57 protein-coding genes, 1 tRNA gene and 2 pseudogenes (2 of these 60 running past the window's edge) are annotated in these 54,773 nt (G+C 68.2%); 31 read left to right on the top strand and 29 right to left on the bottom strand.

Annotation, left to right across the window (positions count from 1 at the left end):
- The 3 genes in view from kdpB to kdpF are tightly spaced (at most 2 nt apart) and all read right to left on the bottom strand, a layout consistent with a single transcriptional unit that may run on beyond the window.
- On the bottom strand, nucleotides 1-1,495 hold the 5' portion of the coding sequence (gene kdpB / locus H7I41_RS12315) for a potassium-transporting ATPase subunit KdpB (protein WP_264012863.1). It extends 635 nt beyond the left edge of the window; the window shows 1,495 of its 2,130 coding nt (coding positions 1-1,495); it begins with the start codon at nucleotides 1,493-1,495; its stop codon lies off the left edge, out of view.
- Nucleotides 1,496-1,497: 2 nt separating this feature from the next.
- Nucleotides 1,498-3,168 carry a potassium-transporting ATPase subunit KdpA gene (gene kdpA, locus H7I41_RS12310; RefSeq protein ID WP_264012862.1) on the bottom strand — a complete coding sequence of 557 codons (1,671 nt, stop codon included), beginning with the start codon at nucleotides 3,166-3,168 and terminating at the stop codon, nucleotides 1,498-1,500.
- The gene (kdpF, locus tag H7I41_RS30325) at nucleotides 3,168-3,269 is read right to left on the bottom strand and encodes a K(+)-transporting ATPase subunit F (RefSeq protein ID WP_264012861.1); all 102 of its coding nucleotides are present in this window, start codon (nucleotides 3,267-3,269) and stop codon (nucleotides 3,168-3,170) included. Before kdpF ends, kdpA begins: the two co-directional genes overlap by 1 nt.
- Before the next feature lie 321 nt (nucleotides 3,270-3,590).
- Here kdpF and H7I41_RS12300 point away from each other — a divergent pair, with 321 nt between their 5' ends.
- From H7I41_RS12300 to H7I41_RS12285, 4 genes are all read left to right on the top strand, one after another.
- Nucleotides 3,591-4,274 (top strand): type III PLP-dependent enzyme domain-containing protein, encoded by a 684-nt coding sequence (locus H7I41_RS12300; RefSeq protein ID WP_264012860.1) that lies wholly within the window; start codon nucleotides 3,591-3,593, stop codon nucleotides 4,272-4,274.
- A 45-nt stretch (nucleotides 4,275-4,319) separates the two neighbouring features.
- Nucleotides 4,320-4,967, top strand: a complete 648-nt coding sequence (locus H7I41_RS12295) for a DUF4396 domain-containing protein (RefSeq protein ID WP_264012859.1) — start codon at nucleotides 4,320-4,322, stop codon at nucleotides 4,965-4,967.
- Nucleotides 4,968-5,028: 61 nt separating this feature from the next.
- Nucleotides 5,029-5,102: transfer RNA gene (locus tag H7I41_RS12290), tRNA-Leu, on the top strand.
- 122 nt (nucleotides 5,103-5,224) lie between these two features.
- Nucleotides 5,225-5,620: a nitroreductase family deazaflavin-dependent oxidoreductase gene (locus H7I41_RS12285; protein ID WP_264012858.1), complete on the top strand. Its 396-nt coding sequence runs from the start codon at nucleotides 5,225-5,227 to the stop codon at nucleotides 5,618-5,620.
- A 125-nt stretch (nucleotides 5,621-5,745) separates the two neighbouring features.
- Here the strand turns inward: H7I41_RS12285 and H7I41_RS12280 are convergent, their stop codons facing one another.
- Complete coding sequence (locus tag H7I41_RS12280) at nucleotides 5,746-6,633, bottom strand: oxygenase MpaB family protein (protein ID WP_264012857.1); 888 nt, start codon at nucleotides 6,631-6,633, stop codon at nucleotides 5,746-5,748.
- Between the two features lie 257 nt (nucleotides 6,634-6,890).
- On the opposite strand from H7I41_RS12280, the gene H7I41_RS12275 reads away from it, so the two are divergent.
- Complete coding sequence (locus H7I41_RS12275; RefSeq protein WP_264012856.1) at nucleotides 6,891-8,141, top strand: cytochrome P450; 1,251 nt, start codon at nucleotides 6,891-6,893, stop codon at nucleotides 8,139-8,141.
- Entirely contained in the window at nucleotides 8,134-8,751 is a 618-nt protein-coding gene (locus tag H7I41_RS12270; protein WP_264012855.1) for a TetR/AcrR family transcriptional regulator, read from the top strand. The genes H7I41_RS12275 and H7I41_RS12270 overlap by 8 nt, the downstream gene beginning before the upstream one ends.
- A 12-nt stretch (nucleotides 8,752-8,763) precedes the next feature.
- On the opposite strand, the gene H7I41_RS12265 is transcribed toward H7I41_RS12270, so the two are convergent.
- Both H7I41_RS12265 and H7I41_RS12260 read right to left on the bottom strand, forming a co-directional pair.
- Nucleotides 8,764-9,597, bottom strand: coding sequence for a YwaF family protein (locus tag H7I41_RS12265; RefSeq protein ID WP_264012854.1), 834 nt, complete (start codon nucleotides 9,595-9,597; stop codon nucleotides 8,764-8,766).
- A 123-nt stretch (nucleotides 9,598-9,720) separates the two neighbouring features.
- Complete coding sequence (locus tag H7I41_RS12260) at nucleotides 9,721-12,381, bottom strand: beta strand repeat-containing protein (protein ID WP_264012853.1); 2,661 nt, start codon at nucleotides 12,379-12,381, stop codon at nucleotides 9,721-9,723.
- On the opposite strand from H7I41_RS12260, the gene H7I41_RS30320 reads away from it, so the two are divergent.
- The gene (locus tag H7I41_RS30320; protein WP_264012852.1) at nucleotides 12,365-12,841 is read left to right on the top strand and encodes a hypothetical protein; all 477 of its coding nucleotides are present in this window, start codon (nucleotides 12,365-12,367) and stop codon (nucleotides 12,839-12,841) included. The genes H7I41_RS12260 and H7I41_RS30320 overlap by 17 nt on opposite strands.
- Before the next feature lie 871 nt (nucleotides 12,842-13,712).
- Here H7I41_RS30320 and H7I41_RS12250 read toward each other — a convergent pair.
- Nucleotides 13,713-15,068, bottom strand: coding sequence for an acetamidase/formamidase family protein (locus H7I41_RS12250; RefSeq protein ID WP_264012851.1), 1,356 nt, complete (start codon nucleotides 15,066-15,068; stop codon nucleotides 13,713-13,715).
- A gap of 245 nt (nucleotides 15,069-15,313) precedes the next feature.
- Entirely contained in the window at nucleotides 15,314-15,976 is a 663-nt protein-coding gene (locus H7I41_RS12245) for a lysophospholipid acyltransferase family protein (protein ID WP_264012850.1), read from the bottom strand.
- A 206-nt stretch (nucleotides 15,977-16,182) separates the two neighbouring features.
- Here H7I41_RS12245 and H7I41_RS12240 point away from each other — a divergent pair.
- Nucleotides 16,183-17,235: pseudogene (locus H7I41_RS12240) on the top strand (YbfB/YjiJ family MFS transporter); the annotation flags it as partial.
- A gap of 26 nt (nucleotides 17,236-17,261) precedes the next feature.
- Here H7I41_RS12240 and H7I41_RS12235 read toward each other — a convergent pair.
- Nucleotides 17,262-18,314 carry a class I SAM-dependent methyltransferase gene (locus tag H7I41_RS12235; RefSeq protein ID WP_264012849.1) on the bottom strand — a complete coding sequence of 351 codons (1,053 nt, stop codon included), beginning with the start codon at nucleotides 18,312-18,314 and terminating at the stop codon, nucleotides 17,262-17,264.
- 302 nt (nucleotides 18,315-18,616) lie between these two features.
- Between H7I41_RS12235 and H7I41_RS12230 the strand changes: the two genes are divergently transcribed.
- Complete coding sequence (locus H7I41_RS12230; protein WP_264012848.1) at nucleotides 18,617-20,251, top strand: long-chain fatty acid--CoA ligase; 1,635 nt, start codon at nucleotides 18,617-18,619, stop codon at nucleotides 20,249-20,251.
- 52 nt (nucleotides 20,252-20,303) lie between these two features.
- Complete coding sequence (locus tag H7I41_RS12225) at nucleotides 20,304-20,852, top strand: DUF1697 domain-containing protein (RefSeq protein ID WP_264012846.1); 549 nt, start codon at nucleotides 20,304-20,306, stop codon at nucleotides 20,850-20,852.
- Nucleotides 20,853-20,872: 20 nt separating this feature from the next.
- Here H7I41_RS12225 and H7I41_RS12220 read toward each other — a convergent pair whose 3' ends face one another.
- Nucleotides 20,873-21,169 (bottom strand): hypothetical protein, encoded by a 297-nt coding sequence (locus H7I41_RS12220; protein WP_264012845.1) that lies wholly within the window; start codon nucleotides 21,167-21,169, stop codon nucleotides 20,873-20,875.
- 105 nt (nucleotides 21,170-21,274) lie between these two features.
- Between H7I41_RS12220 and H7I41_RS12215 the strand changes: the two are divergent.
- The 3 genes and pseudogenes from H7I41_RS12215 (at nucleotide 21,275) to H7I41_RS12205 (ending at nucleotide 23,606) form a co-directional block, all read left to right on the top strand.
- Nucleotides 21,275-21,501, top strand: a pseudogene (locus H7I41_RS12215) (BatC protein).
- Nucleotides 21,502-21,510: 9 nt separating this feature from the next.
- Nucleotides 21,511-22,722 (top strand): cupin domain-containing protein, encoded by a 1,212-nt coding sequence (locus H7I41_RS12210; RefSeq protein ID WP_264012844.1) that lies wholly within the window; start codon nucleotides 21,511-21,513, stop codon nucleotides 22,720-22,722.
- Nucleotides 22,719-23,606, top strand: a complete 888-nt coding sequence (locus H7I41_RS12205; protein ID WP_264012843.1) for a ferredoxin family protein — start codon at nucleotides 22,719-22,721, stop codon at nucleotides 23,604-23,606. Before H7I41_RS12210 ends, H7I41_RS12205 begins: the two co-directional genes overlap by 4 nt.
- A 411-nt stretch (nucleotides 23,607-24,017) precedes the next feature.
- On the opposite strand, the gene H7I41_RS12200 is transcribed toward H7I41_RS12205, so the two are convergent.
- Entirely contained in the window at nucleotides 24,018-25,469 is a 1,452-nt protein-coding gene (locus H7I41_RS12200; protein WP_264012842.1) for an HNH endonuclease signature motif containing protein, read from the bottom strand.
- A 140-nt stretch (nucleotides 25,470-25,609) separates the two neighbouring features.
- Between H7I41_RS12200 and H7I41_RS12195 the strand changes: the two genes are divergently transcribed.
- On the top strand, nucleotides 25,610-26,338 hold the full coding sequence (locus H7I41_RS12195; RefSeq protein ID WP_264012841.1) for a DUF899 family protein: 729 nt from the start codon (nucleotides 25,610-25,612) through the stop codon (nucleotides 26,336-26,338).
- Nucleotides 26,339-26,391: 53 nt separating this feature from the next.
- Nucleotides 26,392-26,877, top strand: coding sequence for a MarR family winged helix-turn-helix transcriptional regulator (locus H7I41_RS12190; protein WP_264012840.1), 486 nt, complete (start codon nucleotides 26,392-26,394; stop codon nucleotides 26,875-26,877).
- Here the strand turns inward: H7I41_RS12190 and H7I41_RS12185 are convergent.
- From H7I41_RS12185 to fucP, 3 genes are all read right to left on the bottom strand, one after another.
- On the bottom strand, nucleotides 26,874-27,620 hold the full coding sequence (locus H7I41_RS12185) for an SDR family oxidoreductase (protein ID WP_264012839.1): 747 nt from the start codon (nucleotides 27,618-27,620) through the stop codon (nucleotides 26,874-26,876). The genes H7I41_RS12190 and H7I41_RS12185 overlap by 4 nt on opposite strands.
- A gap of 92 nt (nucleotides 27,621-27,712) precedes the next feature.
- Nucleotides 27,713-28,981, bottom strand: a complete 1,269-nt coding sequence (locus H7I41_RS12180; protein ID WP_264012838.1) for an ABC transporter substrate-binding protein — start codon at nucleotides 28,979-28,981, stop codon at nucleotides 27,713-27,715.
- Nucleotides 28,978-30,309 carry an L-fucose:H+ symporter permease gene (fucP, locus tag H7I41_RS12175; RefSeq protein WP_264012837.1) on the bottom strand — a complete coding sequence of 444 codons (1,332 nt, stop codon included), beginning with the start codon at nucleotides 30,307-30,309 and terminating at the stop codon, nucleotides 28,978-28,980. Before fucP ends, H7I41_RS12180 begins: the two co-directional genes overlap by 4 nt.
- 210 nt (nucleotides 30,310-30,519) lie before the next feature.
- Here fucP and H7I41_RS12170 point away from each other — a divergent pair, with 210 nt between their 5' ends.
- Complete coding sequence (locus H7I41_RS12170; protein WP_264012836.1) at nucleotides 30,520-30,795, top strand: hypothetical protein; 276 nt, start codon at nucleotides 30,520-30,522, stop codon at nucleotides 30,793-30,795.
- A gap of 9 nt (nucleotides 30,796-30,804) precedes the next feature.
- Here the strand turns inward: H7I41_RS12170 and H7I41_RS12165 are convergent, their stop codons facing one another.
- The gene (locus H7I41_RS12165; protein WP_264012835.1) at nucleotides 30,805-31,605 is read right to left on the bottom strand and encodes a M15 family metallopeptidase; all 801 of its coding nucleotides are present in this window, start codon (nucleotides 31,603-31,605) and stop codon (nucleotides 30,805-30,807) included.
- Nucleotides 31,606-31,778: 173 nt separating this feature from the next.
- Here H7I41_RS12165 and H7I41_RS12160 point away from each other — a divergent pair, with 173 nt between their 5' ends.
- The 3 genes from H7I41_RS12160 to H7I41_RS12150 all read left to right on the top strand — a co-directional run bounded on the left by H7I41_RS12160 (nucleotide 31,779) and on the right by H7I41_RS12150 (nucleotide 34,620).
- Complete coding sequence (locus tag H7I41_RS12160; protein WP_264012834.1) at nucleotides 31,779-32,645, top strand: formate/nitrite transporter family protein; 867 nt, start codon at nucleotides 31,779-31,781, stop codon at nucleotides 32,643-32,645.
- An 8-nt stretch (nucleotides 32,646-32,653) separates the two neighbouring features.
- Nucleotides 32,654-33,091: a cyanase gene (cynS, locus tag H7I41_RS12155; protein ID WP_264012887.1), complete on the top strand. Its 438-nt coding sequence runs from the start codon at nucleotides 32,654-32,656 to the stop codon at nucleotides 33,089-33,091.
- 203 nt (nucleotides 33,092-33,294) lie between these two features.
- Nucleotides 33,295-34,620: an MFS transporter gene (locus tag H7I41_RS12150; protein WP_264012886.1), complete on the top strand. Its 1,326-nt coding sequence runs from the start codon at nucleotides 33,295-33,297 to the stop codon at nucleotides 34,618-34,620.
- A 10-nt stretch (nucleotides 34,621-34,630) separates the two neighbouring features.
- Here H7I41_RS12150 and H7I41_RS12145 read toward each other — a convergent pair whose 3' ends face one another.
- On the bottom strand, nucleotides 34,631-34,849 hold the full coding sequence (locus H7I41_RS12145; protein ID WP_264012833.1) for a hypothetical protein: 219 nt from the start codon (nucleotides 34,847-34,849) through the stop codon (nucleotides 34,631-34,633).
- A 6-nt stretch (nucleotides 34,850-34,855) separates the two neighbouring features.
- A complete protein-coding gene (locus H7I41_RS12140) occupies nucleotides 34,856-35,092 on the bottom strand; it encodes a hypothetical protein (protein ID WP_264012832.1) in 237 nt (78 codons plus the stop codon).
- A gap of 89 nt (nucleotides 35,093-35,181) precedes the next feature.
- Here H7I41_RS12140 and H7I41_RS12135 point away from each other — a divergent pair, with 89 nt between their 5' ends.
- Nucleotides 35,182-35,820, top strand: a complete 639-nt coding sequence (locus H7I41_RS12135; RefSeq protein ID WP_264012831.1) for a cutinase family protein — start codon at nucleotides 35,182-35,184, stop codon at nucleotides 35,818-35,820.
- Nucleotides 35,821-35,939: 119 nt separating this feature from the next.
- Complete coding sequence (locus tag H7I41_RS12130; RefSeq protein WP_264012830.1) at nucleotides 35,940-36,395, top strand: cupin domain-containing protein; 456 nt, start codon at nucleotides 35,940-35,942, stop codon at nucleotides 36,393-36,395.
- On the opposite strand, the gene H7I41_RS12125 is transcribed toward H7I41_RS12130, so the two are convergent.
- Nucleotides 36,372-37,055, bottom strand: a complete 684-nt coding sequence (locus H7I41_RS12125) for a DedA family protein (protein ID WP_264012829.1) — start codon at nucleotides 37,053-37,055, stop codon at nucleotides 36,372-36,374. The genes H7I41_RS12130 and H7I41_RS12125 overlap by 24 nt on opposite strands.
- Before the next feature lie 157 nt (nucleotides 37,056-37,212).
- On the opposite strand from H7I41_RS12125, the gene H7I41_RS12120 reads away from it, so the two are divergent.
- The 3 genes from H7I41_RS12120 (at nucleotide 37,213) to H7I41_RS12110 (ending at nucleotide 39,960) form a co-directional block, all read left to right on the top strand.
- Nucleotides 37,213-37,512, top strand: a complete 300-nt coding sequence (locus H7I41_RS12120) for a hypothetical protein (RefSeq protein ID WP_264012828.1) — start codon at nucleotides 37,213-37,215, stop codon at nucleotides 37,510-37,512.
- 63 nt (nucleotides 37,513-37,575) lie between these two features.
- A complete protein-coding gene (locus H7I41_RS12115; RefSeq protein WP_264012827.1) occupies nucleotides 37,576-38,460 on the top strand; it encodes a peptidoglycan recognition protein family protein in 885 nt (294 codons plus the stop codon).
- 447 nt (nucleotides 38,461-38,907) lie between these two features.
- A complete protein-coding gene (locus H7I41_RS12110; RefSeq protein ID WP_264012826.1) occupies nucleotides 38,908-39,960 on the top strand; it encodes an MmpL3/TtfA transport complex stabilizer in 1,053 nt (350 codons plus the stop codon).
- Between the two features lie 6 nt (nucleotides 39,961-39,966).
- Here H7I41_RS12110 and H7I41_RS12105 read toward each other — a convergent pair whose 3' ends face one another.
- From H7I41_RS12105 to H7I41_RS12090, 4 genes are all read right to left on the bottom strand, one after another.
- Nucleotides 39,967-40,656, bottom strand: a complete 690-nt coding sequence (locus tag H7I41_RS12105; protein ID WP_264012824.1) for a response regulator — start codon at nucleotides 40,654-40,656, stop codon at nucleotides 39,967-39,969.
- Nucleotides 40,653-42,164 (bottom strand): sensor histidine kinase, encoded by a 1,512-nt coding sequence (locus tag H7I41_RS12100; RefSeq protein ID WP_264012885.1) that lies wholly within the window; start codon nucleotides 42,162-42,164, stop codon nucleotides 40,653-40,655. The genes H7I41_RS12105 and H7I41_RS12100 overlap by 4 nt, the downstream gene beginning before the upstream one ends.
- 59 nt (nucleotides 42,165-42,223) lie before the next feature.
- A complete protein-coding gene (locus tag H7I41_RS12095) occupies nucleotides 42,224-43,093 on the bottom strand; it encodes an alpha/beta fold hydrolase (protein ID WP_264012823.1) in 870 nt (289 codons plus the stop codon).
- Nucleotides 43,094-43,178: 85 nt separating this feature from the next.
- A complete protein-coding gene (locus tag H7I41_RS12090) occupies nucleotides 43,179-43,385 on the bottom strand; it encodes a hypothetical protein (protein WP_264012822.1) in 207 nt (68 codons plus the stop codon).
- Nucleotides 43,386-43,529: 144 nt separating this feature from the next.
- On the opposite strand from H7I41_RS12090, the gene H7I41_RS12085 reads away from it, so the two are divergent.
- Entirely contained in the window at nucleotides 43,530-44,906 is a 1,377-nt protein-coding gene (locus H7I41_RS12085; RefSeq protein ID WP_264012821.1) for a cation:dicarboxylate symporter family transporter, read from the top strand.
- A gap of 119 nt (nucleotides 44,907-45,025) precedes the next feature.
- Nucleotides 45,026-45,337: a hypothetical protein gene (locus H7I41_RS12080; RefSeq protein ID WP_264012820.1), complete on the top strand. Its 312-nt coding sequence runs from the start codon at nucleotides 45,026-45,028 to the stop codon at nucleotides 45,335-45,337.
- 5 nt (nucleotides 45,338-45,342) lie between these two features.
- Here the strand turns inward: H7I41_RS12080 and H7I41_RS12075 are convergent, their stop codons facing one another.
- Nucleotides 45,343-45,663, bottom strand: a complete 321-nt coding sequence (locus tag H7I41_RS12075; protein ID WP_264012819.1) for a hypothetical protein — start codon at nucleotides 45,661-45,663, stop codon at nucleotides 45,343-45,345.
- A gap of 153 nt (nucleotides 45,664-45,816) precedes the next feature.
- Here H7I41_RS12075 and H7I41_RS12070 point away from each other — a divergent pair, with 153 nt between their 5' ends.
- Entirely contained in the window at nucleotides 45,817-47,448 is a 1,632-nt protein-coding gene (locus tag H7I41_RS12070) for a long-chain fatty acid--CoA ligase (RefSeq protein ID WP_264012818.1), read from the top strand.
- A gap of 29 nt (nucleotides 47,449-47,477) precedes the next feature.
- Here H7I41_RS12070 and H7I41_RS12065 read toward each other — a convergent pair whose 3' ends face one another.
- A complete protein-coding gene (locus H7I41_RS12065; RefSeq protein ID WP_264012817.1) occupies nucleotides 47,478-48,668 on the bottom strand; it encodes a lipid-transfer protein in 1,191 nt (396 codons plus the stop codon).
- An 80-nt stretch (nucleotides 48,669-48,748) separates the two neighbouring features.
- Here H7I41_RS12065 and H7I41_RS12060 point away from each other — a divergent pair, with 80 nt between their 5' ends.
- A complete protein-coding gene (locus H7I41_RS12060) occupies nucleotides 48,749-49,804 on the top strand; it encodes an NAD(P)H-dependent amine dehydrogenase family protein (RefSeq protein ID WP_264012816.1) in 1,056 nt (351 codons plus the stop codon).
- A 9-nt stretch (nucleotides 49,805-49,813) separates the two neighbouring features.
- On the opposite strand, the gene H7I41_RS12055 is transcribed toward H7I41_RS12060, so the two are convergent.
- The gene (locus tag H7I41_RS12055) at nucleotides 49,814-50,854 is read right to left on the bottom strand and encodes a zinc-binding dehydrogenase (protein WP_264012815.1); all 1,041 of its coding nucleotides are present in this window, start codon (nucleotides 50,852-50,854) and stop codon (nucleotides 49,814-49,816) included.
- 39 nt (nucleotides 50,855-50,893) lie between these two features.
- Here H7I41_RS12055 and H7I41_RS12050 point away from each other — a divergent pair, with 39 nt between their 5' ends.
- Complete coding sequence (locus tag H7I41_RS12050; RefSeq protein WP_264012814.1) at nucleotides 50,894-51,748, top strand: patatin-like phospholipase family protein; 855 nt, start codon at nucleotides 50,894-50,896, stop codon at nucleotides 51,746-51,748.
- On the opposite strand, the gene H7I41_RS12045 is transcribed toward H7I41_RS12050, so the two are convergent.
- From H7I41_RS12045 to H7I41_RS12035, 3 genes are read right to left on the bottom strand one after another with little or no spacing between them, the layout of a single operon-like run.
- Nucleotides 51,745-52,770: a patatin-like phospholipase family protein gene (locus H7I41_RS12045; RefSeq protein WP_264012813.1), complete on the bottom strand. Its 1,026-nt coding sequence runs from the start codon at nucleotides 52,768-52,770 to the stop codon at nucleotides 51,745-51,747. The genes H7I41_RS12050 and H7I41_RS12045 overlap by 4 nt on opposite strands.
- A gap of 33 nt (nucleotides 52,771-52,803) precedes the next feature.
- On the bottom strand, nucleotides 52,804-53,235 hold the full coding sequence (locus tag H7I41_RS12040) for a lipoprotein LpqV (protein ID WP_264012812.1): 432 nt from the start codon (nucleotides 53,233-53,235) through the stop codon (nucleotides 52,804-52,806).
- Between the two features lie 47 nt (nucleotides 53,236-53,282).
- Complete coding sequence (locus H7I41_RS12035) at nucleotides 53,283-53,555, bottom strand: hypothetical protein (RefSeq protein ID WP_264012811.1); 273 nt, start codon at nucleotides 53,553-53,555, stop codon at nucleotides 53,283-53,285.
- A gap of 277 nt (nucleotides 53,556-53,832) precedes the next feature.
- Here H7I41_RS12035 and H7I41_RS12030 point away from each other — a divergent pair, with 277 nt between their 5' ends.
- A complete protein-coding gene (locus H7I41_RS12030; protein WP_264012810.1) occupies nucleotides 53,833-54,387 on the top strand; it encodes a cysteine dioxygenase in 555 nt (184 codons plus the stop codon).
- A gap of 2 nt (nucleotides 54,388-54,389) precedes the next feature.
- Nucleotides 54,390-54,764 (top strand): rhodanese-like domain-containing protein, encoded by a 375-nt coding sequence (locus tag H7I41_RS12025; protein WP_264012809.1) that lies wholly within the window; start codon nucleotides 54,390-54,392, stop codon nucleotides 54,762-54,764.
- Here the strand turns inward: H7I41_RS12025 and H7I41_RS12020 are convergent.
- On the bottom strand, nucleotides 54,761-54,773 hold the final stretch of the coding sequence (locus H7I41_RS12020; protein ID WP_264012808.1) for a hypothetical protein. It continues 1,133 nt past the right edge of the window; 13 of the gene's 1,146 nt are visible here — the last part of the coding sequence; its start codon lies beyond the right edge, outside the window; the stop codon is at nucleotides 54,761-54,763. The two genes, H7I41_RS12025 and H7I41_RS12020, sit on opposite strands and share 4 nt — an antisense overlap.

The raw sequence follows: 54,773 nt of genomic DNA, 5'->3' as shown, positions 1-54,773 counted from the left end.
CGGTGATCATGACGGTGCGGATGCCCATGCGGCGCATCTCGTCGAAGCGTTCCCGCATGCCCTGTTTGACCACGTCCTTGAGGTGGATGACGCCCAGCAGATGCGCATGCCCGTCGCGCAGCTCACCGACGGCCAGGGGAGTCCCGCCCGCGGCGGAGACGGCGTCGACGATCTCACCGAGTCGACCGGGCACGGTGCCGCCTTCGTTGCGGATCCACTCGGCGACCGACGCCGCCGCGCCCTTGCGCAGCTGCCGTCCGTCGAGATCGACCCCCGACATCCGGGTGACCGCGGTGAACTCGACCCAGCGTGCGTTGGCCAGTTCGCCCGACGTGCGGGCACGCAACGCGTAGTGCTCCTTGGCGAACACCACGACGGAGCGACCCTCGGGAGTCTCGTCGGCCAGGCTGGACAGCTGCGCGGCGTCGGCGAGTTGTTCTTCGGTGACGCCGTCGAGCGGGACGAAGGCGGCGGCCTGCCGGTTGCCCAGGGTGATGGTGCCGGTCTTGTCGAGCAGCAGGGTGTTGACGTCGCCGGCCGCCTCGACCGCGCGACCGGACATGGCGAGCACGTTGCGCTGGACGAGGCGGTCCATGCCTGCGATGCCGATCGCGCTGAGCAGCGCTCCGATCGTGGTGGGGATGAGGCACACCAGCAGCGACACCATCACGATCCCGGTGATGCCGTTTCCGTTGAGCGCGAGGGTGTCGGGCACACCGGGGTTGCCGGCCTTGGAGTAGATGGCCAGGGGCTGCAGGGTGACGACGGCGAAGACGAAGATGATCGTCAACGAGGCCAGCAGGATGTTGAGCGCGACCTCGTTGGGCGTCTTCTGCCGGTTGGCGCCCTCGACGAGCGCGATCATCCGGTCGATGAAGCTCTCACCCTGTTTCTGGGTGATCTTCACGACGATGCGGTCGCTGAGCACGGTGGTGCCGCCCGTCACGGCTGAGCGGTCGCCACCGGATTCGCGGACCACCGGGGCGGATTCGCCGGTGATGGCGGATTCGTCGACCGAGGCGATGCCCTCCAGCACGTCGCCGTCGCCGGGGATCACCTGTCCGGCTTCGACGACCACCACGTCGCCCTTCTGCAAGAGTGCCGCCGGGACCTCCTCTTCGCGGCCCGATGCGGTGAGCCTGCGCGCCATGGTCGAGGTCTTCGTCTTGCGCAGGGTGGCGGCCTGGGCCTTGCCGCGGCCCTCGGCGACGGCCTCGGCGAGGTTGGCGAACAGCACCGTCAGCCACAGCCAGCCGACGATCAGCCAGGCGAACCAGCTCGGACCGGTGATGGCCAGTACGGTGCTCCAGACCGCGCCGATCTCGACGATGAGCATCACCGGGTTGCGCCACAGGGTGCGCGGGTCCAGCTTGCGCAGGGCGTCCGGCAAAGAACGCCACAGCATCGACGGGTCGAGCAGGCCGCTCCGGACCTGCTCGCGCGCTTGGAGTTTCCGCGGTTCGGCGGTGGGTGCCTCGTGGGTGGTGAGTGTCATGGTCAGTGGATTCCTTCGGCGAGGGGGCCGAGCGCGAGCACGGGCAGGTAGGTCAGGGCGACGAGGATCAGCGTCACGCCGGCGACCATGCCGACGAACTGCGGCCGGTGGGTGGGCAGCGTGCCCACCGACTCCGGTGTCCTGCCCTGGTGGGCCAGCGATCCGGCGAGGGCGAGCACGATGATGATCGGTAGGAAGCGCCCGAACACCATGGCCAGACCGAGTGCGGTGTTGTACCACTCGGTGTTGACCGAGATGCCGGCGAAGGCCGAGCCGTTGTTGTTGGCGGCCGAGGTGAACGCGTAGAGCACCTCCGAGAGGCCGTGCGGCCCGGTGTTGAGCATGCTGTCGCGCTGGCCGGGCATGGCCATCGCGGCAGCGGTGCCGGTGAGCACGATGAGCGGGGTGATCAGGAAATAGGTTGCGGCGAGCTTGATCTCGCGTGGGGTGATCTTCTTGCCCAGGTATTCGGGCGTCCGTCCGACCATCAGTCCCGCGACGAAGACCGTGATGATCGCCAGGATCAGCATGCCGTAGAGGCCGGAGCCGACGCCGCCGGGCGCGACCTCGCCGAGTTGCATGTTGAACATGGTGACCAGCCCACCGAGGCTGGTGTAGGAGTCGTGGAACGAGTTCACCGCACCCGTCGAGGTCAGGGTGGTGGACCCGGCGAACACCGCGGAATCGGCCACGCCGAAGCGTTGTTCGACGCCTTCGGTGGCGGCGCCGACGGCGGTGGGGACGGTGCCGTGGGCCTGCAGCTGGAAGAACATCAGCAGCGAGACACTGGCGGTGGCGATGATGCCCATGACCGCGGCGATGGCCAGTCCCTGCTTGCGGCTCTCGACCATGCGCCCGAAGGTGCGGGGCAGTGAGAACGCGATGCAGGACAGCAGGAAGATCTCCACCCAGTTGGTCCAGGTGGTGGGGTTCTCGAACGGGTGGGCGGAGTTGGCGTTGAAGAAGCCGCCGCCGTTGGTGCCGAGTTCCTTGATGGCCTCCTGGCTCGCGACGGGTCCGCCGGGGATGACCTGCTGGGTGCCGGTCAGCGTGGTGACCACCTGGTCGTGCAGCGCGAAGTTCTCGACCACGCCACCCGCCAGCAAGATGATGGCGCCGATGATGCTCAGGGGCAACAGAATGCGCAGCGATCCGCGGAGCAGATCGACCCAGAAGTTGCCGAGGTCGCCGGTGTTTCGGCGGGCCAGTCCGCGGACGAACGCCATCGCGACGGCCAAGCCGACGGCGGCGGAGACGAAGTTCTGCACCGCGAGGCCGGCCATCTGGACAAGGTGGCCCTGGGTGGATTCGCCGGAGTAGGCCTGCCAGTTGGTGTTGGTGACGAAGCTGACCGCGGTGTTCCACGCCAGCGCGGGTGTCATTGCGGTGCCGGGGTCCTCCAGGTGCAGCGGGAGCCTGCCTTGGATCAGCTGAAGCCCGAACAGGAACAGGATGCTCACCGCGGAGAACGCGAGCACGCTGCGGGCATAGGAGCCCCAGTTCTGCGGGGCGCGCGGGTCGGCGCCGATCGCCCGGTACACGGCGCGCTCGGCGCGCAAGTCTTTCTCCGACGCGTAGACGCGGAACATGTAGTCGCCGAGGGGGACGTGGACGGCCACCAGGGCGACGACGAGGGAAGCGAGGAACAGGATTCCCGCGGTGGTGGTGCTCACTAGAACCTTTCGGGGAACAGCAGGGCGGCGAAGAGGAACACGGCGATGGCCACCGCCAGCGCCAGGCCCACGAGGTTTTGGATCACAGCTGCTCGACCCACTTCTGCACGAGGCCGAGCAGGGCGAAGATCGCCACCGTCACCGCGATGTAGGCGACTACGGACATGCCACTCCAGACGTTGACGCGGCGCCGGATTTCGGCGCCTGCACCAGCATCGGTCCAGTTCAGGCATGTCGACCCGATCTTGACGCTTTCTTGATGGGCGGTGGGCGGTCCTTTACGGCTTTCGCGCGGGGGCGGCGGCGAACGTGAAGCTGTGCACGTGTTCTCCGTGTTTTCACGCGCACAACTTCACGCTCGCGAGGCGGATTGACAGGCCGCGCTCAGTGCGATGTCAGTCGTCGCAGTCACGATCGGTGGCATGAACCGTTTGCGCCGTCCTCAAGCATCACCCCGGTATGCGTTGTGCCGCCGCGCGTTGCGGGGCACGCCGCTGCAGGTGCCCGCCGAGCTGCTCACGACCGCGTCGGTCGCGGAGTGGGTGCGCCGGCGCGGGTGGGGTGTCGACGTGTCGAGCGCCGAGGATCTGCGGCTGGCGCTGGCGGCCGGTGTGCCGGCGGAGCGGGTGGCGGCGCAGTGCGCGGATGATGCGGCCATCGAGGCGGCGGTGGCGGCGAGGGTCGGGCGATTCATCATCGGGACCTGGTCGGAGGTGATGCTGCTGGCGCGGTGCCGGCCGTCCGCGCCGCGGGTGCTGCTCGACGTGACGAACGGCCCCGGCGATCGGATGGCAGCCACGCTGATGGCGGCGGCCAGGGTGGACGTCGTGGGTCTACGCCACCGGATCAGTGGCGACGACGACAACGCGGGGGAGGCGGCGCAGGCGATGCTCGAGCAGATGGCGCGGTTGCGGCGCTCGCACGACGTGATTCTCACGAGGCTGTGCCTGTCGGGCTTCGGGCATGGAGGCGGCGACGCGCAGGCGTTGCGGCAGGGGGTGCACCGGCTGCAGTTGACGGTCGAGGAGGCGTGCGCCGAACTGCGGTATCCGCGGCCGGCGCTCGGGCTGTCGCTGCACGCGGCCGCACTGGTGGGTGGGGACTAAGCCGACGAAGAAGCTCGTATACCCCATGGGGGTATAGTACGAGGGATGACCGAACACCATGACCACACCGGCCACGACATGGGCGGCAACGTCAACACGATGGCGCTGAGCGCCACGCTGCACTGCCTGACCGGGTGCGCGATCGGTGAGATCGTGGGCCTGATGATCGGCACCGCCCTGGGGTTGAGCAACGTCGCCACCATTGCGATCGCCGTCGCGCTCGCCTTCCTGTTCGGCTACTCGCTGTCGACGCTGCCGCTGCTGAAGGCCGGTCTGGCGGTCGGCACCGCGCTGAGCGTCGTGCTCGCGGCCGACACCCTGTCGATCCTGACGATGGAGATCGTCGACAACCTCGTCATGGCGCTGATCCCGGGCGCGATGAACGCCGGCCTGGTGAACGCCGTGTTTTGGATCGGCATGGCCATCGCGCTCGCAGCGGCGTTCGCGGCCGCCTATCCGGTGAACCGCTATCTGCTGCAACGCGGGAAGGGGCACGCGCTGACGCACGAGTACCACCACGGCGGCGGCCAGGCGACCGGGTGGCGCCGGTACATCCCGTCGCTGAGCACCGGGGCACTCGTCGCGGCGATCGCCGCATTCATGCTCGGTGGTCTGGTGGTGTCGATCGCCGACGGCCTGGACAGCGGGAGCGGCGGGAGTGTGCATGCGGCCGCCGGCTCGAGCCGCGTTTAGCGCTGTTCCGCGGCTCCGGATCTGGCAGTCGGCGGGCGAGGTAGCGTGCTAGCCGGACCTCGCCCCCATAGCCCAATTGGCAGAGGCAGCGGACTTAAAATCCGCCAAGTGTCGGTTCGAGTCCGACTGGGGGCACCGGACCTGTTGCAGGTGGAAGCGGTCCTTGGGCCAGTTGGCATTGGGTGCTCACCGCATCCGCCGCTCGATACGTCAGCACCGCGTCGGCGAGGAACTTCGCCGATATCTAGACTCCGGAGATGCGCGTGCCTCGCCGAGTCGCAGAGTTCAACAAGCGAGTCACCAATCCGGCTGCTCGCACGATCTCGCCGTGGCTTCCGAACTTGGGGACTCTCGAGCACGTCGGGCGGAAGTCGGGTAAGCGATATCGAACGCCCCTGTTGGTCTTCAAGACCCACGATGGCTACGCCATCCTCATCGGCTACGGCCTGCAGACGGACTGGTTGAAGAACGTGCTGGCCGGTGGACCGACGATGCTGCGCAAGCATGGACGGACCGTTTCGCTCGTCAACCCACGGGTTGTGAGCAAGGCCGAGGCCGCGGCCCTCGTCATACCGCGCTCTAGGCTTCTCTACCGAGCGTTTCCCTACAACGAGGCCGCCGTGGTGCTGACCGAGGCGGGCTCTACGGGTTGACCCCGGTACGCCGGTATAAGGCCTCGACGCCTGGCTTCGCGTCCTGTTCGCGTCCTCGGACGCGGTTACCTGACCGACCCAACCCCTTGCCCTGACGTAGGCGCGCACCGGGAAAGGCGAACCGGTCACGCCGACGTCGCGTGCTGGATCTCCTCTTGTCCGGCCGTCAGCACCCACCTGATTCCACCGACGAGCACCCGCCCAGACAGCCGCACGGCCGTCGCCTCGAGGGGTGGCAGATGCGGCAGCCGCAACGGCTTGCGCGCCCACCCCGGCAGCATCGCCACAGAGGTGGCGGCCAACGCACCGTACGGAGCTCGGGCAGGCAACGGCAGTGGCGGTGTCAACAAGAGGAACCGGGCCGCCTCGCGCGCCGCTGCCGTGCTGCGCAGCTCTGGTCGGTACGCCTCGATCCGCGCCCGCAGCTCCGCCTCGGTGCGCGGCGGGTCCAGCACTCCGAGAGCGCTTGCGACGCGGGCGGTGTCGGCGACGTACTGGTCGCGGCCGGCCTGGTCGAGGGGCTGAGCGCCGTAGAGCTGGTGCGCCAGAAGAAAGCTGTCGATCTCGGCGATGTGAACCCACTCGAGCAGGTGGGGGTCAGAGGCTTCGTAAGGTCTGCCGTCCGGCGCCACTCCGCGGACGCGGCGATGGATCCCGCGGACCTTGTCGACGGCTCGCTGCGCGTCGGCCGCCGGTCCGAAGGTTGTCACGGCGAGGAAGGTGCTGGTGCGCTGCAGGCGCCCCCAGGGATCGCCGCGGTAGTCCGAGTGTTCGGCGACGCCGGCCATCGCCAGCGGATGCAGCGACTGTAGGAGCAGTGCGCGCAGTCCGCCGACGAACATCGACGCGTCGCCGTGGACGCGGCGGATCGGCCGGTCCTCGGCGAACCAGCGTGGACCCGGTGTCCCGTGGATGCGGGCGCGGTTGTCCGGCCCGTCCGGTCCGGCGACCAATCCGAACAGCGCGCGCCCCAGCCCACTTCTGACCGCACCCAGCTCCCGTGTCAACACCATGACACGACGTTACGTGCCAACACCCGCCCTCGCGGGCGAGCGACTGCCATCGTCACGAAGCGGACTGCATTCCGCCCGTGGGCTCGACTCTTCGGCGGGCCACCGTTCGACGTCATAGGTATGTACGTATGACCACGGTCCGGATTAAATCCGCACGAGCTGGGTATATACCGCACTAAGGTTGACGATGCGCGGTCATGGTCATACGCTCAGTCGCGGAGTGTCCGCAACGGATGCTCGTCCGGAGGTTGAGTCATATGAACGTGCACGGCACCCCCAACGTCCTCGACGCCGGCCTTCCCACGTTCACGTACAGCCTGACCGCCAGCCCACACGACATCCTCGACGACGTCCGAGACGCGCAAGCACGCGCCCCGATCGCCATCGGGCCCCTCGGGCCAGAGATCCTGTCCTACGAGCTGGCGCGCGAGATGTTGCGGGACAACAGATTCGGCCTACCGGCAGGAATCACTCTTGCGTCGCAGGGCATCACGTCAGGTCCGTTGTACGACAAGATGGCGAACAGCCTGTTGGGTCTCGACGGCGCACCACATGTTCGGCTACGCAAACTGGTGTCCAAGGCGTTCACTCCTCGCGCGACAGCCCGTCTCCAGGGCACGATTCACGAGGTGGTGAACGGCCTGATCGACCGGGTGGCGGACGCCGGACGGTGCGACGTCGTCACCGACATCGCGCGTCCCTACCCCACCCCGATCATGTGCGCGCTGCTCGGAGCGCCGAGCGAGGACTGGCAGCTGTTCGCGGACTGGACCGAGGAGGTGTTCAAGGCCTTCAACTTTCAGCCCGATGCCACCTTCGATGAAGCCGAGATCATGCGCGCATGGGGTGAGCTCGACGCCTACGTCGACGACATGGTCGCCGGTCGCCGCGACAATCTGACCGATGACTTGCTCTCCGAACTCATTCGCGCCGAGAGCGATGGCGACCGTCTCGATCTCGACGAACTCCGGATGCTGGTGGCCGGCTTCCTCATGGCGGGTACGGACACGACGCGGAACCAGCTTGCCGCGTCCGTGCAGGTGCTCTGCGAGCACCCGGATCAATGGGCAAGACTGCGCAACCAACCAGAGCTTGCGATGCAGGCGGTCGAGGAGAGCATGCGCCACTCACCGGCAGCAAGTATCGTCCCGCGCGTCGCGAGTGGCGATGTCGACTTCGCCGGTTACAGATTCCCGGCGGGGACCTTCGTGCTCGTGAACACCTTTGCGGCCAATCGAGATCCAGCGATTTATGCCGACGCTGACCGTTTCGACATCTCTCGAGCGGACGCACCCGCGATTCTGACGTTCGGCGGCGGCGCTCACTACTGCCTCGGCGCGAACCTCGCGCGCCGGGAACTGGCGGAAGCGCTCGCAGTCCTCACTCGCCGCCTCCCCACCACCCATCGCATCGGACCGGCACCGTGGAAACCTCTGCTGGGAATGACCGGTCCCACAACCCTGCCCATCGGTTTCACCAGCGAAAAACTGGTGACGGCGGATGCGTAGTCGTGGCTGGGCGGGTGCCACACCCGCATCGGACGAAGAAGCCATCTCCCGCATCCTGGACGCGGCCGACGAGGAGATCGCCGAGCATGGGGCGGCTTTACGTCTTGCCGATGTCGCTCGCAGGCTCGGAATCACCCGCCAGACGGTGTACCGCTACTTTCCCAACGCCGACGCGCTGCTCATCGCCAGTTCCATGCGGGCCGTCGACGGGTTCATCGACCAAGTCGTGCGACACGTCCGCGGACAGAACGACCCCGTGACGGCGATCGTCGAAAGCCTGTCGTTCGGAATCGAGAAGCTGGCCGGTGATCCGCAACTGGAGAAGTTGCTCACCCGCCCGGCCGAGGACGCGGCCGTCACCTCGCTGACATCCGACACGGCGATCGCATTCTGCCTGTCGGTGTTCCAACGTCTCGACGTCGACTGGGAGCTTCACGGCTTCGACGCCACCGGCCTTCATGATCTTGCCGAGATGACCCTGCGCACGGTGCAGTCCCTGCTGACCGATCCGGGGGAGCGGCCCCGCGACGGAGCCGAACTGCGCCACTTCATTGGGCGATGGCTCGGCCCGGCGATCCTCTATCCGCGGATGAATTCCCTGCCGCGATGATGACAGCCGTGGTCAACGGCGTGGCGACTGCCGCGCGACGCCGGTGCGGCGGTCGGGGCCGGGTAGCGAGGGTCGATCAGCTCGGGACGTCGCCTGTCGCCTCAGCCTTTCCCACGGCCACGTCATCAGTGCCCACGCACCCATCACGATCAGAATTTCGATCACGAGGTACAGCGGCCATGGGCCGAGCGCGTCCAGGATCGAGGCCGTCGGCGGTTTCCCGTTGAGATATCCGTAGTTGGTTCCCGCGAGCGTGTTGAACGTGAACGTGAACGCCACCCATCCCAGCGTCACGACGACCGCGAACCGATAGTCGCGCCACCGCGGACGCATCCCACGTCCCCAGGTCAGATAGACGGCCGACCACACCACGAGCACATGCAGCACGAAGAACGTGAGGAACAGGTGGCTCGGGAAGTCGGGCGCCCCCTCCTCGGGAGTGCCGATGTCCGGGGTGAGCAGCGCCTGCGAGCTGAGGAGCAGACCCCAGAAGTAGGTGAGCACAAACGCCCGATGTCGCTGCGTCCACAACGCATAGGCCGCCGTCAGTTCCGCGATGTCGCACAGCTGCAGCGGTATCGACGTGGCTAGGTCCGGCCGGATCAGCTTGTAGACCAGCGCCGTAGTGAAAGTCGCCAGCAGCAGCACCGCCAGAATTCGACTGACCAGGCGCGCCTGCGCCCCGCTCTCGCGACGACCGTGCCACACCAGAACGGCTGCGCCGACCGCGAACACACCCAGCACCACCAGATGAGATGGGCCGTACGCAACAAACTCCTGCTGCGATGAGACCGACTCGATCACCTCCTGCACCCCTCGAGCAACGCTGCGGGCCGTGACGATCATCCATCGAATGCGATGCCCGAGTCACGATCCCGACGAGGCGTGTCGGGCTTTGGCCTGTCATGGCTGCGAGACGAGGGACGAGCCACCCGCGCAGGCGATTCGATTCGCCTGCGCGGGTGCGTGTCAGCCCGCGAACTCGTGCAACGTGGTCGTGACGTTCGACGGCCTGCTGCCGTCGATGGTCGTCACGGACAACGAGCCGTCCGCACGGACGTCGACTCCGCCGGTCGCAACGCCGTTCGCGATCGTGTGGATGATGGTCTTCTCGCCCGTGGTCGCGTTGACCCGCCACACCTTGGTGGTGCGTGTGTCGGCGTCGTAAACGGTGGCGTATCCACCGCCGTCACCCGTCGGAGTGAGCCAGACGCCGTAGCCGTCATCGGTGAAGCTGACGACGTTCGTTCCGTCCGCACTGGCCACGAGCACCGACACCTGGCGGGTCCCCTGCTCCGGCACGCCGGCGTAGGACCTGACGAAGATCGTGCCGTCGGGTCCGATGGTGAGTGGATCGAAGCCGTCGCCGAGGCTGCCGTTGAAATTCGACGGGGCAGTGGCACCCGGGATCTCAGCACTGCGCACGCCGGTGTTCAGGTTGACGAAGCCGATACCCGTGCTGGTGACGTATGCCGCATACGGCGTTCCGTCGGGGCCGAATTCGAGATCCTCGGTGCCCGCCGACCCGGGCAGTGCCGTGACCGCGCCGGTCGACGAAACCGTGTGCGTGGTGTTGACGAACAATCTGCCGTCGGGTCCGACCTTCAGCGTCTTGATCTCGTCGAGCGGGACGGGGATAGCCGCCGGGGCATCGTTTCCACCGGGACGGACCACCACGACCGCACCTCCGCTCGCGTTGCTCACCAGCAGGTAACCGGTCCCGTCATCGGCGAACTGAAGCGTGGTGAACTTGCCGTTGTAGCCCGGGAGGTAGTCGATGGCCGGGCCCTGGACGGCGCCGGTCGGCGTGATCACCGAGATCGACGCCGTCGAACCCGTGGTGGTGACCTGGTAGGCCGTCCCGTCGGGTGCTACCGCGACTGCTCCCACGGCATTGCCGGTGAGCACGCGCGGCGCGGAGAGAGCGCCGGCGTCGATCGTGTACACGCTGGTGGTGCCGGCGGTCTGATTACGCGTCGTGAGATACGCGGTGCCGCCGGTTCCCACCGCCGTCCCGACCACCGTCTGGCCTGCCGGCGCCGAGAGTGTCTTGACCGAGCCGTCGGGAGCGACGGCAAGGACTTTGGTCGTGGTGCCGTCCTGGTACGCCTGATAGGCGGTCCCGTCGGAGGCCACCGAGACCCCGCCCGTGGCGATGCCCGAGAGCTTGGTGACGATCGTCTGGCCGTTCGGCCTGATCTGGACGACCGAGATGGTGGTCTTCCTGGTGGTGTTGAACTGTCCGACAGTCAGATAGCCGGTTCCGTCCGGAGCCACGGTGATCGGTCCGGACGGCGCTCCGGCCATCGCGGTCGACGTGGTGAGGGCGCCGGTCGCACTGATCACCGACACCTGCGTCTTGGTGCCGTTGATGGTGGTGAAGTAGGCACCTCCGCCCGGCGCCGCGATCAGGCCGCCGTTCTTGAAATCGGGGACGCCGGTGATCGTCACGGTGGCCGCGGCCGTCCCATCGGGGTTGATGACGATGACCCTGGTGGGAGACGTCCGCCCGCTGGCCGAGCCGTTCAGTGCGTTGACGAACTCGAATTTGGTGCCCGTGGTTCCCGTCAGGACCTTGCCGGAACTGACACCGGGGAACGTGTTCTGGTCGACGTTGGCGAGATTGACGGTGACCGAGGTGGTGACGGTGCCACCGTGTCCGTCGCTGAGGGTGATGGTGAACTTGTCGGTTTTGACCGCCGCGCTCGCCTTCGGCGCGTTGGCCGCTGCGCGGGCTTCCGCGGTGGGCGTGTACCTGAAGGTGCCCGTGGTGTTGTCGTACTCGATCGTGCCCTTCTTGGTGGCGGTCGGTCCGCCCAGGATGATGGCGTCCTTGTCGGCGTCGGTCGCCCACGCGGTGCCGATGACGACGCCGGTGGTCGAATTCGGCTGTCCCGCAGCGGCGCCGGGTGCGGTCGGTTTGATGTTCGCAGGCGCTATCGCGACCGTCACCACCTGCTGGGTCACGTTGCCCTGGTCGTCGGCGACGCTGAGGGTGAAGGTGTCGGTCTTGTCGACGGGGGTCGCGGTGGTCAACGCGGCGGCGTGACGCATCGCGGTCGTGGGCGTGTAGGTGAACTTGCCCTTGGTGTCGACGACGACCGTGCCACCTTTACTGCTGGTGGGCGTGACCGCGTACGTGAGGGGGTTCTTCTCGGGGTCGGTCGCGGTGACCGAGCCCTTGACCACCCCCGTCGTGGAACTGGGCCGGCCGACCGTCGTCCTGGTGATCGTGGGTGCCCCGTTGTCGACCGCGGCGGAGACGTCGGCCTCGGGCAGGAGTTCTCCGGTGGTCTGCAGCGACTCTGCGGTGTTGGCGATCTTGACGGTGTCCAGGCTGCCCAGTTCGCGGCGGGCCGCGGCGAGAGCCACCCAGACAGCCGGGGATTCGACCGGCGCAACGGGAGCCCCGGTGGCCCCCACCCGCAGGGTGAGCGCAGACAACACGCCGAACCCGGTCTTGGTGACCGCCGTCGGCGCCGCAATGGCCACCGTCTTCGACTCCTCGGCAGCGGTGGTCGCGGCCGTCAACGACCCGAACTGGGCCCGCACAGTCGACACGGTCTTCGGCGCGCCCGACTGCGACAGGTCGCCGGTTGCGGTGTCGGCGGTAGTGGTGCTCGACGACACCTCCGCCCGCTGCGATCGCCACGTCCTGGTCCTGCTCGTCGTCGACTGCGTGGACGTGTCCTTGGCCGCCGCGGTCTTCGTATCGGTCGAGGATGCGGCGTCGGCCGCGGCCTTCTGCGCTTCCTTCTTCGCCGCTGCAGCCGCGGCTCGCTTACTCGACCTCTTGGTCGAGGACTTGACTCTCGGTGTCGACTTAGGGGTTTCGGCCGACGGCGAGCCACCAGTCGCTGAATCGCCCGTCGTCGAACCTCCTGCCGAAGGCGTCCCCGAATCGTTGGTCGACGTCGAACCGTCGCCGTTCGTGTTCGAGCTCGACGAACCGGTGTTACCTGAAGCCGAACCCGATGACGAGGACGAACCCGAGTCACCGGAATCCGTCGGTGTCGCCCAGACCGGCGACGCCGCTACGGCCGACCCAACCCCGAGCGCAACCGCAAGCGCACCGACGCGCCCCACGTAACCCGCATACCCCATCCGATGCTCCCTCGACGATCTGAACGCTGCCCCGCTGCAGCAAACTGTCTACGGAAGGTAGCAAGCTGGGGCTTCGCTGAGCGTCAATTTCGAGATACTGGCGTTTATCGGAGTCTTGTCGCTGGTTGGGGCATCGGATGAGTGACGGCCACCGGCCATTCGAATCGTTGCTTTTGTTAAGCATCTAGCAATCTTGAAGCCGACCCCCGTTTGCGCCGAAATATTGGGTCAGGAAAAGCTGTCGCGAATTCACATCATGCCCCATACTGGATCGCCTCCGTCGCGCTGCCGGAATGCCCGCGGTGTCGGCTGTGCAACGCGTGCCGTCGGAGCTCCACACCCGCCGGCCCTTGGGTGGCAAGCGCCGAAGCTCCACTAACATCTGAAAGATACTGCAGAAGAACTAGTTTCGGTGCTCTAGGAACCGACCGCCGGGGCCGGGTATCGGGATGGAAGCGTCGCGGCGCTCTATCGGGCAGCATCCCTGGCCGGGGGCGGTGACGGACTCATTCGGCGGTTCGCGGCGCAGCAGCAGTAGGTGGCGAGCAAAGACGCTTTTCTTGTCGAAGAGGCGGGCTGCCGAATGAATTTGTGCCATTTTCAACCAAACGCAGCTCGCGGTTGCTGTGTCTGCACGATGTCCCCGATAACCGATGACGTCGTTGCGAGGAGGCGATTGGCCGGCCAACCGCGACAAGCTGGCTTTACTGAGCGAAAGGGGCGTCGAGGAACCTCGTAGCTAACTGATTCGGCTGGATACACGGGCCGCGCTACGCCAGTCGATACTTTGCTGGCATAGGGCACCGCCGACCAGTTCGGCGGCCATCCGGATTCGACCGCACAGCGGGCCGTCCGCCTCACGCGAAGTGCGACTTGAAGATCTCGCCGTGCACGCCAACCGTCTTGTCGACGACCTGCGAGACGTGGAAGTTCGAGGCCGCCGACAGATAGGCGTACGCGGTGGCGCGGTCCATACCGCGGTCGGTCTCGAGATAGTCGAGTGCGTTGACCACGGCGCGACGCATCGCGACATCGAGGTCGCTGCCCTGGCCGTCTAGGGCGCCGTCGGGATCGGACAGGCCGATCGGCACCCACACATCGGCGGTCTCGGCGAAGGGATAGCGGAAGGCCACGGACGGCGCATCGCCCGATCCCTTCTTGCACACCGTGAGGCGGAAGGTGCTCCGCAACGATCCCTCCATCGCCGTCAGCGCGACCTCGCCGTTGCCCATCGCCATGTGGGGGTCGCCGACGTAGAACAGTGCGCCCTCGGCGACGACCGGCAGATAGAACGTGGACCCCTTACCCAGCAGCCGGATATCGATGTTGCCGCCGCCGAGGGTCGGTGGCACCGAATTGGCGGTCGGCGCAGTCAGTTCGGGGTCCTGCGAGTACGCGACGCCCATCATTCCCATGAACGTCTGCAGCGGGAAGCGGACCTTGGCGTCGCCGTAGGCCATCACGCCCTGACCGTCCTCGATGGCCGTGAACGTCGAGATGTTGCCGTAGGACGTCGGGTTCTTGGTGGCTCTGCCGTCCGTGGCGATCGGTGGCATCACCTCGGCCAGCGAGATGCCCGCCGGAGCGCCACCGTCGGCGGTTCGTGCCAGCGAGCCCTTGCCGTGCCGGCTCGACACCACGCCGTACGGCACCCTCGGCACGGCTTCGAGGGTCTCGATCTTCAGCACGTCACCCGGTTGAGCGCCCTCGACGAACACCGGGCCGGTCACCACGTGCGGGCCGTCCTTGTCGAAGTTCCTCGGCGTGCGCCGGTAGTCGCTCGCGATCGCGACGGCGTCCTCGAGCACGTCACCCCGCGCGACGCCGTGGCCGCCGAAATACGTGACCGGGTCGCGGCCCTGGTCTTCGAGGATGCCTTCGTGCGAGACGGCGTCGATCGTGACGGTCTCGCCCGACCGCATCTGCATCGCCGCGGTGGCGTGCACATTCGGCACGTACCCCCAGAGCACCTGATCGGGGGTGGACGGCAGGTAGTGGTCACCTGGGGTGTCGCCCTGTCCGGGCTGCAGCACCGTGACGGCGCCGGTGACGGCTGCGTTGCTCGGTGCGGATGCGACGTCGTGTGAGCAGGCCGCCGCGACGCCGGCCACTCCGGTGCCCGCGCCCAGCAGCGCCGCGGCGCGGACGAAGTCGCGGCGCCCGATGCCGGCGACGAGGGTCTGCGCGGCTGTCCTCGCGAGCGATTCGGTCATGGAGGTCTCCTCGCTCGGCGTTCGGTCAGCCCATCGGTCCGCGCCATTGCGTCATATGTCTTCTACCCGGCGCGTTTGTTCGCCGAAACGGTGCGCACGTTTCCATTGCGTTTCGCTTTTCGAGTGCAGATGCCCGCGACGTGAGGTCATCGGGCGCGGTGCGCCCTTGCGGCATCCGGGAGGGTCGCCGATCAGGCGGGGGAGTGCCTCTTGATGTTGTTGTACCACAGCACCTTCGACCCACCTCACTTCGCACGTTCCTCTGCCATTGTGGTGATACGCGAGTGGATCTCCTCGAGCAGATCGCTGACGGACTCGAAGTCGTCCGGGTCGATCGGCTCACCGAAGAGGACGTAGACGGTGTGCCCGAACGACGGGGATCTCCGACCCACCGGCAGCACCTTGTTGGCGTTCACCAGGCTCACCGGGATGACCGGCACACCCGAGCGCTTGGACAGGACGGCCACACCGGGACGGTACGGGGCGACCTCCCCGGGCAGCACGCATTTCTGCTCCGGGAAGATGCCGACCAGGGCCCCGTCCGCCAAGGCGTCGGCGGCGGTCTCCATCGCCTGTTTCCCGGACTCTGCGTCGCCGCGCACGACCGGTATCTGGCCGAGCACCTCGACGAGCCAGCGGGTGAGCGGTGATTTCCACAGCTCTGCCATCGCCATGGCGATCGCCTGACGGCGCAGCGCCGCCAGGATGAACAGCACGTCGATCATCGATGTGTGATTGGCCGCGAGGATGACTGCGCCGTTGTCCGGCACCACCTCGGCACCGACGATCCTCGTCCTGATGATGCGCGTGAATCCCAGCGTCCACAGAACCAGCCGAATCGACCAGGTGACCAGGCTCGCGCGCTTCCCGAGCCCGCGGGTGCGCCGCCTCCGTTCACTTCCGGTCATCTGGTCCTTCGTTGTCGCCGCGGGGTCCAGCGTGAGACTACCGAGGTCGACTGCGCCGGGGACCCGCTCCGAGTGAGAGCCGGCACCTTGCAGCTGAGAGCAAACCGGTCGTGGCGTCGCATCCTCGCCGTGCTGACGATGGCAGCATGAGCCGCCACCGCCCACACATCCACATCGCCCGCGGCGCAGCCGCCTTGGCCGCGGCCATGGGCATCGGCCGCTTCGTGTACACGCCCATCCTGCCTCTGATGACGGCCCAGACGGGGCTGAGCGCGGCGGCCGCCGGCGGCCTTGCCACCGCCAACTACGTCGGTTACCTGGCGGGTGCGCTGGCGGGTGTGCTCGTTCCGCGTCTGGTGCGCACAACCGTCACGTTGCGTGTCGCGCTGGTTGTGGTGGTGTGCAGTCTGGCCGCGATGCCGCTGACGCACAGTGTCGTTGCGTGGATGGCGATCCGTACGCTCGCGGGATTCGCGAGTGCCGTGCTGTTCGTCATCGCGGTCGACTGGATGCTCGATCACGCCGGGCGGCGGTCCATCCTGACCGGCTGGGGATTCGGGGGCGTCGGCGTCGGTATCGCGCTGTCGGGTGCGCTGGTGCTGTTACTGCCCGCCTCAGGGTGGCGGGTGGCCTGGTGGGCGGCTGCGGCGATGGCCGCGATCATCGCCGCGGTGGCCTGGCACCTGAGGGGCGCCGTCCCTGTCCTGGGGAGTGCGAAAGAGGGACACGCACAATCCGATTCGCGCTTCTGGTTCACTATTCTCCTCGCGTGCTACACCCTCGAGGGGATCGGTTACATCATCGCGGGCACCTTTTTGGTGGCTGCCATCGGACAGAGCTCACCGGGATGGCTGGGCAACAGTGCCTGGATCGTCGTCGGACTGGCCGCCGCGCCGTCGGCAGCGCTGTGGGCCGCGGCGAGCAGACGCTGGTCGCACGCCACCCTGCTGGCGGTGGCACTCGCGTTACAGGCGGTGGGGATCGCGTTGCCCGCCTTCGCCGGTGGCGCCGCCGCAGCGCTCATCGGCGCTGTGCTGTTCGGCGGCACCTTCATCGGGGTGAGCACCGTCGCGTTGGCGGCCGGCCGTCTGCTCGCCTTCCCGCGTGCAGTCGCGGTCCTCACCGCGGGGTACTCGGTCGGTCAGATCCTCGGCCCGCTGATCGTCGCACCCCTACTGCACGGGGGCTTTCGGCACGCGCTCATGGCGTCGGCCGCCGTGGTTTCTGCTGCGGCGCTCATCGCCGTCTGGTTGCGCGTCGGCGGTCCGGCACTGGGTAGCGGGCATCATGGCCTCGCTTCGAAGATCATGTTGAACGGAGTCTCCGTGGCCCGTCGGAACCGCGTGAAGCCGCCCTCGTCGACCATCACGCTCCTCAACCGCTGCTCGCCGGCCTGCGCACCGAGTGCAGGTCCCTGTTGGGACAGCGAAACCGGTACGCAGATAAGGGATGACGCACCGTAGAACAGGCGGCCGACGGGGTTCAGGTTGTCGGTCAGGTGGTCGCCGGCCATCGGCTCCACGAGCATGCAGTGCCCGTCCGGTTTGAGCGCTTCCCTCGCCCGGCGGGCGGCACCCGCCGGATCGGCCATGTCGTGCAGGCAGTCGAAGAACGCGATCACGTCGTAGTCACCACCTTGGTAGGACGTCGCATCCGCCGCCTCGAAGCGGGCGTTGTTCACGCCTGCCTCCGCGGCCCGGTCACGTGCGGTCTGGATGGACGCCTCGTGATAGTCGATCCCGACGAACTCCGACTGCGGGAACGCCTGTGCCATCAGGATCGTGCTCGCGCCATGGCCACAGCCGACGTCGGCCACCCGAGCCCCGGCGTTGAGCTTGTCGACCACCCCGTCGAGCGCAGGAAGCCAGGAGGCCAACAGGTTCGCGTTGTAGCCGGCACGGAAGAACCGCTCGGTGCCCTCGAACAGGCAGGGATGGTGTTCGCCCCATTCCATGCCCTTGCCGGTGCGGAAATTCTCCACCGCGCGTTCGCGCACCTGGAACAGGTCGTTGACGATCTGGTAGGCACCGGGCAGATCCACCGGCCCGTTCGGATCCGCCAGGCACAACACCTGCTCCTCGGTCATGTGGTACTCATCGGTCTCGGCGTCGTATTCGACATATCCGCCCGCGGCTTGATTGGCCAGCCACTCCCGCAGATAACGCTCGCTCGTCCCGGTCTTGTCGGCCAGCGCTGCTGCCGACAAGCGATGACCGGCGAGTGCCGAATACAGTCCGAGCTCGTCGCCGATCAACATCAGGACCGCGCTCACCGACGCCGAGAGGTCGCCGACCGCCCGTCCCAGAAATGCGTTGAGTTTCTCCTCGGATACGGCCATTGCACTCTCCTTCGCCCTGTCCCGAAACGGTTGCACATCCGGCATGGCGACGTGACGGTTCGCACAAACCCGGCACAACCGGCCATATGTTAGCTGCACTAGGCGATGCGGGATGCGGGTCGGCTTGCAGCGCCTAGCCGGCTACAGCGGATACTCGCTCTTCAGGACGTTATTTTGTCGTTCACGTCAATGGTGAGAGTCATCCGCGCAACGTCACGGGCGCGCTTTGTCAATTCGCTGAAACTGATCTCCGGCGGTCGTAACATCGCGCCTACTGCCGGTTGCCGGAAGGGCGGATCGTCATGAAGAGCACCATGCAGAAAATCCCGCTGAGCATCACCACGATCATGCGACACGGCTGCGAGGTGCACGGCGATCGCAGGGTCACCACGTCGATGGGTGGCGGCGAGTATCGCTCCGTCACCTATCGCGAACTCGGCGAGCAGGCCGGCCGAATGGCGAATGCGCTGCGCCGCATGGGAATCACCGGGGACGAACGCGTCGGCACCTTCATGTGGAACGACGCCGAGCATCTGACGACGTATCTCGCGGTGCCGGCGATGGGCGCGGTGCTGCACACGTTGAACATCCGGCTGTCCCCGCAACAGATCGCGTTCATCGCCAACGATGCCGAGGACAGGGTCATCTTCGCCGATCTGTCACTCGTCGCGCAGCTCGCTCCGGTGCTGCCGTTGCTCGAGACCGTCCACACCGTGATCGCCGTCGGGGAAGGCGATGCCGACGCGCTGTCGTCGCCCGGCAAGACCGTGCTGCGCTACGACGACATCCTGTCCGCAGAGTCGCCGATCTTCGACTGGCCGGACATCGACGAGGACTCCGCGGCGGCGATGTGTTACACCAGCGGAACCACGGGCAACCCGAAAGGCGTCGTCTACAGCCATCGTTCGGACTACCTGCACTCGATGGCGGTGTGCTCGGGCAACGGGCTCGGTCTGAACTGCGCAGATTCCCTGGTGCCGATCGCGCCGATGTTCCACGCCAACGCCTGGGGGATGCCCTACGCGGCGCTGATGGCCGGCGCAGACCTGGTGATGACGCACCGGTTCCTCGACGCCAGGTCGCTGGTCGACCTGATCGAGACGCAACGCCCCACGGTGGCCTGTGCGGTGCCGACGATCTGGAACGACGTCATGCGCTACCTGGACAAGAACCCCGGCCACGACCTCTCGTCGCTCCGGCTGGTGCCCTGCGGTGGTTCGGCCGTGCCCATCTCGATGATGAAGACGTTCCAGGAGAAGCACGGCGTGGAGATCGTCCAGGTGTGGGGGATGACCGAGACCTCGCCGCTGGCCACCATGGCGCGTCCGGCGCCGGGCACCCCGCAGGACCAGCTCTGGGCAGTGCGGACCAGTCAGGGCAGACCGGTCTGCGGCGTCGAGACCCGGCTCGTCGACGACGCGGGCAACCCGCTGCCGCACGACGGGAAGGCGGTCGGGGAGATCGAGGTCCGCGGCCCGTGGATCACCGGCTCCTATCACCGGGGACGTGACGAATCCAAGTTCGAGGGCGGCTGGCTGCGCACCGGTGATGTCGGGCGCATCGACCCGCAGGCGTTCGTCACGTTGACCGACCGCGCCAAGGACGTCATCAAGTCCGGTGGCGAGTGGATCTCGTCGGTGGAGCTGGAGAACCACCTCATCGCGCATCCGGCGGTACTGGAAGCGGCCGTGGTGGCCGTGCCGGACGAGCGTTGGCAGGAACGGCCACTGGCCGCCGTGGTGCTCGAGGACGGCGCCGATGCCACCGCGGCCGAGCTGCGGAAGTTCCTGGAGGACAAAGTGGTTCGATGGTGGCTGCCCGAGCGGTGGACCTTCGTCGATGAGGTGCCGAAGACCGGCGTCGGCAAGTACGACAAGAAACTGATCCGGTCGCGGTACGCCGAGAACGCCTACGACGTCCAGGAAGTCAGGGACTAGCACCTCGGCCACTCCGCACCGCGACCCGCGTCGACTCGGTACCGTCCAGTTCATGGGGACGACGCGCTACGTCGCGCTGCTGCGAGGCATCAACGTCGGCGGGCGCAACAAGGTCCCGATGGCCGACCTGCGAGCGGCGTTCGAGTCGCTCGGGTTCGAGGCGGTCACCACCTACATCCAGTCGGGGAACGTGCTGTTCGCCTCGGACGTGCCACGTGTGTCCCTCGAGCCCTCGATCGAGGGCATGCTCGAAGCGCGGCTGGGGATCCCCCTCGTGGTCGTGGTGCGTTCGCACCGGCAGCTGCGGGCAGTGGTGCACCGTGCGCCTCCCGGCTTCGGTGCGCAGCCGGACACCTATCACTCCGACGTCGTGTTCCTGAAGCCGCCGCTGACCGCCGCGCGGGCGATGGACATCGTCGACCTTCGCGACGGTGTCGACCAGGCGTGGCCCGGAACCGGCGCGGTGTACTTCGCCCGCCTGAGCGCCAGGCGGACGGAGAGCCGGATGAGCCGGATCGTGGGTAAGCCCGAGTATCAACTGATGACGATCCGGAGCTGGTCGACAACCACCAAACTGCTCGCGTTGCTCGACCGGGGCTGATCAGCCCTGCGCGCCGTCGTTCACGACGCGACGACGAGCAGTACCAGCGCGAGCGACGCGGCGACCCCGAGGAAGCCGCCGGCCAAAAGAGCACGCACCCACAGCCGACGAACAAGCACCGCGCCGGCCAGCAACGCCGCCGCGGCCAGTCCGCTCAGGGCCAGCAGCACGCCTTCCCGCAGTGGCAGCGCAAGCACCCCGGTGACGAGGAGCCATCCGGCGACGACGCCCACCGCGGCGACCGCGAGAGCCACCACCGACCGGCCGATCCGCCGCGACGGGGAGTGTGGCACCGGCTGCGGCGCGGGGGAGGTCATCACGTCATGATGGCAGCGTTTCGGTCAGGCCTCTGGCGGCAACACCCCGAGGGTGTAGATACTGCGAACACAGGTGGTACGCACGCAGCCCCGAGAGGATTCACCATGGCACTCGACGACGACGACATCACGACATCCGGTGGCGGGGAGGGAACCGCTGACGGCGGTTCGAACCCCGAGGGCCACGACGGCGGCGCGGACGAACCGCTGACGGCGGTTCGAACCCCGAGGGCCACGACGGCGGCGCGGACGGCACCGCGGGCGGGGAGGGAACCGCTGACGGCGGTTCGAACCCNGANGGCCACGACGGCGGCGCGGACGGAACCGCGTAGCCCCTTCTCATGCTGAGCCGCTGCGTCACCGTCGACCCTGCGGAGTTCGCGGCGCAGTACTGGGGCCGTAGGCCTCTGCTCAGCCGGTCCGGCGCACTGCCCCGCGACTTCGCCGATCTGCTGTCGCCCGCGATGGTCGACGAGCTGATCGCCGAGCGCGGGGTACGTGCACCGTTCATCCGCATGGCCAAGGCCGGCGACGTACTGGCGCGCAACTGCTACCTCGACTCGGCCGGCTTCGGTGCAGAGATGCCCGACCAGGTGGACTCGGCGAAGGTGCTGACCGAGTTCGCCGCCGGCGCCACCATCGTCCTCCAGGGTCTGCACCGGTTGTGGCCGCCCATGATCGACTTCGTGCGCGGCATGGTCGACGACCTCGGGCACCCCGTTCAGGCGAACGCCTACGTCACGCCGCCGAACCAGACGGGATTCGAGACGCACTACGACGTTCACGACGTGTTCGTGTTGCAGACCGCCGGGCAGAAGCGGTGGATCGTGCACGAACCGGTGCACGAACACCCGCTGCCGTCGCAGCCGTGGACCGACCACCGTGGGGCGATCGCCCGGCGAGCGCAGGAAGAACCGGTCATCGACACGGTGCTCTCCGCGGGCGACGCACTGTATCTGCCACGGGGCTGGGTGCATTCGGCGCACGCGCTCGACACCACGTCGATTCACCTGACCGTCGGCGTTTCTGCGGTGACCCGCCTCGACGTCGTGCAGGCCGTCGTCGACACCCTGACGACGGTCGAGGAGTTCCGGTCGTCGCTGCCGCTGGGCTTCGATGCCACCGACACCGACGAGATGGTGGCGACCGCTTCGAAGATCATGGCCGAGGCGATCGAGAGTCTGCGCGACCGCGCCGCCGAAATCAGTGAGGGTGCGGCGCAGCGACTGTCACGACGCCACGCCGATCGCACCCGCCCGGTGGCGGTCCGCCCACTGGCGACGCTGGTGGCCACCGAGAATGCAGGCGCCGTCACGGTCCGGTGGCGTCACGGCCTCGTCGGAAGTGTCCAGAACCGCGACGGCTCAGTCGTTCTGCGTCTGCCGGACCGGACCATCACCTTCCCCGAGTCATGTGCGCCCGCGGTCGAGGCACTGCACCAGGGGGCGGTCGTCGACGCGGATTCCCTGCCCGGCCTCGACCGCGCGGACGGCACGGTGCTCGTCCGCAGGCTGCTGCGGGAGGCCGTCGTGGTGCCGGTGAGCGGAGGATGACCTCGGCGAAGCGCGAACCGTGCAGTGATCAGTCCCTCGCCCGCAACGACACCATGTACGGCACGGCCTCGGCGGGGCACTCCTGGTTGATGCTGGAATTGGCCGGGCCGTGGGGGCATTCGGCATTCCTGGACTCCGCCACGGTCATCGACCGCGAGCTCGGTCGTGCGATCGCGCGACGGGCCGAATCCGAGGGCATGCGTATCGCCGCGATCCGCCGCCCGGGTCGTCGCTCCGCCACCCCGCGCTGGCGCTGGTTCGTCGCACACTGCGACGAGGGCAGCGAGGTGCTCCACCACGGTGAGGTCGACGATGCCCGGGGGTACCTGGACCTCGCCCTCGACGGCTCCGACGGCCACGTGTGCACCGATCCACTCGTCGCCGTCTGTGCCCACGGCAAGCACGATCAGTGTTGCGCGGTACGGGGGCGCTCCGCCACTGCGGCCATTGCCGCTGAGTTCCCCGAATTCACCTGGGAATGCTCGCATCTGGGTGGTGACCGGTTCGCCGCGACGATGCTCGTGTTGCCCGAGGGGCTGTGCTACGGCCGGGTGGACTCCACCGACTCGGCGGAACTGGTGCGCAAGTACCTCGACGGCAGGCTCGACAACCGATTCCTCCGCGGCAGGACATCGTTACCGCACCCGGTTCAGGCCGCACAGTATTTCGTCCGGGCGGCCTCGGGTGATGACCGCATCGCGGCGCTGTCGCCCATCCACGTCGAACGCGATGACCACACCGTCCGCGTCGTGCTCAGTGGCGACGCGGGACCCGTGGAGGTCGTGCTCGCCGAGGAGTTGTCCGAACCGCTTCTCTCGATGTGCTCGGCGAAGGCGTCAGGCCGGGTGCGCACCTTCGTGCTGGTGTCGATGACCCCGAGCTGACGTCCGCCGGTATCTTGTCTTCATCGATATCAGCCCCGTCACCGTCCACGTCCTCGGTTCCGTGCCCATCCCGGTCGGCCACCGGATCGAGGTGCGGGTCTTCCTGCGCGACACCGGCAGAAGAAGGGCGAGCCGAGTCACTACGAACCCTTCGTCACCGACCTCGACACCGGAGTCACGTTCGGTACGGACTGGCATTTCGAGAACCTCAGCGGCTACCGCCCGGGGACCGTCCAGGAGTTACCAGTCGAACCACGCCCCGAACTCGCGACACATTCGAACCTGGTGGGAACGGTGTTGGCCACCCGGGGGGCGGCGATCGGCAGCGCCGACAGCTTGTTCCAGCAGACGACGTTCGTCATCTCGCCCGAGGCCTGAACACGCCCTCGGGGTGAGCGCATGACAGTGCGGTCACATCGGTGGTGGTTTGTTCCGGTGCGCGAGGTAGGGGTCGTTCAGGGCGCGTTCGGCTTTGATGCGTTGAGCGCGGGCCTGGGCGCGGGTGTGTCGGCGGCGGGGCATCATCGCTCCGCGGCGGGCCGGTGGTGATGTGGCTGTCGGTGGGGGCAACTCGGTGGTGGTGGTGTGCCAGTCGGGGAAGAACAGGCGGCTGCCGGGGTGGGTGGTGTAGGTACGCCCGGCCGGGGTGGTCCAGGTGATCGAGCCGTCGGGAAGCTGTCGATCCGAGAAGCCCGCCCAGAAAGTCTTGAGCAAATGGTGATGGCGGCACAGGCATTTGAGATTCGACGCGTGAGTCGGGCCGCGGGGGTGCGCGACGGTGTGGTCGATGTCGGCGATCACCGCGGGGCGGTCGCAGCCGGGGTAGCGGCACGTCATGTCGCGCATGCGGACGAAGTCGGCCAGCGCCGCTGAGGGCCGGTAGCGCTGCTCGGCCGCCTCGCACGGAGTGCGGATGTCGCGCACGCGGGCGCCGCGGGCGATGAGTTCGGCCAGCAGTGGGCCAGGGATGATGCCTCCGCCGACGATCAGCGCCGCCCTGGGCCTCTCGGCCGGTTCGGGTGCGGCTGCCGGGGTGTCGTGGTCGCCGTGCATGGCCGGATCGGGGCGCGCATCAAGCGCGGATTGATCGGCGACCACATGAATGACGACGTGCGTGGCGCGGCCGTCCTCGGTGGTGGCAGGGCAGTCGTGGGTGTCGCACTGGCAGGCCAGGGTGTGCGCGCCGGCGCCCAGCGCGCCCAGGGCGTCGGCACGGCGCTGCCCCATCGTTCGGGGGTCCTGGTCGCAGACCTGGCGGGCCATTTCGGTCAAGCGGTGGTCGAGGAGGGCGGCGTCGGTGGCGAACAGCCGCCCCCACAGTGAGGTGATGCCGGTGACGTCGTTGCGGTCGCCGATGGTCAGGTCGCGGGTGCGCGCGGCGGTGCGGGTGCGGCGGCGGGCGCCGGGATCGTGGGTGTCGATGATCTGGTCGATCGCCTGTTCCAGGCGCGAAACCGACAGCGGTCCCCATCTGCCCGCCCGCCGGGCGAGTTCGGTATCGACGGCCCCGACCGCGTCGTCGTCGACCAGCTGGGTGCGCCAGGTGATCGTCGAGATCAGCTGGGAGCTGATCCATCCCTGGGCGTAGAGCGCGGCGACCTTGGGCAGTCGGTCACGCAGGGCGAGGGCGATGTGCATGTGCCGGGCGGCCGCGCGTGCGCTGATGCCCATGGCGGCGGCGACTTCGGCGGAGGCGGCGTCCCAGAAGTCACACGCCCAGTACTCGCGTTCTCCGTCGAGATCGATTCGGCGACTGACCAGCTCGGCGATCGCGGCCAGCCGGTGGGCGTCCGACGCCGCGCAGGCCCGTGCGGACTCCTCGATGGCCTCCGCCACCTCCGCATCGGACATCGTATCGAACATGTGTTCGATCTTACCGGTGTGCACCGACGTCGGTGCCAACCTCGACGCACTGCTCCCTGCATCCGCGGCGATGAATTCTCAGGCGCGCCGGGGTCTACCTCTATGGACCGTGTACAGGCGATCGACACAGGAGACGAACCATGGACACGACCGAGAACGCCCGCCCGCTGCCCCCGGTCGTCGACCGGCAGACGTGGCAGACCGAAATCGACCGGCTGTTGGTGCGCGAGAAAGCGCACACCAGGGAGGGAGACGCGATCGCGGCAGCACGACGTCGGCTGCCGATGGTCGAGGTCGACGCGTCGACACCCCTCGTGGGCGCCGACGGTGAGATTCCTCTGATCGACGTCTTCGAGGGCCGCAGCCAGCTTCTCGTGTACCTGCACATGTGGTACGACGGGAACCCGGCTCCCGAGCAGTGCGAAGGCTGCACCTTCTTCACCGGTCACGCGCAGGAGCTGTCCTATCTGCACGATCGCGACGTCACCTATGCGACGTTCTGCCAGGGGCCCTACCCCGAGAGCTCCCGCTACCGCGAGTTCATGGGCTGGCCCATGCCCTGGTACTCGCTGCGTGACGGGGCCGAGAAGCTACTCGCAGGACGGTCTTTCGGCGCGTACGTCAGCTACCTTCGCGACGGCACAAGGGTTTTCGAGACCTACTGGAACACCGGTCGCGGGACCGAGGCGGGCGCGACGAGCTATCACCTGCTGGACCTCACCGTCTACGGGCGCCAGGAGACGTGGGAGGACTCGCCCGAGGGCTGGCCGCAGCCCTTCGGGACCGACGGGCAGCAGTTCCGCCATGACGGCCGGCCGACAGCGCAATGGTCGCGGCTGCACGCCGGACGGTCCGACGCTCTCGCCTGACGGCGATAGGATGCGTGACAGGTCACCCATCTGTTGATCGGAGACGTGTCGCGGTGCCGAAGCGTGAACCCTATCCGCTCAACGAGTCTCAGCAGCGCACCTGGCTGAACTACATGCGGGTGTACCACCGCCTCGAGTACGAGATGAACCGTCAGCTGCTCGCGGATTCCAACGTCTCGCTGGGGGATTACACCGTCATGAACGCGCTGTCGCAGGCGCCGGGACGACGGGCTCAGCTCACCAACCTGGCCACCACCATCGGGTGGGAACGCAGCCGGTTGTCACACCATCTCCAGCGGATGACGGGCCGGGGCCTGGTTGAGCGGGTCAAGTCCGACACCGACGGCCGCGCCACCGACGCGGTGCTGACCGCCGCCGGCTGGCGCGAGCTGCGCGCCGCCGCGCCGGCGCACGCCGCGTGGGTGGCGCAGGCCTTCTTCGCCGATCTCGACCCGGCGCAGGAGACCGCCCTGGCCGACGCGCTGGCCGTCGTCTACGAGAGCCTCCTGCGGCACGGCACTCTGCCGAGGCCGGACTAGAGCTGGCGCGAGCCGCCGTCGACGAACAGCTCGGTCCCCGTCATGAAGCTGCTCTGATCCGACGCCAGAAACACCACGGCCGAGGCGATCTCGTCGGGCCGTCCCAGGCGGCCCAGTGGCACGTTGGCGGCCTCGCCGTCGAGCAGCGCCTGCTGCTGGCCGTCGGGCGCCAGCCCTTTCAGTCCGGGCGTCTCCACGGGGCCGGGCACCACGGTGTTGACCCGGATCTTGCGGTCCACCAGCTCGGCCGCCCAGGTACGTCCCAGCGAGCGGATCGCCGCCTTGGACGCCGCGTACGCGCCGAACGCGGGCACTCCGGCGGACGCCGCCGTCGAACCGGTCAGCACGATCGATGCGCCCTCGTTGAGCAGCGGCAGCACCTTCTGGATGGTGAACACCGTGCCGCCGACATTGCGGGTGAGCGTGTCCAACAGATGCTCACGCGTCTCGTCGGCCAAGGTGGCGAACTCGCCGCCACCGGCGTTGGCGAAGACCACGTCCAGCCCCTCGCCGTGTTCGCGGATGGCGCCGGCGAGCCGTTCGAGGTCGTCGGCGTCGGTGATGTCACCCTGCACCCCGGTGGCGTCGGCACCGATGGAGGCGACGGCTTCGTCGACACCGCTCTGCCGCCGACCGGTGAGGAAGACGTGTGCTCCCTCGGCCGCGAGCCTCTGCGCCGTCGCCAGGCCGATGCCCGACGTTCCGCCGGTGACAAGAGCTGTCTTTCCAGTGAGCTGATTCACGGGTACTCCTCGACTGTCGCGGGCGGACCGTTCCGCCGTACCCGTGACAACTGCGTGACATGTCACGTTATTCCGTGCCATGCCGCCCGGTGTCACCGTCCCGCGACGGGCACCTCGATCGAGTTCTGCAGGGTGTCGATGAAGGCGTCCTGGTTCTTGCTGCCGACGAACGCGGCTACGGCGTCGTACACCGCCTGCTGGAAGTCGGTGGACATCAGTTCGCCGTGGGTGATCGACAGAACGACCTTGTCCTCCCACAGCGATTGCGAGGCCTGCCGCTGGTAGGCGGGCAACGAGGACACGTCGACGTCGTCGCGAATCGGCACCGAACCCTTCGCCCGGTTGAACTCCAACGACGTCTTCGGGTCCGCGACGGTCGCCATGAAGTCCATGGCATTGACGCCGTCCTCGGCCTCGGCGGAGACCACAAAGGTGTCGACGATCGCCAGGTACGCCCCGGCCGTGCCGGGGTACGGCACGTACCCGAAGTCCCTGCCCTCGACGGACTTGTTCGCCACGAGTTCGCCGTAGACCGAATCGTTCATCGACAGGAAGGCGCACTGTCCGGCGGCCAGCTTCTTCGCCGCCTGGTCCCACGTCAGCCCGCCCGCATTCGGGTCGGCGTACGAGACGATCTGCGCGAACGCCGAGAGCGCCTGTCGCAGTTGGCTTCCCCGCCAGTCGAAGGAGTCGTCGGAAACCCTCGACCAGCCGTCCGTGCCGATGGCCCCGAGCAGCGTGTTCTCGAACAGTTCGGTGGCGGTGAACCTGTCCTTGGCGCCGAGGCACAATGCGGTCCGCCCGCTTGCCGACACCTTCGCGAGGTCTGCCTCGAACGCGGCCGTCGAGTATCCGGGGCCAGGTGCCTTCACTCCGGCATCTCGCAGCATCCGCTGGTTGAACCACAACACGTTTCCGCGGTGCGAGCCGGTCGGCACACCCCAGGCCTTGACGCGATAGGTCGCCGCGTCGAGCAGCGCCTGCGGCATGGTGCGATCCAGGCCGGAGCGCTCGTACACGGCGGACACGTCGGCGATGCGGCCGGCGTCGACCCAGGCCCGCAGCGAGCTGCCGAGGAACGTCTGCCAGACGTCGGGCGGATCACCGGCCCGCAGGCGTGCGGCGAGCGCGACCTGCGCATTGCTGCCACCACCGCCGGTGATGGCGCCGTCCACGATCTCGACGTCGGGATGGGCCGATGTGAAGGCGTCGAGCAGCACGTCCAGCGCGGGCCGTTCCGAGGACGAAGCCCACCAGGAGACGACCTCCAGCCGGTCGGTCGCTTCAGAGAAGTTGGCTTGCTGCCCGCCGCTGCAGGCGGCGAGCACGAATGCCAGCGTGATGAACCAATATCGCCTCATGCCGATCGTTCTCCAACCTGGTTCGGCGTCGCCTTCAGATCGAAGACGGCGAAACTGGTGACGACGACGAAGCACAAGGCGGGCACGATGAACGAGAACGCCGGGCTCGTCTCGTCGAGCAGCCAGCCCTGGATGAGAGGCATGACGGCGCCGCCGACGATGGCCATCACCAGGCCGGCCGCGCCGAACTTCATCGCCGGACCGAGGCCTTGCAGGGCCACGCCGTAGATCGTCGGGAACATCAGCGACAGGCAGAACGACAGCGCGACGACAGCCGCCACACCCGCCACGTTCGGCGAGAACATGGCGAAGACGCACAGCAGCACCGCGAGTGCGCCGAGCACCATCAGGACTTTCGTGGCGCGGATCCGGCCGATGACCCACGTCATGACGAACCGGGATATCAGGAACACGATCAGGCTGACCTGCAGGAGATAGCCGCCGAGTTCCAGTGAACCGTTGAGCGCCTGCTGCGAGTACTGGATCAGGTACGTCCATGTGCAGACCTGCGCGGCGACGTTGAAGAACTGCGCGATCACGCCGTAGACGTAGCGCTTGTTCGACAACAGGATCTTCAGGGGCCGCCTGCTGTCCAGGTCGCCCGACTCGAACTCCTCGACGATGGGCGGTGACTTCTTGATCGCGATCACCAACCCGATCGCGATGAGAACGAAGCCGAGGCCCAGGTACGGCCCCATCACGGCGCCGAGCTGGCCGGCCCGGACGGTGTGTTCCTGAGAAGGCGTCAGATTGGCCATGTTCACCGGCTCGTCCAGCTTCGGCAGGATGAGGGTGGCGGCCAGGAGCACACCGATGTTCGTGCCGACGGGGTTGAACGCCTGCGCGAAATTCAGCCGTCGGGTCGCGGTCTCCTCGGGACCCAGTGACAGCACGTAGGGATTGGCGGACGTCTCGAGGATCGAGCAGCCGGCCGCGATGGCGAACAGCGCGATCAGGAACGCCTCGTAGGTCATGATCTTGCTGGCCGGATAGAACGCCATCGCCCCCGCAGCGGCGAGCAGTACGCCCGAGAGCAGGCCGGCCTTGTATCCGAATCGCTCGTTGATGAACGCCGCCGGGATTGCCAGCAGGAAGTACGCCCCGAAGTACGCCAGCTGCACCAGGGACGCCTGGAAGGTGTTCATGTCGAAGATCTGCTTGAACCCCGCCACCATCGGCGTGGTGAGGTCGGCAGCGACGCCCCAGGCGGTGAAACAGCAGATCAGGACCACGAACAGCAGGCCCATCCCCGGGTACACCAGGCCGCCCTTGGCCGTCTTGGGTGCGGCGGCGTCGGCGGGCTGGTCGGCGTGATCGGTCGTCGTCATGATCAGTACCTCTCTCGTACTGAGGGATCAGCCGAGGCTTCGACCTGTGATGTGGATCACGCTACTCAGCCTGCGCCACCGCGGGGTGACATTGCCGATGACGTACGTCGTGCGCGGTAACCGGTTGGACCCAGCGATCGCTCAGCAATCCAGAGGATTTCCACAAGCAACCCTTCGAGCTCCCTCAGTACTCGCGCGCACAGTGGTGTCATGACCGCCTCGATCGCACCCCGCCGGAGGTCCGCCGACGCAGCGTCCGGCAACGGACGTCGCGGATGGTGGCGAAGCGCCCTGGCCGCCAGAACCGCCCTCGCCGCCGCGTTCATGGTGATGCTGCTCGCCCTCATGTACGCCACGGGCCAGTGGGCGCACGTGGTCGCCTCGCTGGCCGGCTTCGCCACCGCGATCACCTTGATCGCCGTCGGCATGATCGGGTGGGAACGCGTCGTCGGGTCAGCCCGGTCGGCGGGCCTCATCGAGCAGTGACGCGAGGCCTCAGCCTCGCGAGGTTCCGGCCAGCGAGGACGGGTCGACGACGAAGTCGAAGTATGTGTCCGGATGAGCCTCCGGCTTGAAGGTGAAGTGCCACCACTCGTTCGGGTAGTTCTCCAGGCTCTGCGCCGCCAGGCCGTCCTTCAGGCGGAGCCGGTTCTTCAGCTGGTCGCCCTGGACCCTCGGATCCAATGTGTGTGCGAGCGTGTCGAAGCAGTCGTAGCCCGTGCCCATGTCGATGCCGTTGTCCGGGAACCGTTCGGGCTGGGGGGCGGTGCAGTCGACTTGCGGACGGCCGGGGGCTGGCGGTGGTGCCGACTGCGCGGGCAGTGCCACGAGCGTGAGATCCACTGTGCTGCCCCGGCTGTGGCCGGACTTGTCGGCGATGTACCCGTCGGCGAACAGCTGTGACTTGTCCACCCGTGGGTAGTACTCGGCCTTCATCCGCTGGTCGAGGGGATCGTTGGCCCATGCGACGAAGTCGTTGACGGCGCGCTGCGGCCGGTAGCAGTCGTAGACCTTCAGCGAGTAACCGTCCTCGAGGAACTGCTGCTGCGCGCGGCGCAGCGCCTCGGCCGCCGGGCGGGTGAGGATGCACATGGGCGCGCGGTATCCGTCGACCGGATCGCCGGTGAAGTTGTGCGGCGTCGCGTAGCGGATGTCCATCAGGATCGTGGGGTCGACGTCGCTGAGCGAGACGAAGTCAGGCGGAGCGACGGGATCGACGGCCGACGCGATCGGAGCGGTGGTGACGGTCGCCGCGACCATGGCGACGCAGGCGAGGCCCGTCCTCGAGATCTTCATCCCGCCATTGCAGCACCGACGCGGCGCGCCGTCGCGGTATTCGAGCCCTCAGCTCACAGCGCGCGGGTCGGCGTTGTGCGGAGCCCGCAACATCGGCGCAGCAGTCACGTTCCCTTCCTGAAATAGCCCTGCGCGACGCTGCTCGAAACCGTTTTCTCTCGGAAGGGTCAGTCATGTCCTATGTCAGTCCGCCCGACTTCGTCGGCAAGATGATCGAAGCCGGAGAAACCAAGGCGCTGATGGCCACCCGGGACACCCTCATCCGCGCCTTCATGGCGGGCGCGGTGCTCGCCCTGGCCGCCGCATTCGCCGTCTCCATCACCGTCCAGACCGGCAATCCGCTCCTCGGTGCGGTGCTGTTCCCCGTCGGCTTCTGCCTGCTCTACCTGATGGGATTCGACCTCGTCACCGGCGTGTTCACGCTGGTGCCGCTCGCGCTGCTGGACAAGCGCCGCGGAGTGACCGTCCGGGCGATGTTCCGCAACTGGGGACTGGTGTTCCTGGGCAATCTCGGAGGGGCACTGCTGGTCGCGCTGCTGATGGCCATCGTCTTCACCTATGGCTTCAGCGTGGATCCCAACGCCGTGGGGCAGCAACTCGGCGAGATCGGTCACAGCCGCACCGTCGGTTATGCCGAACACGGCGCCGCGGGGATGCTCACCCTGTTCATCCGCGGCGTGCTGTGCAACTGGATGGTGTCCACCGGAGTGGTCGCCGCGATGATGTCGACCAGCGTCTCGGGCAAGGTCATCGCGATGTGGATGCCGATCATGCTGTTCTTCTACATGGGCTTCGAACACTCCGTGGTCAACATGTTCCTGTTCCCCTCGGGCCTGATGCTGGGCGGTGACTTCTCGATCGGCGATTACCTGATCTGGAACGAGATCCCGACGATCGTGGGCAACATCGTGGGTGGCGTGACGTTCGTCGGGCTCACTTTGTTCGCGACCCACGCGCGCACTGCGGCGCCCCGCACCGTCGTGCCCGACGTGCCTGCGGCGGTCGCGATCGCGCTCGAGACGAACGGGGCGCGTTCGTGACACCGATCATGCCGAAGTCCGAGGCGGCCGAACTCGTGGTGGCGGCCCGTATCCGCAAGAAGCTCAGCTGGGCGGACGTCGCCGCCGAGATCGACGCGCCGCTGGTGTGGACGGTGGCCGCGCTGCTCGGTCAACACCCGATGACGGCCGCGCAGGCTGACAAGGTGTGTGCGTTGCTCGAACTCGACGGGCCGGTCTCGGAGAGCCTGCAGCGGCAACCCGGCCGGGGCATCGACCCGGCGGCACTCGCCGACCCGACGATCTACCGGTTCCAGGAGGCGCTCGCCGTGTACGGTCCGGCGCTCAAGGAGCTGATCCACGAGGAGTTCGGCGACGGCATCATGAGCGCCATCAACTTCAACATCGAATTCGGGCGGCGGCCGCACCCCGACGGCGATCGGGTGGTGGTCACCTTCGACGGGAAGTTCCTTGACTACCGCTGGTGAGGGCCATGCGGCGCCGCACATTCGTTCATCGAGAACCTAATGCAGCGGTGACGGTGATCGGGTCACGCGCGTCCACCTGATCGCGGAGAACGGCACCGCGCCGACCGGGGGAGACCCTGCTCGATCGTGCAGCGACTCGCCGCGTCGCGGCGGGGCGCACTATGTTGACCGCGATGTCCACGCCGTCTGCCTTCCCGCGCGGAATGGCGCTGCTCGTGGCCGGTGCCTTCTTCATGGAGATCCTCGACGCCACGGTCATCGCGCCGGCCATCCCGCTGATCGCCGACTCGTTCGGCGTCGCGGCGGTCGACGTCAACGTCGCCATCTCGGCCTACATGGTGACGGTCGCGGTCCTCATCCCCGCCACCGGATGGATGGCCGACCGGTTCGGCGTACGGCGGGTCTTCATCACCGCCATCGCGCTGTTCACCGTGGCCTCCGTCGGGTGCGCGGTCAGCACGACACTGCCGATGCTGGTCGGTATGCGGGTGCTGCAGGGGGTCGGCGGCGCGATGATGGTGCCGGTGGGGCGGCTGGCGGTGCTGCGCCGATCCGGCAAGTCGGACAGGGTCCGGGCGATCGCCCTACTCACCTGGCCCGCGCTGACGGCGCCCGTGCTGGCGCCGGCGCTGGGCGGCGCCATCGCGACCTACGGATCGTGGCGATGGATCTTCCTGATCAACATTCCGATCGGAATCATCGGATTCCTGTTGGCGCTTCGCCTCGTTCGCGGTGGTCCGACGTCGTCGTCGAGGTCGCTGGACTGGCGCGGCATGCTGATCATCGGCACGGGAATCGCCACTGCGCTGATCTCACTCGAACACATCCGCGTGAGCGGAACCGACTGGTGGTTCGTCGGGATCGGCGGCGCGGCTGCCCTGGTGCTGCTGGGTTCTGCGTTCCGTCACCTCCTGCGTGTGCCGGAGCCGTTGGTGCGACTCGCGGTATTGCGCGTTCAGACGCTGCGGGTCACCGTGACAGCCGGGTCGTTGTACCGCATGGTGATCACCGCGGTGCCGTTCCTGCTGCCGCTTCAGTTCCAGCTCGTCTTCGGGTGGTCGCCGGTCGCGGCAGGCCTCATGGTCGCCGCATTGTTCGCCGGCAATCTCAGCATCAAGCCCGCCACCACTCCGCTGATGCGCAGGTTCGGCATCCGACAGGTATTGCTGGTCAACGGAATAGCCTCGGTCGGCTGGTTCGGGCTGTTGGCGACGATGCGGCCCGGACTGCCCGTCGCGGTGATCGCGGTGATCCTGTTCGTCAGTGGCGCGCTGCGCTCGATCGGATTCACCGCCTATGCCACGCTGGCCTTCTCCGACGTGGAAGGCGACGACCTCACGCACGGGAACACGCTGAACGCATCGGTCCAGGAGCTGGCGGCCGGACTCGGAATTGCGGTCGCCGCACTGCTACTCAGCGTTCTCGCGTCGTATCAGACGGCGTACCTGGTGCTGGGTGCGGTGCTGGCCGTCACCCTGGTCGAGACGATTCGGCTCCCACGCGACGCCGGAGCGCACGTCAGCCGCTGAATGCGCCGGCTCAGCTGCCGCCGCCGCCGCAGCCGCCACCCCCGCCGCAGCCGCCACCGCCGCTACCGCCGCCGAAGCCACCGGTCCACTCGTCGTGGCCGCGGTCATGGCGCTCTTCGAGTGCGTTGTTCCTCGTGCCGCCGCCGTCATGCCGACTCGGTACCAGCAGCGCTGCCATCCCGAGCGCCACGACGATCACCATGCCGGCCAGAACCATCCAGGCGCCCATGGCAGGTCACTCGCCGCCGCCGCCACAGCCGCCCCCGCCGCCGCCACTACTAGAGCCGCCACCGCCTCCGCAGCCGCTTCCGCCGTGACCGCCGTGGTCACTGCCACCGCCGACCATCCAGAAGCCCCAATCGCTGTGTCCCCCCGCAGCTCTGCGGGGGGACCGACGAGAGATGACGATCGCTCCGGCGACGACTGCGACGACCAGCCCGGCAACGCCGATGACGATCATCATGGCCGACATGCGGCAAGCGTACGCCCGCCAGAAGCGCTCGCCTATTGTGGATTTGGCAAAGACTGTCACGTTTCGTGCGCGCCGCGCGACATACCGGCATGACCTTGGACAAGCTTCGAATCATCGGTTCTGCGTTGGCACCGGCCGCCCTGTTTGCGCTGATCACCACTGTCGCGCCCGACGCGGTCGCCGCACCTTGCCCGGACGTGGAGGTGGTCTTCGCCAGGGGGACCACGGAACCGCCCGGCGTGGGCGGCACGGGCGGGGCATTCGTCGAGGCGCTCCGTTCTCAACTCGGTTCGCGTTCGCTCGGCGTGTACGCGGTGAATTATCCCGCGAGCAACGACTTCGACTCCAGCACACCGGCGGGTGCCCGCGACGCCGCCGGCCGCATCCAGGCGACGGCGGCGAACTGCCCGAACACCAGGATGGTGCTCGGCGGGTACTCCCAGGGTGCTGCGGTCATCGACATGGCCACCGGTCAACTGCCGCCCGAGGTGGCCGACCACGTCGCAGCGGTGGCCGACTTCGGCGGTCCCAGAAGCACATTCGCCGACAGCCTGTCGCCCGGCCCGTCGCCGGTCATCGCGCCGGCCTACGCCGGCAAGCTCATCGACCTTTGCGTGCCCAACGACCCGATCTGCTTCCAGGGCGGCTGGGACATGGGGGCACACGCGGCATACGTTCGGAACGGCTTGGTGAATCAGGCCGCGGCGTTCGCCGCGGGACGGGTCTAGCTCGTCTCTCAGGCGGCGGCCTTAGTGTCCTTTGCGCCGGGTCACACGCGTCGACAACTCTCACCGCCGACCATGCGACTGATCTACGATTCTTCGCACGATCCGGGGGAGAGGAAAGCATGAAGATCCAACGACTTTGCGCAGTGGTGATCGGTGCGATCGGTTGCGCCGCCGCATTCAGTGCGTCGGCCGCGGCCACTCCTCCGGAGGGGGACGTACTCCGCACCGATCTGGCCAAGGGCGTCACCGACGCGCCCGTGTCCATCGTCACCGAGGCCGGACGGCCGACGACGTTGATCGTGCAGAACCTCGTGCTCAAGCCGGGGGCGGACAGCGGCTGGCACACCCATGACGGGACGGAGTTCTCCGTCATCACCGCAGGCGGTGTCGCCCTGCAGCAGGCGCCCGGCTGCGCCGTCGTGCGGTACGGCCAGGGCCAGGCGGTGTTCATCCCGGCCGGCGTCCCGCACCGCGTCGAGAACGACGGCCCCGTCGACGCCACGGTGGTCGTCAACTACACCCTGCCCGCCGGCGCGCCACCGCGCGGCGATTCACCCGACGTCTGCGGGAAGTGACCCGGCTTCGGGATCGGCGGCGCGGCGACGTCGCGTCAGCATCACTTTGGTGACAGAGACGATCACCGGTAGCGACGACAGGCACGCGATCCCCAGCACCAGCAGTTCGAGATGGCGCGAGACAAAGGGGACGTTGCCGAGGTGGTATCCGACCGCGGGCAATCCGAAACCCCAGATGACGCAACCGATCGCGTTGAAAGCCGTGAACACCGTGTGGCGCATGCCTGCGATCCCGGCCACCACCGGCGTGAAGGTGCGGACAACGCCGATGAACGGTGTGATGGTGAGGATCTTCGGACCGTACCTGGCGAAGAAGTCGTGTGACTCGGCCAGATAGCGCCGCTTGTAGATCCGGGAGTCCGGGCGTTCGTACAACCTCGGCCCGATCCGTCGCCCGACGAGATAGCTGCACTGGCTGCCCGCGATCGCGGCGACGGTGGCGCACGGCATCAACGTCCAGATGCTGACGTCGGCCGCTGCCTGTGCGGCGATCACGCCGGCGGTGAACAGCAGCGTGTCGCCGGGCAGGAAGGGAAAGAACAGGCCGCACTCGATGAACACGATGACCATGACGCCGACGACGATCGCCGACGCGAAGAGTCCGCCCTCGCCGAGCCAGTACATCGGATCGAGGAACTCCGGGCCCGCCGCGAGGATCACACTCGGCGAAGCTACCGCCGCGAGGTTTCGGGCCGGCGAACGGCGGCCGAAGTGTCGCCGCGCACGGGTTCTGGCGACATGTGGCCGGTGGGTGAACACGGAGTAGCGACAGGGTTATCGACGTGTGGGTTCACCCCGGGGCAGGGATCATGGGCCGGTGGAGGCTTTCGCATCGGTTTACGTCGACATGGCGGCCAGTCCAGCCGCGGTGCGGGCGGCGGTGACCGACCTGCCGCTGCCCGATGGTGTGCTCGAGGCGGTCGTCGACGACCGCTCCGTCACCGACACCTTCGGCTGCCGCATCGCCGTCGACCTCACCGGGACCTTCGACGAGCAGGGTGACGGTCTGACGATCGCCCGCGAGTACGCCAGGCAACTCTCCGCGCTGCTCGGGGTTCCCGCGTTCGCATTCCCCGACCTGCTACGGCTCGACTCGCCGCACCGCTTCCTGCAGTGAGGCCGGGCGCCGGCGGGCAATTCGGCTGCAGGGCAGTTCAATCGCCCCGGTAGGGTGCTACCGGTGCCTCAGACTTCCTGGACCGGGAATCCGGTGTGGCTGGCCGAGGTACTGCGAACAGAGGGCGTGCATCCGGTCGAACATCCCGGTTGGCGAACACGCGGGCACGGTGACTTCCGCGACATCCGCGGCGTCATGGTCCACCACACCGGTTCGGACAGGGCCGACGCCGCATCCATCGCGAACGGACGGCCCGATCTGCCCGGCCCGCTCTCACAGCTGCACGTCGCGCGCGACGGCACCGTCACCGTCGTCGCCGCGGGCGTGGCCTGGCATGCGGGCGTCGGGATGTATCCCTGGCTGCCGACGAACATGGGCAATTGGCACACGATCGGCATCGAATGCGCCAACAGCGGCACCGGCCCGTCCGCGCCGCACCGGATGAACTGGCCCGACGCGCAGTATCTCGCCCTCGTCCGTTGCTGTGCCGCGATCAACCGGCGGCTGGCGCACCCGGCGGACCGCACCATCGGTCACAAGGAGTACGCAGGTCGGGCGCAGGGCAAGTGGGATCCCGGAGCGATCGACATGCACCTGCTCCGCCGCGACGTACAGGCGCGCATCGGTGTGCTGCCTGCGTCCGCGCCGACGCCTGCCCCGGGGCTGCCGATCGGTCAGTACGCCGACACACTGCTGTTTCGCGGTTCGACGGGCGCTCAGGTCGCCGAACTGCAGCGGCGACTGAAGTACGGCTATGCCGCGTACGGCGGGCACCTGGTGATCGACGGCGTGTACGGCCGGCAGACCGAGGCGGCGGTCCGGGAGTTCCAGCGACGCACCCCTGACCTGGTCGTCGACGGGGTGGTCGGGCCGGCGACGGCTGCCGCCCTTCAGCTGCGGATCGTCCCGGCGGTCGGCGCACGATCGGTGGCCGACGCGGGGGTCTGACGCCTCTATCGACGGCCCAGCGAACACACCCAGGGGCGGTATCTGCCCGCGCAGGCCACCCCCACCTCGAGGGCCCATGCGGTGGCGGTCGCTGTCAGATGTTTGCTGAGGCCTGCACCTGTGATTTACCCCTCACTTCCACGCTGAATACTAAGAAAGCCTTAGTCGCTTACACGACGAAAATGATCGAGCGGAAATTGCTGTAAGAATATCAGTCCAGCTCAGAGTGATATTGATCTTCGCCGTCGAAGGGTAACAACTGTATAACGATCCGTTTCTTAAGCATGGCCTGAGAGCAAAGAACGTTACTGCCGTGGCCCGGCGAACTCGGTGTCTTATCCGCCCAATTCACGTCGCTACACTCGATCGGGACCGCGCCCTGGGGGCGCAGAGACAGCTGCAATCGAGAGCCGGTGCACAGCCATACCGGCGGAGGTGCCGAACACCATGGCAAATATCTTCACCCGCGCGAGCGGGCCCACACACGATGAGTCGTCAGACGTCGTCACCACTGATCAGGACCTCACCGTCATCGGATCGGTCACGATCGGCCGACCCATCGGTGACCTGACCGTCGACCCCGACAGCGGAGCGGTCGTCGCGACGCACCTCGGGGTGCGCGCGGTCTCGGTCCTCGACGCCGACGCGGCGGCGGTCACCGCCCTCGTCCGGGCGCCGGGGGAGCCGTTCGCCGTCGCGGCGACCGGTGACCGCGCGTACGTGACGACGACATCGTCGACCACCGACGGCGTCGCGGTGATCGACACGGTCGGCGCGTCGGTGCTCGCCGAGTACCCGTTGGCCTTCGGCGTCACCGCACTGGCGGTCAGCCCCGACGGCAAGAAGGTCTTCGCCGGCCGCAGCAGCTACGACCACGTCGACGTCGCGGTCATCGACACCACGGCCGAGCGGGCCGGCACCGTTGACGTGGCCACCGGCCCCGGGATCAACGTCGACGCGCTGCGCATCGACGCGGCAGGCAAGCGCCTCTACGTCGCGGCTTCCGACACCGAGGGCAGTCGCCTGCTGGTGGTCGACGTGGAGACCACCCAGATCGTGGCGACGGTCAGGATCGGCGGCCCGATCCGCGACCTCGCCCTCGTCGACGACACCACCGCCTACGTGCTCACGTCACACCGCACCCTCGGCGGCGCCGTCGAAACCGTCGACCTCTCGACGAACAAGGTGACCGGCATCGTCGAGATCGGCCGCGCGCCGGTGCAGTTGGCGCTCAGCGCCGACGGCAGCCGGGCCTACATCGTCGACTACAACCATGTCGCGGTGCTGTGCACGCGGACCAACGAAGTGCTCCACACCGTCCAGGTGGAGGCGCGCCCGTCGTGCATCGCGCTCAGCGCCGACGGCAGCCGGCTCTACGTCGCCGACTACGCAGGCACCGTGACCGCGTTCTCGGTCACGTCGATGCAGCCGCTGGTGTACTCGCAGACCGCGGCCACCGACCGCATCCCGTCTCAGGCTCGCGAACTCGTCGCCGTCTGACCGGGATCAGCGCCACTCGTAACGGGTCTTGGGGCGGCCGGCCTTTCCGTAGTCGGTGGCGCGAGTGACGGTGCCGTCGTCGGCGAGCCGCTCGAGGTAGCGCCACGCCGTCACCCGTGACACCCCGATCTGCCTGGCCACCTCGTCGGCCGTCAGACCCTCGTCGGCGTCGCGGACGATGCGGGCGACTTCGTCGGTGGTGCCCGCGGCCGCACCCTTGGGCGTCACCGACCTGTCGGTGGTGACCCGCAGTTCGGCCAGTGCCCGGTCGACCTCGACCTGACTGGCCGCGTCGGTGCCTGCGGGCAACGCGTCGCGGTAGCGGCGGTAGCGCTCGAGGCGGTCGCGGAACGCCGCGAAGGTGAACGGCTTGAGCAGGTACGCGAGCGCGCCGTGGGACACCGCGGCGCGCACCATCTCCAGATCCCGCTCCGACGTGATCGCGATGATGTCGGGTGCGGGCCGCAACCCCGAAAGTGCCGACGCCAGCGAGATCCCGCTCGCGTCGGGCAGTCCGATGTCGAGCAGCACGAGGTCGATCGGAGCGTCCGACGCCGCTGCCTCGGCCGCCAACCGCATGCCGTCGCGCGCGGTGTGCGCGACGGCCGCCGTCGTGAACCCCGGCAGCCGGCCGAGATACACCTGATGCGCCTCGGCGATCAACGGGTCGTCCTCGACGATCAGCACCGAGATCACGACGCCTCCCGCGGCACGGTCACCGTCACCACCGAACCGTAGGTGACGTCGGCGGTCAGCGTGCCCCGATGGCGGTCGACCACCTGCGCCACCAACGCGAGTCCGAGGCCGTGCTGGTCGGCGTCCGTGCCGGACTTCGTCGAGTATCCGCGCTGCATCGCCCGCCGGAACGCCTCGGCGTCCATCCCGGACCCGCTGTCGGCCACCCGCATCAGCAGGGTGTCGTCGTCCAGGGTCACGGTCACCTCCACCCACGGGTCGTCGCGGTCGCACGCGTCCATCGCGTTGTCGACGAGATTGCCCAGCACCGTGACCATCTCCTGACCGGTCAGCGGCACGTCGTCGGCATCCGACGGCAGGTGGGTGTCCTCGGTGACGGTCAGCGCGATGCCCCGCTCGTCGGCCTGCGCGGTCTTGCCGAGCAGGAGCGCCACCAGCGCCGGCTCGCCGACGGCCTCGGAGAGCCGGTCGACCAGGCGCTGCGACAGCTCCAGCTCGCGGGTCGCGAACGTCACCGCGTCCTCCGGCCTGCCCATCTCCACCATGGTGACGACGGTGTGCAGCTTGTTGGCGGCTTCGTGCGCCTGCGCGCGCAGCGAGTCGGCGAGCACCTGCAGGGAGCTGAGTTCGCCGAGCGCACCCTGTAATTCGGTGCGATCGCGGACCGTCACCACCTCGGAGTCCGATTCGGCGACCCGCGAGCGGTTCACCACCAGCACCCGTTCGTCGGTGACGTGCACCTCGTCGCGCACACCGGGGTCGTGGGCGCGCAGGAAGTCGGGCAGGGCCGAGGCGTCCACCGGGCCGGGCGGCAGCCCGAGCAGGCGGCGGGCCTCGTCGTTGACCAGCGCGACGCCGTTGCGGTCGAGCACGATCAGACCCTCCGACACCGAATGCAGGATCGCGTCGTGGTGTTCGTACATCACCCGCAGTTCGTCGGGCCGCAGGCCGTGGGTCTGCCGGAGCAGGCGTCGCCGGACGAGCCACAGCCCGAGCGACGACACCACAAGCGCCGCAACGCTCACCGCGGCGATCGTCGGGACCTGGCCACGCCATCGCTGCGCGAGGGTCTGCTGGGTGATCCCCGCCGAGACCAGCCCGACGATCTCACCGGACCCGTTGCGCACGGGCGCGACCGCCCGGATCGACGGACCCAGCGTGCCGGTGTAGACCTCGCTGAACGTCTCACCGCGCAGGGCGGGCTCCGTCGTGCCGAGGTAGCGGCCGCCTATCTGGCGGGGATCGGTGTGGGTGTAACGGATGCCGTCGGGCGCCATGATGGTGATGAACGCGATGTCGGTGTGCATCCGGACCGCCTCGGTGACCGGTTGCAGAGCCGCTGTGGCAGTGCCGGATTCGATCGCCGACGCCGTCGACGGTGCGTCGGCCAGCGCGGTGGCGATGGCGATCACCTGCTGACGCGCGGCCTCGTCGCCGTCGCGGCGCGCGTCCAGCAGCGCCAGCACGCTGCCGGCCAGCACGATCACGGCGATCACCACGATCTGCATCGCGATCGCCTGACCGGCCAGTGACCGCGGCCAGGCTGTCCACCGCACCGGGCGCCCGCCTAGTCCGCGCCGAGATCCGCTGCGGCGATTGCGAAGACCTCGTCGGCGCAGCCGACGGCGACGAAATGCCCTGCCCCGGGTACCGGATGCCACTGCGCGCCGGGCATCCGTTCGGCCACGGTCTCGTTGATCGACGCCGGGACCAGCCGGTCGTCGAGTCCCTGCCACAGATGCACCGGACGTTCGATGGCCGTCACGTCGAAAGCCCACTGCCGGTACAGCAGATCGGCGTCGCGCACCAATCCCTCGCTGCCCTGCGCGAAGCACTCGGCGCCGGCGTCGGCGAAGGCGGCCGCGTTGTGGGCCTGCTGAAGGATCTCCCGGTCGTAGTCGTTGACGGCCTTGCGCACTTCTTTCAGGTAACTCCGCGGGAAGCGGGTGGCCGTCAACCCGACCGCTGCGTACATCAGATGGAAGCCCGGCCGGAAGCGCAGCGCCAGGGTGCCGCCGAACGCGTCGGCTCTCGACAGCCGGCCGGCCGCCCAGTTGTCACCGAAGGCGCCGTAGCTGCCCGGGGCCAGACTGCTGACGTGGCGCAGCCGTGCCGGGTCGAGGTAGGCGGCGGCGGCCAGCGCCCACGGGCCGCCCTCCGACCAGCCCGTCACACCGAACTCGTGGCGGCCCAGGGCGTCGGCGACCGTGACGAGGTCCTCTGTCCAGCCGCGGTAGGTCCGGTTGCGCTGCCGGGTGGAGCGCCCGAAGCCGGGGCGGTCGACGCAGACGAACCGCAACCCACGCGCCGTCGCCGCGTCGGCGAACAGGTGCGCCTCGAGCCTGCTGCTGGGACCGCCGTGGTTGTGCAGCACCAAGGGTCCACCCGGGTCGCCGACCTCGACGTACGCCAGCACGCGTCCGTCCGGTGTCCTCACGTGGTTGTCCAAAGCGCCCATACGTCCTCTCAGCTGCCCGTAGTGAACCATCGTCGACCGCGTCCTCCAGCAGGAACCGGTCGACTCAGTCCTCGTCGTCGATGGTGGCGCCGCAGGCGGGACATACCACCCGTTGTGGGCTGACGGTGTACCAGAGGAAGCGACACCGGGGACACGTCCACCAGTCGACCCGAGCCCCGCCCGGCCCCGCCGGCCGCTGCCTGGCCTGCCACCACACGGCGATGGCGACGAGCACCACGCCGACCACCCCGGCGCCGACCGCCCAGTTCACCTGTTCACCGCCTCCGGTCGCCGACCGCGTTCACATCCCGACTACAGCGCACGCCCGAACTTAATGAACTAAAGCGTGACCTGGCTCACGTCCTCGCCGAACCTACTTGCAGATCACATTCGCTGTCGACCTTGGAGAAGAGCCATGAGCGTGACCCTGGACCCGCCCCCGCCGTCGCAACCCGATCCGCCGGCGCCGCCCAAGCGCCGCGACCGCACGCACTGGCTCTACATCGGCGTCATCGTCGCGGTGGTCGCCGGTGTGATCGTGGGCCTGCTCGCCCCCGAGGTCGGCAAGAGCGTCGGCATCCTCGGCACGATGTTCGTCGACCTGATCAAGATGATGATCGCCCCCGTCATCTTCTGCACGATCGTGTTGGGCATCGGATCGGTACGCAAGGCCGCCACCGTCGGCAAGGTCGGTGGCCTGGCCTTCGTCTACTTCCTCGCGATGTCCACCTTCGCCCTCGCCATCGGCCTGGTGGTCGGCAACATCCTGCACCCCGGCAGTGGGCTGAACCTGTCCGACAGCACCGCAGGCAAGGGCGCCGAGCTGGCCGAGAAGGCCCACGAGTCCGGCGGGATGCTCGACTTCGTCCAGGGCATCATCCCCGAGACGCTGTTCTCCTCGCTCACCGCCGGCAGCGTGCTCCAGGCGCTGTTCGTCGCGCTGCTCGTCGGATTCGCGCTGCAGGGCATGGGCACCGCCGGTGAGCCGGCGCTGCGGGCCATCGCCTCGCTGCAGAAGCTGGTGTTCAAGGTCCTGGTGATGATCCTGTGGCTGGCCCCGATCGGCGCGTTCGGCGCCATCGCCAACGTGGTGGGTCAGACCGGCTGGTCGGCGGTGACGCAACTGCTCGGCCTGATGCTCGGCTTCTACATCACCTGCATCATCTTCGTGTTCGGCGTGCTCGGCGTCATCCTGCGGGTGGTGTCCGGCGTGTCGATCTTCAAGCTGGTCCGCTACCTGGCCCGCGAGTACCTGCTGATCGTGTCGACCTCGTCGTCGGAGTCCGCGCTGCCCCGCCTGATCGCCAAGATGGAGCACCTCGGCGTCGACCGCAGCACCGTTGGCGTGGTCGTCCCGACCGGCTACTCGTTCAACCTGGACGGCACCGCGATCTACCTCACGATGGCGTCGCTGTTCATCGCCGGAGCACTCGGCGACCCGCTCTCGCTCGGCGAACAGATCGGGCTGCTGGTGTTCATGATCGTCGCGTCCAAGGGTGCGGCCGGGGTCACCGGCGCCGGCCTGGCCACCTTGGCCGGCGGCCTGCAGGCGCACCGCCCGGACCTGCTCGACGGGGTGGGCCTGATCGTCGGTATCGACCGGTTCATGTCCGAAGCCCGCGCGCTGACCAACTTCTCCGGCAACGCCGTCGCCACCATCCTCGTCGGTTCGTGGACCCACACGATCGACAAGGGCAGGGTCGACTCCGTCCTGCGCGGCGACGATCCGTTCGACGAACTCACCATGGTGGACGACGACCACGAGCAGACGCGTCAGACCGTCACCGCCTGAGCGACAAGCGAAGAGCCCGGCCGACACGTTTCGGCCGGGCTTTTCGTTGCGATGAACCTTTTCGGCGCCTCGCCCGTCGACCCTTCTGAAGCAGTCAACGACGAATGAAGGGCACGACGATGAGGACCTACCTGTTGATCTCCACCGGCATCGCGGCCGCGGCTTGCGCGGCGATCCTCGCACCGGCGGCAGTGGCCGAGGCGGCCGCCGAATCGGCGGACCTGACCATCGCCACCCTCGAGGCGCAGGGTTTCGACGTGAAGGTCAACCGGTTGGGCAGCGCGCCGATCGACCAGTGCGTCGTCACCGACATCAAGAACCCGCGCAGGCAGGCCGGTTTCGTCCTGCGCGACGAGGACGGCGACAATCCGTTCGCCACCGGCAACAACCGACGCCAGACGATCACCGTCTCGGTGGACTGCTCACGCTGAGGGTGTCAGCGTGAGCAATTCAGCGAGATGGAGATGGTGCGGATGACGACCTCGATCAACCTGTCGTCGTAGTCGTCGTCCCACCATCGGTACTGACCGTTGTTGGGTTCCAGCCGTGTGGTCTCTTGGGGATTGCGGATCCCGGTGACGGTGCATTGGTCGAGCGGTGCGGAACCGACCCGGTCGATGTTCACCGTGTAACCGGCGTCCTCGTAGCGGGTGATGGTCTCCAGCGCCGTTTCCTCGGCCGACGCGAGACCGGCGGGTACGGCCAGCACCGCACACATCGCCAGTACCGCCGCGCCCAGTGCTGTCTTCGCATTCATGACCGAACCTCCTGGTTCACCTCAACCATCCTCTGAATACATCGCCGGCGGAAGCCCAAACGTTCCGGAGCCCGGGCGTTCGACAGCACCAATCGGCGGACTCCACCGCCGCCCCCGCATTAGCATCGCGCCCAACCGAAGGGGAGGCGTTCGATGCGCAGCACCATGCAGGACTGTCCGTTGACGATCGCGGCGATCATGCGGCACGCCGCGACCGTGAACGGCGACCGCACCGTCACCACCGCCACCGGCGAGGGCGGCTACCGCACGATGAGCTACCGCGAACTCGGTGACCAGGCCGCCCGGCTGGCCAACGCGCTGCGGCGGCTCGGCGTCACCGGCGACCAACGCGTCGGCACGTTCATGTGGAACAACGCCGAACACCTGGCCGCCTACCTGGCGGTGCCGTCGATGGGTGCGGTGCTGCACACGCTGAACATCAGGCTGTCGCCCGAACAGATCGCGTTCATCGCCAACGAGGCCGAGGACAGGGTGGTCATCGCCGACGTCTCGCTGGTCGCTCAGCTGGCGCCCGTGCTGCCGCTGCTGGACACGGTGCACACCGTGATCGCCGTCGGCGACGGTGACCTCGACCGGCTCGATTCGCCGCACATGAAGGTGTTGCGCTATGCCGACGTCATCGCCGGTGAACGCCCGGTCTTCGACTGGCCGGCGATCGACGAGACCTCGGCCGCGGCCATGTGCTACACCAGCGGCACCACCGGCAATCCCAAAGGCGTTGTCTACAGCCACCGCTCGAGCTACCTGCACTCCATGAACGCCTGTACGGCCAACGCGTCGGGCATCGGCTACAGCGACTCGGTGCTGCCGATCGTGCCGATGTTCCACGCCAATGCCTGGGGTCTGCCGTACGCGGCGCTGATGGCCGGCGCCGATCTGGTGCTGCCCGACCGGTTCATGGACGCGGCATCGCTGATCGACGTCGTGGAGTCGCAACGGCCCACGGTCGCCGGCGCGGTGCCGACCATCTGGAACGACATCCTGCACCGGATCGAATCGTCTTCGGGGCACGACATCTCGTCGCTGCGCCTGATCACCAGCGGCGGGTCGGCGGTGCCCGTCTCGCTGATGCGGGCCTACGAGCAGCTCGGTGTGCGGATCGTGCAGGCGTGGGGGATGACCGAGACATCGCCGCTCGCGACCGTGGCGCATCCGACTCCCGGCGTGAGCGACGACGAGCGGTGGATGCAGCGTGCGTCGCAGGGCCGCCCGGCGTGCGGGGTCGAGGTGCGGATCGTCGACGACGAAGGCAACCCGCTGCCGCACGACGGCAAGGCGGTCGGCGAGATCGAGGTCCGCGGGCCGTGGATCACCGGCGGCTACTACCGCGGCCGCGACGGCGAGAAGTTCGACGACGGATGGCTGCGCACCGGCGACGTCGGCCGCGTCGACCCGCAGGGCTTCGTCACACTCACCGACCGCGCCAAGGACGTCATCAAGTCCGGCGGCGAGTGGATCTCATCGGTCGAACTCGAGAACCACCTCATCGCGCACGAGGCGGTGCTCGAGGCGGCCGTCGTCGGCGTGCCCGACGACCGGTGGCAGGAGCGCCCGCTGGCGGCTGTGGTGCTCAACGAGGGCGCGGCCGCCGATCCCGCCGAGCTGCGGGAGTTCCTCGCCGACAAGGTCGTCCGCTGGTGGCTGCCGGAGCGCTGGACGTTCGTCGACGAGGTGCCGCGCACCAGCGTCGGCAAGTACGACAAGAAGACGATCCGCGCCCGCCACGCCGACGGCGCCTATGACGTCATCGAGCTGCGGGACTGACGTTCTCCCTGCTCGCGCTCCGAAGGTGACTAACGCTCGGCGCGCTGGTAGGCCGTGACGACGGCCGCGCCGCCGAGCCCGATGTTGTGCTGCAGCGCTGCTGTCACGTTGTCGACCTGACGCTTGTCGGCGGTGCCGCGCAGCTGCCACGTCAACTCCGCGCACTGCGCCAGCCCGGTGGCGCCGAGCGGGTGGCCTTTGGAGATCAGCCCGCCCGACGGATTGACCACCCAGCGGCCGCCGTAGGTGGTGTCGTTGTTGTCGATCAGCTTCGGGGCCTCACCCTCGCCGCACAGGCCGAGGGCCTCGTAGAGCAGCAGTTCGTTGGCCGAGAAGCAGTCGTGCAGCTCGATCACCTGGAAGTCGGTGGGGCCGAGACCGGACTGGTCGTAGACCTGGCGCGCCGCCTGCACGTTCATGTCGTAGCCGATGACGTTCTTGGCGCTGCCGTCGAACGTCGACTCGAAGTCGGTGGTCATCGCCTGGCCGACGATCTCCACGGCCTGGCCCGCCAGTCCGTGCTTGTCGACGAACGCCTCGCTGGCCAGGATCGCCGCCCCGGAGCCGTCCGAGGTGGGCGAGCACTGCAGCTTGGTCACTGGATCGGAGATCATCCGCGCGCCAAGGATGTCGTCGAGGCTGTACTCCTCCTGGAACTGCGCGTACGGGTTGTTCACCGAGTGCTTGTGGTTCTTGTAGCCGATCTTGGCGAAATGCTCTGCGGTGGAACCATGCTGGCGCATGTGCTCGCGGCCGGCGGCGGCGAACATCCACGGCGCGACGGGGAAGGCGAACTCATCGATCTCGGCCAGCGCCTTGATGTGGCGGCCCAGCGGCGACTCGCGGTCCTCGGCGCCGCCGGCCAGCGCGCCGGGCTGCATCTTCTCGAAGCCGAGCGCGATCGTGCAGTCGGCCAGTCCGCCGCGAATGGTCTGGGCGGCCAGGAACAGCGCCGTCGACCCGGTCGAGCAGTTGTTGTTGACGTTGACCACCGGGATGCCGGTCATGCCCAGCTCGTAGAGCGCGCGGTTGCCCGACGTCGAGTCGCCGCTGCAGTAGCCGACGTAGCCCTGCTGCACCTCGGAGTAGTCGATGCCGGCGTCCTCGAGCGCCTTGGTGCCCGACTCCTTGGCCATCTGCGGGTAGTCCCACCCCTCGCGGCGGCCGGGCTTCTCGAACTTCGTCATCCCGACGCCGACGACGAACACTTTTTCAGGCATGGCTGTGGCCCTTCGCTTATCACCGCAAGTGGTGTAGACCACAATAGAACGTGTTCTAATTCGCCGACAAGGAGGGTGACGTGGGCCTACGGGTCGTGCAGTGGGCGACGGGCGGAGTCGGGGTCGCCGCGATCAAGGGCGTGCTCGAGCACCCCGACCTGGAACTCGCCGGATGCTGGGTGCACTCAGCGGCTAAGGCCGGACGCGACGTCGGGGACCTGGTGGGTGTCGACCGGATCGGCATCGCCGCGACCAACAGTGTGGAGGACATCCTCGCCCTCGACGCCGACGCGGTGATCTACGCGCCGTTGCTGCCCAACCCCCAGGAGGTCGAGGCGCTGCTGCGCTCGGGCAAGAACGTCGTCACCCCGGTCGGCTGGTTCTACCCGGGGGAGAAGGAGAGCGCACCGCTGCGCACCGCCGCCGTCGAAGGCGGTGTGACGCTGCACGGCACCGGCATTGCGCCGGGCGGCATCAGCGACAAGTTCCCGCTGATGATGTCGATCATGTCGACCGGAGTGACGTTCGTTCGCGCCGAGGAGTTCTCGGATCTGCGCACCTACGACGCGCCGGACGTGCTGCGCTACGTGATGGGCTTCGGCGACACCCCCGAGAAGGCGCTCACCGGACCGATGCAGAAGCTGCTCGACGGCGGTTTCATTCAGTCGGTGAAGATGATCGTCGACGCCATGGGGTTCAACGCCGACCCGCAGATTCGCGCCACGCAGGAGATCGCCGTCGCGACCGCGCCGATCGACTCCCCGATGGGCGCCATCGAACCCGGGCAGGTCGCAGGCCGCAAGTTCCACTGGGAGGCGCTCGTCGGCGACGAGGTCGTGGTGCGGGTCACCGTCAATTGGCTGATGGGGCAGGAGAACCTGGATCCGCCATGGGATTTCGGACCGGCGGGCGAGCGCTACGAGATGGAGGCGAAGGGCAACCCGGACTTCGCGGTGACCATCAAGGGATTTCAGCCCGAGAGCGTGGCGGAGGGCCTCGAGTGCAACAACGGAATCGTGGCGACAGCGGCGCATTGCGTGAACTCGGTGCCCGCGGTGTGTGCCGCCGCGCCGGGCATCGCCACCTACCTCGACCTGCCGTTGATCAGCGCCAAGGCGGCGCCGCGGCTGCGCTGACCCGAAAACTCACGGCTGCACGAGGATCCGGATGGGATCGCCGTCGGCCTTCTCGAGCTTTTCGATGCCGAGTGCGACGTCCTCCAGCGGGACGACGGCACTGATCGAGCGCGACAGGTCCAGGCGGCCCAGCGAAACCAGTTGAGCCAGTGTGCCGATGTCGGAGTTCTGATACCCGAGGTGTCCGAGCACCTGGCGCTTGAACAGGTTGAAGATCGAGGTCGGCCCGATGGTTGGGGCGTCGGCGCTCATCCCGACGCCGACGAGCCTGCCGCCGACGGTCAGGCTGTTCAGGGCCTGCTCGAACGTCGACCCGAGGCCGACCGCGTCGAACGCGACGTCGAGGTTGCGTCCGCCGGTTACCTCGGCGATCTTGCCCGCGAGGTCGGGGTCGCGCGCGTCGAACGCGTGGTCGGCGCCGACGGCCAGCGCTCTGTCGAGGATGGCGGGTTTGATGTCGACCGCGATGATCGGGGCAGCGCCGACCAGCCGGGCGAGTTGGATGATGTGCGTGCCCAATCCGCCGACACCCCAGACGCCGACGGACTCGCCGATACCGACACCGGCGGTCCGGACCACCGCCCCATAGGGCGTCGAGACGGCGTCGGCCAGGATCGCGGCCTGCTCCATCGGCACGTTGTCCGGAATCCTCGTCAGGCCGAACGCCTGAGCCACCGTGTATTCGGCCCAGCCTCCGTCGTAGGCGAACGCCATCAACCGGATGCGCAGGCAGTTCGACATGTCGCCGCGGCGGCAGTTCACGCATTCCAGGCACGGCTTGCCGGCGGCCACCACCACGCGGTCGCCCTCCGCCCAGCCGGTGACGCCGGGCCCGATGGCCGCGACGGTGCCCGACGTCTCGTGCCCCTGGGTGACCACCGGCAGCTGCGAGGGAAATGTGCCGTTGATCAGGCTGAGGTCGGAGTGGCAGATGCCGCAGAACGCGACCTTGACCAGCACCTCACCCGGGCCCGGCGCGGGAATCGGGACGTCCTCCACGGTGACGGTCCTGGTGTCGGCGTAGAAGCGCTGCGCGCGCATGGTGGCCATCCGCCTCACGGTAGGCGACGGCTGGCACACTCGGGACCCGTGACAACGAAAAGGGCACTGGTCCTCGCCGGCGGCGGGATAGCGGGTATCGCCTGGGAGACGGGCATTCTGCGGGGCATCGCCGACGAGTCGCCGTCGACGGCGCAGGCGCTTCTGGATGCCGACGTCCTGCTGGGCACCTCGGCCGGGTCGACGGTCGCCGCGCAGATCAGCAGCGGCACGAGCCTCGAAGCGCTGTTCGACCGCCAATTGGCTACGGCGTCTGCCGAACTCAGTCCGGCCGTCGGCATCGAGGGCATCGTCGAACTGTTCGTCGGTGCGATGGCGCAGCCCGGCCTGACGACCACGCAGAAGCTGCAACGTATCGGTGAGATCGCGCTGTCCACCCCGACGGTCGACGAGGCGGTGCGGCGCGAGGTGATCGCCGCCCGGCTGCCGTCGCACGAGTGGCCCGACCGGGTGTTGCGGATTCCCGCGATCGACACCGCGACCGGTGAACTCGTCGCGTTCGATCGGTCCGCCGGTGTCGGCCTCGTCGACGCCGTGGCCGCCAGTTGTGCGGTGCCCGGCGCCTGGCCGCCGGTGACGATCGGCGGCCGCCGCTACATGGACGGTGGTGTCGGCAGCACCATCAATCTGCGGTTCGTGGACGACTGCGACGCCGTCGTGGTGCTGGTGCCGTCCGGCCGGAACTCGCCGTCGCCGTTCGGCGGCGGCGCTGCCGAAGAGATCGCCTCACACGGTGACCGGGTGCTCGGGGTGTTCGCCGACGACGACGCGCTCGCCGCATTCGGCGCCAACCCGCTCGACCCGGCATGCCGCGTCCCGTCCGCGCGGGCCGGGCGGACACAGGGCCGCCGGGTTGCCGCCGAGATCGCGGCGTTCCTCGGCTAGGGGGTCAGCAGCGGGCTGAGGCCCGGCGCCTCCAGCTCGTCGAGCGCGCGCGTCGCCAGCTCGCGGCCGACCTGGATGACCTCAGCGGCGCGGTGGAAGTCGAGGCTGCGGCAGACGGTGCGAGGGACCTCGATCAGCAGATCCGGCGGGTAGCCGGCCAGCGTGTGGCGGGCCAGCGCTGCCTGCGCGATGTCGATGGTGCGGTTCATCACCTCGAAGCTGCTCAGCCGGGGCACCACGACGTCCTCGTCTAGGTTCTCGGAGCCGTCCCCGTCGGCAGCGTCGTCGACGGTGCCGTCCTCCGGGTCTTCGGTGGTGCCGAACCGGCTGAGCATCGACCGCACCGCGGGCGTGTCGAGCACTGCGCGGGCCGACTTGGTGTCGAGCAGCGCAGATGTGCTGCGCAGCAGGCGATTCAGCCATTCGGTGTTGACGCCCGACTGGTCGCCGTCGGGTTCGGCGCGCCCGCCGGACTCGCTGCCGCTCAGGCTCACCGCGATCGTCAGGTCGGCGTTGACGGCCGAGATCGGCGCCATCGGCAACGGGTCGAGGATGCCGCCGTCGGCGAGCAAGCGGCCGTCCAGCACGTAGGGCATGATCACGCCGGGAATGGCGATGGAGGCGCGGATCGCCTCGTCGAGCGGACCGCGCTGCAACCACACCGACTTGCCCGCGATCAGGTCCGTCGTCACCGCCGTGTAGGGGATCGGGAGGTCCTCGATCGCCACCTCGCCGAGGATCTCGCGGACCGCGTCGATGATCTTCTCGGCCCGCAGCACCCCGGCGGCGGTGATCGCCGGATCGAGCAGCCGGAGCACCGCACGCTGCGTCAGGCCCTTCGCCCAGTCGGCGTACTCGTCGAGCTTTCCCGCCGCGTGCAGGCCCCCGACCAGGGCGCCCATCGACGATCCCGACACCCCGACGACCTCGTAGCCGCGGCCGCGCAACTCGTCGATCACCCCGATGTGCGCGTAGCCACGAGCCCCGCCGCTGCCCAGCACCAGAGCGACCCGCTTGCTCATGGCGCTATTGTGCGCCCTGCCGGTTCGAAACGGTCAGCCGCACAACTCGCCGGCGGCCGCCTCGACCGCGACGATCACCGCCGCCTGCCGCGGCGGTGTCAGCTTCGACCACGGCGTGCCGAACGTCCCGGGCCCCGCCGAGTCCGAACGCTGCAGCTCGCCGAGGTACGGCTCGATCTGCGACGCGAGGTCGCCACCCTTCTCGGTCATCCACGTCCTGGCGGCGTTGCACGCCTGGAAGTACTCCTCCTCGGTGGACTCCGCGGGCGAGCCGACGGCGGTGGTCACCCCGCCCGGCGTCACCTCCTGCGCGCCCGGGGCCGCCGTGCGCGTCTCCGACGTGGCCGTCGTCGACGGGCCGGGCTGCGGCGAAGTGCCGGGGACGGCGTCGTCGGAGCCCGACGAACAGCCGGCGAGGGCGAGGACACCGGCGGCCGCGAACACCACTGCGAGGTAGCTGCGCATACCGCTCAATCTAGGCAACCGCGCGAAGCGGCCCGCCGCCGCCTGCGTCAGATGCCGGTGCAGAGCGAGACGAACGGGATCGGCGCACACACGCCGATCGAGAACCCGGGGGTCGGGTCGCCGTTCCACGGTGGGGGAGGTGGCGGGGGCGGCGGGGGTGGCGGTGGCGGGGGAGCACCCACACACGAGTTGGACGGCGCGTCGTACACCGTGCCGGGGCCGCACTCGGCGGCACTGCCCACACCGGGCGTCGCGACCGTCACGAACAACAGCGGCGCGAACGAGGCAGCCGCGGCGACTGCCAGATGTCTGATCTTCATTGCAGGCCTCCTGCAGCTTCTCCCCACGGCCCGAACACGACTTTACCCCCGGGCGAAGGCGTCGAACCAACGCTTCGACACTCTGTTCGCTCCGCCGGCGCTCGGGAGCCGACCAGCGCTTTTCCAGATTCATCCTGAGGTTAAAGCCGGCGGCTACCGGGCCGTCCCGGGCTGTGGAACACTTGGCGCTGTGACGAAGACGACTGACCGTCTGGAGTGTTGTCGGGCCTGACGCCCGCCCTCGATCCGTCCCGTCACACCCCTTTGGAGCTCCTCCATGGTTTCCGCGGTTTCCACGCGTCCCCTCACGCTGCCGCCCGTCGCGATCGCCCCGGCCGTCTCGGCGCCCACCCGGCTCCGGTTGCCTGATCTGCTGCACGCCACCGACGCCGGCGCCGACGAGGTGCTCAGCGGCCGCTACGACCACCTGCTGCCGAAGCGCGGCGTTCCGAGTGACGACCGCTGGTTCACCCGCATGTACGGCGACGACGAACTCGACATCTGGCTCATCAGCTGGGTGCCCGACCGGTCGACCGAACTGCACGACCACGGCGGCTCGCTCGGCGCGCTCACCGTGGTGTCGGGTTCGCTGTCCGAAACCCGCTGGGACGGCGAGGCGTTGCGCCGCCGGCGGTTGTCGGCGGGCGATCAGGCAGGGTTCCCGCTGGGGTGGGTGCACGATGTGGTGTGGGCGCCGGACCCCGTCCCGACGCCTACGCTCAGCGTGCACGCCTACTCGCCGCCGCTGACGGCGATGTCGTTCTACGAGGTCACCGATCGGCAGACGTTGCGGCGCAACCGCACCGAACTCACCGAACACCCGGAGGGATGAGCATGGCCAGCCGCATCGACCGCATCCTCGAGAGTGCGCGGTCGCGTCTCGAGCGGATGCCGGCCCGCGACGTGCCCGCAGCGCTGGAGCGCGGCGCCCTGCTGGTGGACATCCGTCCGCAGGCGCAGCGGGCACGCGAGGGTGACGTGCCGGCCGCGCTGGTGATCGAACGCAACGTGCTGGAGTGGCGCTGCGACCCGACCAGCGACGCGAAGATCACCCAGGCCGTCGACGACGACGTCGAATGGGTGGTGCTGTGCTCCGAGGGTTACACCTCGAGCCTGGCCGCCGCAGCGCTGCTCGATCTCGGGCTGCACCGGTCCACCGACGTGATCGGCGGCTACCACGCGCTGAAGGCCGAAGGCGTCCTCGTCTAGCTCTCTGCG

Source organism: [Mycobacterium] manitobense (assembly GCF_025821665.1).
Classification (GTDB): domain Bacteria; phylum Actinomycetota; class Actinomycetes; order Mycobacteriales; family Mycobacteriaceae; genus Mycobacterium; species Mycobacterium arseniciresistens.
Note: the sequence above shows the minus strand (reverse complement) of the source record. Positions and strands in the feature narration are given on the sequence as shown.

Coding starts and splice junctions, on each gene's coding strand:
- H7I41_RS12300 (WP_264012860.1), top strand. CDS start 3,591: ATGAACCGTTTGCGCCGTCCTCAAGCATCACCCCGGTATGCGTTGTGC.
- H7I41_RS12295 (WP_264012859.1), top strand. CDS start 4,320: ATGACCGAACACCATGACCACACCGGCCACGACATGGGCGGCAACGTC.
- H7I41_RS12285 (WP_264012858.1), top strand. CDS start 5,225: ATGCGCGTGCCTCGCCGAGTCGCAGAGTTCAACAAGCGAGTCACCAAT.
- H7I41_RS12280 (WP_264012857.1), bottom strand. CDS start 6,633: ATGGTGTTGACACGGGAGCTGGGTGCGGTCAGAAGTGGGCTGGGGCGC.
- H7I41_RS12275 (WP_264012856.1), top strand. CDS start 6,891: ATGAACGTGCACGGCACCCCCAACGTCCTCGACGCCGGCCTTCCCACG.
- H7I41_RS12270 (WP_264012855.1), top strand. CDS start 8,134: ATGCGTAGTCGTGGCTGGGCGGGTGCCACACCCGCATCGGACGAAGAA.
- H7I41_RS12265 (WP_264012854.1), bottom strand. CDS start 9,597: ATGATCGTCACGGCCCGCAGCGTTGCTCGAGGGGTGCAGGAGGTGATC.
- H7I41_RS12250 (WP_264012851.1), bottom strand. CDS start 15,068: ATGACCGAATCGCTCGCGAGGACAGCCGCGCAGACCCTCGTCGCCGGC.
- H7I41_RS12245 (WP_264012850.1), bottom strand. CDS start 15,976: ATGACCGGAAGTGAACGGAGGCGGCGCACCCGCGGGCTCGGGAAGCGC.
- H7I41_RS12235 (WP_264012849.1), bottom strand. CDS start 18,314: ATGGCCGTATCCGAGGAGAAACTCAACGCATTTCTGGGACGGGCGGTC.
- H7I41_RS12230 (WP_264012848.1), top strand. CDS start 18,617: ATGAAGAGCACCATGCAGAAAATCCCGCTGAGCATCACCACGATCATG.
- H7I41_RS12225 (WP_264012846.1), top strand. CDS start 20,304: ATGGGGACGACGCGCTACGTCGCGCTGCTGCGAGGCATCAACGTCGGC.
- H7I41_RS12220 (WP_264012845.1), bottom strand. CDS start 21,169: ATGACCTCCCCCGCGCCGCAGCCGGTGCCACACTCCCCGTCGCGGCGG.
- H7I41_RS12210 (WP_264012844.1), top strand. CDS start 21,511: ATGCTGAGCCGCTGCGTCACCGTCGACCCTGCGGAGTTCGCGGCGCAG.
- H7I41_RS12205 (WP_264012843.1), top strand. CDS start 22,719: ATGACCTCGGCGAAGCGCGAACCGTGCAGTGATCAGTCCCTCGCCCGC.
- H7I41_RS12200 (WP_264012842.1), bottom strand. CDS start 25,469: ATGTTCGATACGATGTCCGATGCGGAGGTGGCGGAGGCCATCGAGGAG.
- H7I41_RS12195 (WP_264012841.1), top strand. CDS start 25,610: ATGGACACGACCGAGAACGCCCGCCCGCTGCCCCCGGTCGTCGACCGG.
- H7I41_RS12180 (WP_264012838.1), bottom strand. CDS start 28,981: ATGAGGCGATATTGGTTCATCACGCTGGCATTCGTGCTCGCCGCCTGC.
- fucP (WP_264012837.1), bottom strand. CDS start 30,309: ATGACGACGACCGATCACGCCGACCAGCCCGCCGACGCCGCCGCACCC.
- H7I41_RS12170 (WP_264012836.1), top strand. CDS start 30,520: ATGACCGCCTCGATCGCACCCCGCCGGAGGTCCGCCGACGCAGCGTCC.
- H7I41_RS12165 (WP_264012835.1), bottom strand. CDS start 31,605: ATGAAGATCTCGAGGACGGGCCTCGCCTGCGTCGCCATGGTCGCGGCG.
- H7I41_RS12160 (WP_264012834.1), top strand. CDS start 31,779: ATGTCCTATGTCAGTCCGCCCGACTTCGTCGGCAAGATGATCGAAGCC.
- cynS (WP_264012887.1), top strand. CDS start 32,654: ATGCCGAAGTCCGAGGCGGCCGAACTCGTGGTGGCGGCCCGTATCCGC.
- H7I41_RS12150 (WP_264012886.1), top strand. CDS start 33,295: ATGGCGCTGCTCGTGGCCGGTGCCTTCTTCATGGAGATCCTCGACGCC.
- H7I41_RS12145 (WP_264012833.1), bottom strand. CDS start 34,849: ATGGGCGCCTGGATGGTTCTGGCCGGCATGGTGATCGTCGTGGCGCTC.
- H7I41_RS12140 (WP_264012832.1), bottom strand. CDS start 35,092: ATGTCGGCCATGATGATCGTCATCGGCGTTGCCGGGCTGGTCGTCGCA.
- H7I41_RS12135 (WP_264012831.1), top strand. CDS start 35,182: ATGACCTTGGACAAGCTTCGAATCATCGGTTCTGCGTTGGCACCGGCC.
- H7I41_RS12130 (WP_264012830.1), top strand. CDS start 35,940: ATGAAGATCCAACGACTTTGCGCAGTGGTGATCGGTGCGATCGGTTGC.
- H7I41_RS12110 (WP_264012826.1), top strand. CDS start 38,908: ATGGCAAATATCTTCACCCGCGCGAGCGGGCCCACACACGATGAGTCG.
- H7I41_RS12100 (WP_264012885.1), bottom strand. CDS start 42,164: ATGCAGATCGTGGTGATCGCCGTGATCGTGCTGGCCGGCAGCGTGCTG.
- H7I41_RS12085 (WP_264012821.1), top strand. CDS start 43,530: ATGAGCGTGACCCTGGACCCGCCCCCGCCGTCGCAACCCGATCCGCCG.
- H7I41_RS12080 (WP_264012820.1), top strand. CDS start 45,026: ATGAGGACCTACCTGTTGATCTCCACCGGCATCGCGGCCGCGGCTTGC.
- H7I41_RS12075 (WP_264012819.1), bottom strand. CDS start 45,663: ATGAATGCGAAGACAGCACTGGGCGCGGCGGTACTGGCGATGTGTGCG.
- H7I41_RS12070 (WP_264012818.1), top strand. CDS start 45,817: ATGCGCAGCACCATGCAGGACTGTCCGTTGACGATCGCGGCGATCATG.
- H7I41_RS12065 (WP_264012817.1), bottom strand. CDS start 48,668: ATGCCTGAAAAAGTGTTCGTCGTCGGCGTCGGGATGACGAAGTTCGAG.
- H7I41_RS12055 (WP_264012815.1), bottom strand. CDS start 50,854: ATGGCCACCATGCGCGCGCAGCGCTTCTACGCCGACACCAGGACCGTC.
- H7I41_RS12045 (WP_264012813.1), bottom strand. CDS start 52,770: ATGAGCAAGCGGGTCGCTCTGGTGCTGGGCAGCGGCGGGGCTCGTGGC.
- H7I41_RS12040 (WP_264012812.1), bottom strand. CDS start 53,235: ATGCGCAGCTACCTCGCAGTGGTGTTCGCGGCCGCCGGTGTCCTCGCC.
- H7I41_RS12035 (WP_264012811.1), bottom strand. CDS start 53,555: ATGAAGATCAGACATCTGGCAGTCGCCGCGGCTGCCTCGTTCGCGCCG.
- H7I41_RS12030 (WP_264012810.1), top strand. CDS start 53,833: ATGGTTTCCGCGGTTTCCACGCGTCCCCTCACGCTGCCGCCCGTCGCG.
- H7I41_RS12025 (WP_264012809.1), top strand. CDS start 54,390: ATGGCCAGCCGCATCGACCGCATCCTCGAGAGTGCGCGGTCGCGTCTC.